Genomic DNA, 57,671 nt, shown 5'->3' on the forward strand with positions numbered 1-57,671 from the left:
GAAGTATTTGAATCGATAATAAATTAAAATCTTATAGATTACCTTCACAACTTTAGCTATGCTCTTTGATGAAGCAGTACTATTTTCAACCAAGGAGTGGTCTATTATGAATCTTTCTATTGTAAAAGGAATCAGTATTTTATTTTTTACAATGCTGCTTTCTTTCTCTGTCTGCGCAGAGCCAGCAGATGGAACCAGTACATCAACAGGAACAACGGATGGTTCTTCTGGTGCTAATGGAAGCAATGATACTAACGAAACAAACGCAACGAGTACTGGAACAACTGGAGATTTTCAATCCCGCTGCACTGATGCCTGGATGAAAAAAGCCGATGAAGCAAAAGATAAGGTCGATTTTAAAAATTTTGGTGAGAAATTTTGTGGTTGTGCTGCAAAGCAACCCTTAGGTAATGACGCAGCAATGACAAAAGCCGCTAAACTCTGTATGTCCAGAACATTACTTCATGATGCGATGGATTCTATAGAGGATGATGTCGGCTTAAATAAAGCAAAAGATACGGATGTTGCTGATTACTGTCAGGACAAATGGGATCTCGTTCTTCCAAAGCCCACTGAAGATGACAAAAAATTAACAAACTCGTATTGCGAATGCGCAAAACCGAAATTGGTAGAGCTTCTGAAAAAAGCAAACGATATGACTGATAAACAATATGATGATGAAATTGATAAGATTGCTGATGCATGCGCTGACAGTGCAGTATCTTCCAATCCTTCTCAATAGATCCCCCCTTTTACTTACAGCCTGAGTTTTTATTGAAACTCAGGCTGCCTTCATCATCCCAAAAAGTAGTGCTATGATTGCTACCTTTTGAAAACTAAAATAGCGCGCATGAATTACACACAATATGGTTATCGATTCAAGTACCTTTCTAATCACGCCGGATACTCCTGGTTATTCTTACCGGGAGGACCGGGTTTGGGATCGGAATATCTTCACAGTTTGTGTCATCAATTACATTTACCCGGATCCATTACCCTGATAGATTTTCCTAAGGACGGCACAAATACTCAAGGAGTGCTGAATATTAAGTTTTGGCAAGAAGGATTAATTGATTTATTACAAAACTTTTCCAAGCCTGTATTAGTAGCCCATAGTTTTGCTGGTATGTTCGCTCTGAATTTACCCGAATTAAAGAATTATTTAACTGGCCTGGTATTGATGAATACCACGACTAAAAACAGTTTTTTTGAACACGTGAGTGCCATGCAATTGCAACATCATCTGCCTGATCTGATTCCTGCCGCAAGCCAATATCATTTATCTCCTTCCAATGAAACATACAAAGAGTTTTGGAAAACATATAAATATTACTGCTTTACCGCGGAAGAAATGCAGGAAGGTGAAAAAATGATTCCTCTATTTGCATTTAATAATGCAGCTTACCATATGGCCATTGAGCATTTTTACCCTGATTATTCGTGCAAATGGTTTCCTGACTTCCCCACGATGACTATTGCCAGTGAAAACGATTATATATGCCCTCCAGAAATATTTATCGAAAACGAAGGTTTTCAAAGACAAAATGTTATCAATAAGATAATTGCCAAAGCAGGCCATGTACCCTGGATAAATTCTTTGAACCAAGTCCAATTATGTTTTGATGACTATATAGAAAAATTGAAGGAAACAACAAGCTCTTAACAGCATTTATTCTGGATCACGGCATCAAGCTCCGTGTCTAGCTGTTTTTTTCTTTCTGGTGAGCAAAAGCTTGCATGGATGCTGTTTCGGGCCAATTGCACTAGCTCCAGATCCGTTAGATTCAATGTTTCTGCTACTGCAACATAGTTTTCTTCTATATAGCCCGAAAAATAGGCAGGATCGTCTGAATTAACCGTAACCTGCAAACCCATATTCAACATTTTTTTAAGCGGATGGTCTTGCAAGGTTTTAAAAACACAAAGCTTCACATTAGATAAAGGACAGACAGTTAGTGGCATTTTTTCGCTTATTAAACGCGCGGTAAGTCCATTATCTTCTAAACAACGCACACCGTGATCCACACGCGAGACTTTTAACAGATCAAGAGCTTCTTCAATGTAGGAAGGTGGTCCTTCTTCACCAGCATGGGCAACAGTGAATAACCCACAAGCTCTTGCTCTGTCAAAAACTGAAACAAAATCTCGCGGAGGATGATTGCGTTCAGCAGAATCTAATCCTACAGCGATAAATTTATCCTGATATTTCAAAGCATTCTCTAAAGTATCTAATGCATTCTTAGAGAATAAATCTCTTAAAAAACATAAAATCAACTCGAACTTATATGATATTGTTTTTGTGCTTGGATTAAGGCCTGATGAATCCCTTGAATCACCACACCAATAGGAATGTCCCGTGAAGTATGCGTCTGTGGATCAAAGAAAAGTTCGGTATGGCGGACGTTTTGTGGATGTATTTTTTCAATGTAAGACCAGGTTAAATCATAAAAATCCTCTTCGGTTTGCAATACATTTGTTCCAGCATAATAAAGGTTTAGGAATGATTGCAAATTCGTAAATTGGTATGCGGCTTTTAATTCGTCCCTATTTTTGTAAGGTAAAGATATTTTATTTCGTTTGGCTAGTGAAAACATTAAATCGGGTTCGAGAGTACCTTCTATATGAATATGAAGCTCAACCTTGGGTAAGGCTTTAATCAATGGATTCATTCCTAGTTCCTCTATTTAAATCAGGATTTTAAAACGGATCATTTTAAGTATAGTTCGGGTAAGCCGTTCAATGAGTGAACTAAAGATCTTTGATATTTTCTATGAAATGAATTATTTTCTTTTTCTGCAGATCGACTTTATGGTGTTAGGATGACCCATCGTCTAGTAAATAAAAATATAGATATTTATAAATATCCTAATGAACTGGAAGATAATTTAGGATCGATCACCCTGGGCGATTTACATGGTAATCCAATCAAACTCATCCATTTTCTCATTCGTCATCAAATCGTTCGATTTAAAAATGAAGTAACAAATAGAGAGGACGCCTATCAACACTTTGTAAACATTTATGGACAATATGGTGAGATGATACAAGATTATCTGGAGAACCGTACCCTATTACAATTCAGTCAAATCAAAATTGATAATGCAAAAGAACGTATTACGAACCTGGAAAAGCAATTATCCTTAATAACAAATTCCGAATTAGAACAATATAAGAACTTAATGCAATGGCAACAACAAACATTGGAGAAGTTAAAAACGGCAGAAGAAGAGCAGAAACGATTAAAACAAAAAATTAAAGAACCTAAAGAAAAACTAATACTGTGTATTAAGCAGTTCAATCAATACATGGATCAATTAGAAGTTTGCGATAATCAAACATTCATTCGGCTTTTGGGTGATGAAATTGCTGATCGAGGACATTGTGATTATTTTACCTTAAGAATGATTTGTTTATTGGCAAAAAATCATTGTCCATTGAATATACTTATCTCAAACCATGGAAGCGAATTTATTTATGCCTTTGAAGAATTAATCTCCGGCCGTTCTTTTTCTCCACAAGGATACATCGGTGATCATCAAATTCCTTCATTCTGGGGATTGAGGTTGTTACTCGAACATGAAATTATTTCTCAGGAAGAACTCATCCAATTGGTTGATGAATCTTATAAGCCTGCATTGAAAATAATGGATTATTCCTTAACCGAAAATGGTATTACCTTGTTTAGTCATGCACCTATTCGTTTTGATGCAATTCAATTGATGGCTAAAAAACTGGGTGTTCATTATGATGATGCCAAACCTGAAGCATTGGCGGCGACAATTGAAAGAATAAATTATCAATTTCAGTATTATATTGAAAATAATACCATTCACTCTTTATTCCATAATGATGCAATTCATGACAGAACTCATATGAGTGAAGAAGAAAAAATGGATTGGCCATTGATTTATTTTTTCTGGAATCGTTGGGATGAAATGAAGGAAACTGAAACTGCCAGGCCTGCTAGACATCATGGTTATGGAATCACCTATGTTCATGGCCATGATGAATATCATAGCCCGCTGCCCCATATCTATAATCTGGATACTCCTTGCGGCAAAGACTCACAAAAAAATGAAAATCAACTCATAGAGAAAACATTTAGGTTTCTATTAGAAAATCAAAAAAATTCTATAGACAAAAAGGTTTCCGAATTTTATCTCCGCAATGTTTTAAGATATAAAGTGCTTACTTCAGATGAACTCCATTTAGAAAAAAAAGGGCAAACTTATATTCAACCTGTTAAAAAAAGCAAAGTCCATGAGCTCAACGGCAGCATTCAAAAACTAGGTTTGTTGGGAACGTCTGTTACACAGACCTTGTCTTCAGCTTCTGAAATAAAAAAATCAGGCACACACTTTAGTCCAAGAGAGATGATCATAGCGAGTAAGGAACAAGAAGAAAAAAACCTACAGCTTATTCCCTACTAAAGACTTATTTTATCCCCTTAGCATATATAAATAAGAAATTTATGTCGGGCCTTAGCCCGACCATCGCACATGCTTTTAGAAATATAAAGTGTATTGATGTTTTCTTTTGAGCGAACTTATCGTTGATGTTGGAAAAACAACTTCTTATCGCCATAATTTGATGCCAACAGGTTACTTTCCAATGTGAGCGTGCCGATATGATATTCTATTCCTTGGTAATCACCATATACTTCGTAAATTGGGCCCATAGGAATTTGTAACAGAGAAATTCTAAAATCTTCACGTGAGTTTTCAGGGATTAGATTTTTGACAGAATCTGTCGGCCTAAAATAAAGACGCTCAGGATAAACTGGAATGTCTTTGTATTGCCCGTCGCTTGTCCAAGCAGCCAAATGCCACAGAGGAAGATTATTAGCAGGATCTCTTGTGAACTCAAATATTTTCTCAATAGCTGTTAAAGTCCAACTTGCAGGGTGGGGAATTTGATTGGAAAAATCTTTGGCGAAATAATTCCAATTTTCTTTCTGTCCTTCGAGCAAATTCATAACATGTAGATTTAAAGAGGCATGCCTAGAGACTAAAAACTTTATTGCCATACCTGGTATATAATTGTCTTCAGCCGGCGGTACTGCCAGAGAAAGACGTGCAATTCCGACCCCACCCGATTGATAAATTCCTGTAAAAGGATGTCCCGCAGCCGGAATAAAAGCAATTTTACCAACGGAACCATTGGCATGGATGATTTTAACCCGACCTTCCGGAAGCTCATCACTGGCATGATCAAAAGTAGGTTTTAAATTGAATAATCCCTTTAACTTTTGCAGCACCTCATTAAAACTATTACCCGTCAAAGGAGGCAAGGAATCTTCAGCATTGCTTAATGTGATCTCATTCCATAATAAAGTTTGTTTCTCTACAGCAGATAAATCCTGAAAATTGCAAGGTAACTCCGCATACAGATTAAAACTCATCAAAAAAACCAAGAGTCCATTAATTACCAAATTAAAGCAACGACGCATCAAAAACCTCCTTGTCATTTACGTTATTTTTGTCACAGAGTATACGAATTAAGGTCGCTTTTCTAATTATTTTTGAAACGATAAATTTAAGGTTTCATAAAATGATCATAAATAGCCCGGCTCGCAAGGGCTATCGCGCGACTGCGAGAATAATCGCTGGCAGATTTGGATTTAACATATACCGCAAGTGCTATATGTCCTTTGTTCTGAGGCAATGTAATAATTCCTACATCACTGACAAAGCGATATAATTTTTTTGATCCTGGGTATCTTAAATAGTCGCGTTCATAAATGGACCAGGTGCCAGTTTTATGGGCAACTTTAACATTGCCGGGCAATAATCCCCTGATTCTGCTGCGGCCGGTACGGCATTGCTCCATAATCTTCATAAGAAGATTAGTACTTGCCTCTGAAAGGGCTTGCTTTTTGTATAATTTAACGAGTAATTTGGCCATATCATTGGGGGTTGTGGTATCACGGACATCTTTTTGAAAACGTTGCCAAGCGTGCTGTTTTTCTCGAAGCGGAACTCTGTTTGAAATTTTTTGCCAGGAATATATGGGTTGCCTGTTTTTCAAAAAAGAACGATCTACATGATTGGTATCTATAAACATTTCCATAATGGAACGATTGATAGAAATATTTTGCAATCCGAGATCCTTCATACGTTTTGCCACATAACGAGGGCCGTTCACTGCCTTTAATAATGCATCACTGGCGCTATTGTCACTGTTTTTAAGTGTATGCATAAGGATTTGTTTTAAAGAAATATTTAGTTTTTTCTTTTCAAATAAATAATGGAGCCCTCCAGAACCAGGAACTGAATTTCTAGAATCCATTTTAATCATCCGATCTAAAGAATCTTTTTTTTCATCAACCCGATGTAAAAATGCCATAGCAATGGGTAGTTTTATGGTACTTGCCATAAAAAAACGTTGATTACTATTATGGGCAATGACTTTATTTTTTTCGATATAAATTGCACTAATTCCAATTATTGTGTTTGATTTTCTTTCTATTTCTTTGATTTTTTTAAGCAGCTCTGCATCACTTGGAGCAGCAACAGCATTGAATGTAAATGCAATACTAAAAAGCCAAAACCATAAACGGCTTTTTATGCCAGAGTTAAATCGCTGCGCCAGTAGTTTCATTTTTATGGGTATCCATTTCTCATTATTTTTATTCGATTCTGGTGAATAATCATCCGTAGATTTTCATTAACTTAAGTATCCCTATCAACATGTAAAATCCCTAATTAATGAAGGTGTGGTGATAAGGAATCTATTTTCTTTGCACTCGTTTTTATGCAAGAAATGGTACAAACGCATAGCAAATTTTTATTCTATTTTTATCTGGATTACAACCTTTTGCCTATTTAAAGTCATGTTGTGCAATATTTACCCGTAAAATCAAAAAGTTTTTCCATAAGAAGATAATATAAGTTTTAGCCATTCGACAAAAGGTATATTACGGAAAATATGTTTCATATATTACCAGCAAATCTTAACTCTTCACTGAAGCATCTGTTATAAAATAGGAGTTTTGCAAATAAGTAAGTAACTCCTCTTTATTCACAGGAGATTGAGTTAAGCCAATATACTTATCTGGCCGAATCAGTACCGCTGTCGATTGGTTGATATTAAAATGTTGGTGCATTTTCTGATTTTCATCTACCAGTAGCGGAATGTCCTCTGTCAATGGGATTATCTCAGAATGGGGTAATATAATATGTGTTTGAATCAAACCGCGGAATTGCTTCTTGATAGCTGCAGCGAGCTCGGTCAAGTCAAAAACATTCTTGTTGCTTAGTCCTGCAAACAATAGCAAATGATGGTTGATTCCTTGAGTCATGTCTTGCAACTCTTTTGTTTCTTTATTCTTAATTTCCATAAAAGTAAAATTAGTGAGGAATTCACCTACTTTGAATTGCGTTTTTTCACCCAAAATTTTGACTATAGGGCTTTTAGCATAGCTTATTGAAAGTTCAGCGATATCATTGAGCATGTATCTTTTAAGGGAATGAAATGACATCGCTGTTTGCAGAATGAAATTCCGGATTGTAATCAATAGCGAATGAGACATCATCATCATATGGGTCATGATACCTGTTTTTTTTAACACTTCTGCCGCTATGGGATGACGTTCCTTGTGGTAACTATCTAATAAAGATTCTTTTGCTAATCCTTTATGTACCAACGCCAATTTCCACGCCAGATTATAGATGTCCTGTAATCCTGTATTCATACCTTGTCCGCCCATAGGGCTATGTACATGGGCTGAATCCCCAGCAAAAAATAAACGCCCATAACGATAATTTTGAATTTGCTTGTGATCTATCCCAAATTGACTAATCCAATGAGGATCACTTAGCAGTACGTTATCCGAACACCGGGCTTTAAATGTTTGTTCTATATTTTCCATTGTTGGTTCCTGGTGCATGATCTTTTCTGGGGCTGTCATGACCAAACGATAGCGCTTATCTCCCATTGGGAAACAAGCAGCGGGCCCTTTCTCACTGACGTAGAGAAGAATTTTATTTTCAGGAAGAGCCCAGTCAATGCGTACATCAGCAAGCCACCAGGTTTGTTTGTATGAAGAACCAATAAATTCGGCCTGAACCAATTTTCTTAAGGTGCTGTGAGAACCATCGCAAGCAATGATCCAGCTTGCTTTGACTTCTTCGATCCGTCCATCAGAAAGTTTCAGAGTGGCTAAATTAAAGTCAGGTTCTTGCTGCACTGCAGTGAGCTCAGTTTCCCATTCAACCCGGATTCCTTTCTTAATCAGGTTTTGAAACAAAATATGCTCTGTTTTACTTTGGGGGAGATCGATCACATAAGGACGATCTACTTTAAGGGCGTTAAAGGTGGCATGGATCAGTTCTTTACCGTTGGATTTAAACATAATCCCATCAACTTGATGACCTTCAAGGAGTATTTCATCAAGAAAACCGCAATCTTTAATAAGATCTAAGGTACGAATATGTAAGGCTAAGGCTTTAGATTTATCACTTAATGTTGATTTTTTATCTACTATGCGACAATTCAACCCTTGACGAGACAATTCATTGGCACAAAACAAACCAACGGGTCCTGCTCCCACAATCAATACATCCAAGAATTTATCCGCCATAATAACTCCGTTTATCCAATATTTGATATGCACATCCATTTTAATTATCCCAAAGGAAAGTATACTATGGGATGCAAAGCTTTGCCTTTAGGACTTTATTTTATTTCATTAAAAAGCTGAGCTAATCCTTCTCGGTAGGATGGATATTGAAGATTAATCTGAAGCTCTTTTTTAATTTTTTCATTAGAAACCCGTCGATTACTTGCATAGAATTGTTGCTCCCTGGGAGACATGGAGGCTGGGTCGTAAGGAATGCAGGGTAATGGCGGCCTGTTGAGTAGTGAGGCGGCATAGGCATCAACAAGATGCGATGAAGTAGGTTCATCATCGGCCACATTGTAAATGGAGTAAGGATGGGCATTCTTTATCGTTGCAAGAATCACCGAAATAATATCGGCAACATGAATTCTTGAAAAAAATTGTCCCTCTTTATAGATACTCATTTTTTTCCCAGCAATTAACCGCTCAATAGCATTCCGATGGGGTCCATAAATACCTGATAATCTAAAAATATTTAGGTGTATATTTTGTTTTCGGGTAAAAGCCATCCATTGATTCTCAGCCTTTAATCTTAATTCACCTTGTAGACCCATTCTTTTAGGTTCTGATTCTTCATTCACCCAATCACCGTGGTGATCTCCATAGACACTTGTTGAAGAAAGATATCCTATCCATTGGATATTTTTTTTATGTTGCTGGATCAAACCTGAAAAATTAGAAAGTACCGGATCACCGATTTTTTCTAAGGGAGGAGTGCATACCAGGATATGGGTTGCTTCTTTTAGATAAAATGATATTTCTTCTTCGCAAAAGTTTATAAGCGTGTAACTTTCTTTAGCGCTTTGCACAATTTTTTTTTCATCGCGAGTTGTGCCTACGACGCGAATATTCATTTGCAGAAGTTCTCGAGCTAAAAATTCAGCGGTATAACCAAAGCCAAAAATAAAAAAAGAAGTAGATTTCATTTGAACCATTTTTGAATTATTTCCTACACTCCAATGTAACTTGTCAGCAACAGTAGAACCCAATGTTTTCCCTAATAAAAGACTTAAATCCATGAATTAGTTAGCAAATTTTGCGGATTACATCCGCATTTTTATCATTAATTCGTTTGGTATACCGATTCTCTATGCCAATTGGAGGCATTTTTACTTTCAAGAACCAACCGCATCACTCGATTGACAAAATCAGGACCGGGATCTTCTTTATCCGTTTGATAATTTGGATCACGTTCAAGCCAAAAAGGTGTTTTTTTAAACTGTAAATACTCATTATGTCCTAAGACATACTTTATTCCTGGATATTTCTTTTTTAAATAACAAATGAGAAACGCGTTCGCTTTAGTTTGTGCTTCCGTTAAATCGTCTTTGCTATCTACGCCCCCTATATTCTCAATACCAATGGCATAGTGATTTAAGCCTATGACATGTCTTGCCATCCATTTTTCCGGCATGAGCTGATAAATCGATCCGTCACGGTCAACTACAAAGTGGCTTGACACATTCAAATTACCAGGTAACTCCTTCAGGCGTGGGGAATTTACTGGAAAAGTGGGAGGATTAAATACTCGAAAAGTTGCCTTTAAACTAGAGATGCATGTCCAATGGACTACAATCATTTTTGGTTCAATTTCAATCGATTTGGAATCAATTCCATAATGGGTTAATTGATATTGCCGCGTCAGCTCAATACGTTTTTTATCAAATTGTATGGGGGTTTTATGAATTTCTTGGGGATCATAGCAAGAAAATGCATGTACAAGAGAACTTATAAACAATGAGCACCATAGTAATGTTTTCATATTATTTTTTTAGTACCATAAAATAGGCAGTCACATAATCAGGTAAAGAGCGAGTGGCTTTGGTAAAAGCTCCTCTACCTGGATAACTCCCCGCAAGAAAATCGACTTGATATAAATTATTTTGGAAAGCACCCCCGGTATCAGCAAAAATACCAGCGCGTGTTATTATTTTTCCTTTTTCATTGGGATATTGAACCATCAAAAGCTTCCCTAAACCAAATTGTTCAAGATCTGCAGCAAAAGTAACGCCCGTATTCACGGTAATTTTGTCATCTGCGTCTTTACCATAACCTTTAATGCCGGCAACAGGTTTAAAATACCAAAATCGTTCCTGCTGGTAAGGGTCTTTGGTTTTATCGTAGGCAATATTGTTGCATCGATGCACATTGAAAGTTTTCCTTTGGTGGTTTGACCCGCCAAAATCGGCAATTACCGTACCTTGCATTAACGCGGCTTCTAAATCTTCTCTAGATAAATAAGCAAGGACAGGGACTTTTTTATCCACCAAGGCGCCCTTCAATATCGCTTGTTTCCCATAGCGAAAACGTGTTAAAGCAGGATTTTTATTTGCCTCTTCCAAGGTGAGCAACGCTTCATCTCGAGGAAGCCCATACAGAGCAAAAGGATAAGCAACACTGAACTTGCTGGATGCATGAGCTCGATGAACATAATATTTTGTCATTAATATTTTATCTTTTGGTAAATGTGCAATCAGGGATTTTTTCAACTTAAGTGCATTCGCCTGCGCCAAATCAGGATACCAACGGATAAACTCAAAGTGTTTCTTTATGAAAGCGGGATCATTTAATTGATTTTGATGTCGGCAAATAAATGCCAAAGTTGCTTTAACTCGAGAAAGAGGCACTGGAAAAATTTTGCCATCATGAATGACATTGGGATCATACTGCACCCCTTTGTTTAAATAGGCTAAAGTTTCTTTAGCTGTGGCACATAAAGCAGGACCATTTATTTCATATTGTGCAGCAGGTAACGGCTCAGAAGCAACAAAGCGAGGAATTGCAAATGCTTTGAAATTTAATAATAAAATCAAAGAAAAGAAAACTGAAGTTCTCATATTGGTACTTTAAATTAAAAACAAAATCATACCACAGATTATGCAGGTTCCGTATGCTTGCTGGAATCTAATTGTCCTGCCCTGGAACATGGACCCCCGGATTTGTCGCGGGATGTAAAGGAGAGAACCGCATAATTATCCTAAATTATGCGGTTATTCAATATCGAGATACTTTCTACGATTTGACCACGCTGACATTTTCGATTCATAAATCAATTTTTATGCCTAATCGATCATGAGATGCCCTAAGCTGCTTCTAACTCCTCTAGCCCTGGGTCATCAGCCTTGGCGGTGAAGCGGTTAAAGTACCAGGAGCAATAAAGCGCACCTATTCCGCATCCAATTAACCCTAAAGGCAAGGCACTTAGGGTTTGCATGAGCCAGTAAGCACTGATCATGGTTAAAATGGCTGAGCCAAACATCCTTACTGTATGGATTATGGCCAGCGCCAAACCTGTATTTTCCTTGTAAGCTGATAACATGATGGACATGGTAGCAGGTGCAGTTAAACTAATTCCTAAATTACAAATTAAAGCAAATGATAAGGCATACAAATTAAACTCAAACAGGGTAGCAAACAGCAGCATGGCCAAGCCGCCGCCTATAATAAACCAACTTCCAAGATAGATTGTGGATGACATGCTGTAATATTTGCGCAGCCATATACCTAAATAGTTTCCAACAATAATGTTTAAGCCATTGATAATAAAAATAATGCCGTAAGCCAGCGGTGAAAAACCAAACTGATCGATAATAATATAGGATGAATTAATTACCGAAAGCATAACTGCTGCGAAACTAAACATCATAACCAATGAACCGCTCCATAATGAAGGGGATGGCATGATTTCAAGATAAGCTTTGATAACGTTCTTGATAAGAAATGGTTCTTTAGGTTGTTGCCAAAAAGGAGATTCAAACAGTCCTTTACGGGATTGCAGCAAAAGCACGATAGCAATAAATGCCATCAAAATGAAATTGGCCTGCCATCCGCAATAGGTAAAAATCAGAGAACCAAAAACCGGAGCAAGAATAGGAGATATGGAAACAATCATGGACACGTAGGATAAAACCTTTGCCCGCTCCACAGTATCTTCAAAATCTCGGGAAATGGAAAAAGCAACCAGATTGGCACAACACAAAGAAAAACCCTGTAACGCTCTCCCCAAAATAAGTATCCAGATATTCGGAGCAAAAGCACATATTAAACTTGCTATAAAGGCAATACACAAGCTTGCTGGCAATAATTGACATCTGCCAAAATGATCGATCAAGGGTCCCCAGGCGAGTTGGGCCACGCCAAAAACAAACAAATAAACACTTAAAGTGAGTTGACTCAAGCAATGCGTGGTACCAAAGATGTTGGAGATATAAGGTAGTGACGGTTGATAAAGATCAAAGGTGAGTAAAGAAAATGCTGATAACAAGCCAATAAGTAAAATAGAAGTTCTTTGCTGGTACATAAGCGGTTATTGATGTAAAAAGTGACGGGGATTATAGAGAAATCTTTTTGATTTGGCTCTACATTTGATAAAAAATATTGCAGCCTCAGAAAACAGGCACGTATGGTTTAACCTTCTCCGTGCCCATTTTTCACTCGAACGGTATCTTTTGTCTGCCAATTTAACCTTGGCGAATCAGATAATTACTCCCTGCATGAATAACTTTTTTCATGCCGCTGTCTTGATTTGGATCCGGTTGGCATGCTTTAAAAGAATCTTTGATTGAGGCGATGTTAAGAGGTACTACTGAGGGACTGTCTGTCTCTAAATAACCATCTTCATTTTTAAAAATTGTAAAATGATCCGTTGCAAATTCCTGGCATTCAGTTAAAGTTTCATCCTGACATATTGAGAACTTAGCGGATCGTTCCACTCGAAAGGAATCACCAACCTCATCTGCGAAAACAATATCCCCATAGATGACGCTATGACGGGTTCCGCAAAAATAGAAGCCAAACTTGTATTGACCATTTTCAACAACATCAGTGCGAATATATCGTCCTTCTCCTTTGGCCAAACCATTTAGTGTAATAATATGACGAACTTCCTCTTTAGGTCCGGGTTTTGCAACTGCCAAACCGGTTAAAGCCAATCCCATAACAAAAAAAGTGATTCTTTTCATTTTTATTCCTTAATCAGAAAAACATTCCCACAGGAAACGTGTCTTCATGGTGAGACAATTTACCCAAACATCAGTTCGTGTAGAAATTTTCAACAAACCGACATCGCAACTCATTATCCTAATAAAAGAAGGATTTGAAAAGATAATATATTTGTACTTTTTGACCAATTTTATACGCATTAGTTTCAAGATAAATCTGAAAAATCATGTAAGAAAAACAAACTTGCTGGACAAGACAAGTCTCTGTGGGGATAATTACCGTTTTTTCATTTGATTAGAACATGACAGCTCCGCTCATAGAAATCAAGAATGTATATAAATCCTACGGTGAAACTCCTATATTGAAGGATGTCTCCTTAAGCGTGCATCACGGAGAATTTTTAACCTTACTGGGACCTTCAGGTTGCGGCAAAACGACTTTATTACGCCTTATCTCGGGTTTTGAATATCCCACTCGCGGTGAAATTTACATCAATGGTCAATGTATTAATCAATTACCACCACAAAAACGGGATGTACATACTGTTTTTCAAAGTTATGCCCTTTTTCCTCATTTATCCGTTTTTGAGAATGTTGCCTTTGCCTTGCGTTGTAAAAAGGTTCCTGATCAAGAAATTAAAGAAAGAGTTTTAGACACTTTAAGGCTTGTTCAACTAGAGGGTTTTTCAGAACGCAATATTAAACAACTGAGTGGCGGACAACAACAACGTGTTGCGATTGCAAGAGCCATTATCAATAAACCTCAGGTGTTGTTATTGGATGAGCCATTAAGCTCTTTGGATTATAGGCTAAGAAAAGCCATGCAATCGGAATTAAAACAATTGCAGAAAACCTTAAATATGACTTTTATTTTTGTAACGCACGATCAGGAAGAAGCCTTGTCCATGTCTGATCGAATTGTTGTTTTCAATCACGGTCATATCGAACAAATTGGCACACCTAAATGCGTTTATGAAACTCCTGCAAATTTGTATGTCGCCAAGTTTATCGGTGAGGCCAACATTTTTGAGGTTAAAGTCCAATCAGTAAAAGATCAGGATCTTATGACAGTCGTTGAAAACATTCCACTTTATTGTAGGAATAGCAGCAATTTCCAGGTCGGCAATCGACTGCATTTGATAGTACGCCCCGAGGACATAAGGGTTTGGAGCTTAACTGAGGTCACCAAAACAGAAGGAATGCTACCCGGCCGTATCATTGATATCATTTACAAAGGATCAACGGTTGATCTCAAAGTAGCGCTGACATCAGGGAAGGTCATTCACGCCTCTGAATTTTTTGACGAGGACGATGATAAATTGGAATACACACTTTCTGAAGAAGTATGGGTGCAATGGCTACCCGGTTGGGAGGTACTATTGCCTTATGAAGAATAAAGCATTTGCACTGTACACATTATATTTCTGGTTATTTGTATTTGGTCTTTTTCCTTTATTGATGATGTTCTCCGCAAGTTTTCTTTCCAAAAACAGCCAACATCTGGTGACTTTGCCTTTTACTTTGGATAATTATACGTCTCTATTTAGCCCCGTTTTTGCAAAAATTTTTTTGCGTTCTTTTTTTATTGCCTGCATCACGACCCTATTCTGTTTGATCATTGCTTATCCTTTTAGTTATTTAATGGTTAAAGCAAAACATCAATCTATTTTATTGCTGTTGATTATCATTCCATTTTGGACCAGTTCATTAATAAGAACTTACTCCCTGATTGCCATACTTAAATATCAAGGCATTTTAAATACGCTCTTATTAAAATTGCATTTAATCCATACCCCTTCATCGTTGTTGTACACAAATTTTGCTGTGATTACTGGTTTGATTTATAACTTATTCCCATTTATGGTTTTGCCTATTTATACAAATATGGAACGTTTTGATTTTCGATTATTTGAAGCAGCTAAAGATTTGGGGGCAAACAGGTGGTTTGTATTTACTCGTGTCTTCTTACCCAATACAGCACCAGGGATTTTATCAGGATGTTTGCTCGTCTTATTGCCCGCCATGACATTATTCTATATACCTAATGTTTTGGGCGGGGCGCGATCTATTTTGCTAGGGAATTTAATACAAAATCAATTTCTTGTTCTGGGTGATTGGCCAAAAGGTTCAGCGACTAGCGTCATGCTGACTTCATTGCTGCTTTTATTATTCGTAATTTTTAAGCGTCAAAAGAGCAGGAGTGCCGGATGAATGCCACAATGAAGCGTCTTTTTCTTTTTATGGTTTACGCCTTATTATACATACCTATTGCTGTCTTGGTTTTGTATTCTTTTAATGATGCAAAATTCTCACTCCAATGGCATGGGTTTTCTTTAAAATGGTATGACGAGCTGTTTCATGATCGGGGCTTGTGGACCGCTTTTTTTAATTCTATTGTCCTTGGCCTACTCTCAGCACTCATTGCAACGACTCTGGGTTTGTTAGCTACCATCCATTTATTTTTATTTCGTTCAAAACATCGAAAAATTTTATATTCCGTTTTGCTGTCGCTGATCATTATTCCGGATTTGGTTCTTGGTGTTGCCCTATTAATTTTCTTTAACATAACTCAAGTTCCGATTGGCTTTTTTAGTTTATTAATTGCTCATATAACATTCTGCCTGCCTTTTGTTATTGTCACCCTAAGTGCACGGATGAATAGCTTAAACCCAAATGTATATTTTGGCGCACTGGATTTGGGAGCGAGTCATTATATTGCATTAACCCGTATCCTGTTGCCTTTATTATGGCCTGCTGTTTTAAGTGTTTTTCTATTGAGTTTTACCTTATCTTTTGATGACGTCATTATCAGCTATTTTGTTGCTGGACCTGATTTTTCTATTTTGCCTTTAACGATTTATTCTTTAGTACGTGCAGGAGTTACCCCTGAATTGAATGCTTTATGTTCGATCACCTTTATATTGTCCATGGTTCTTGTCATTATTTCTCATCGTTTATCAGGGAAACCCATATGAAATGCATCTTCATAGCATTTTTCTTTTTTGCTTTTAAAGTTTATTCTGCCCCTGTTGTAAATGTATATGCCTGGGGGGGAGAAATTCCAAAAAAATTGGTTCAGGATTTTGAAAAGGAATCTGGTATCAAAGTTCACTTTTCTACCTACGACAGCAATGAAACCATGTATGCCAAACTCCAGGCGAGTCGGCAGACTGTCTATGATGTGATTCTTCCATCCGCGTATTTCGTGGAACGCATGAAACGGCAGGGAATGTTGGAACGTCTTGATCCTCATGAATTACCCAATTTAAAGAATCTAGATGCCCGTTTTGTGAATAATGAATATGACCCGGGTAACCAATTCAGCGTACCCATCATCTGGGGCGCAACAGGGATTTTTTTCAATGATAATTGGGTATCTCAACCGCCTAAAAAGTGGAACGATTTATGGAATCCAAAATGGCGTCAACAATTAATGCTCTTGGATGACTCTCGTGAAATTTTCGCCATTGCCTTGATGAGTTTAGGATTTAATCCCAATGATACCAATCCAGAACATATCAAAAAAGCCTACACACACTTACTGGATCTTGTTCCCAATATCAAATTATTTGCCAGTGACAGCATACAAGCCATCATGATTGATGAGGATGCACTCATCGGATCGTCCTGGAATGGAGATGCATTTAAAGCGCATGAAGAAAATAAGGCCATTGAGTTCATCTATCCAGAAGACGGTTTTGTTATTTGGGTTGATTGTTTGGCAATCCCCAAAAATCCACCTCACAGAAAAGAGGCACTGCAATTCATTAACTTCATGCTTAAAGCAGAAGCCAGTGTGCAAATTGCCTTGAGGGAAGGACATGCCATTACCAATGCAAAAGGCCGGGCTTTATTACCTGTATCCATACAAAATAATCCCATGGTCTATCCTTCGGCTGAAATTATGGCAAAAGGTCAATTCCAAAGAGATGTCGGAGAAAAGACATTATTGCTTTATAACCAATATTGGGAACATTTAAAATTGGCATTTTAGCTTTGGGAGACTTTTGCAGTAAGAGTCCCTCCAATCTCTTTTTGTGGGTTGAAGACATTTATGATAGAATAATATTTATACATTAGGGGTGCCAACTTTGGCTGAGAGGATGAACCAACCCTTTGAACCTGATCTCATTCGTCTGAGCGGAGGAAAATGTGTCTCTCGTTTTATTTTCTGGTACTGTCGCCTTCATTACTTCTTTTATAGGCTTATTACCGCAAATCATTAAATCTTTAAAAACAAGATCAACTCAAGACCTCTCGATGATCATGTTAATTAATTATCTGATTTGCTCTTTAGCCTGGATTATTTATGGAAGCGGTACAAACTCCTTTTTTGTTATAAGTTCTAATATTGTGGGATTAATTGTTAGTTTGATTCTCATTTTTTTGAAAAGATATTATGATGCAAGATGTAATTAATTTATCGGGTTACCAATCTATTTTATGCCTGAATGGAGACTTGCCTGACTCTTCTTTCTTCATGACCACGAATTTGCCTATTATTGCAGCCGATGGCGCAGCCAACACATTATTCAAACTTGGAATCAGACCTCAATTGATTACCGGTGATCTCGATTCAGTGTGCCCAACGATTCTTGAAAACCATCCCTTTTTGCATACCCCGGATCAGGGTCAAAGTGATTATCAAAAAGCAATGAAGTATTTAGAAGAAAATGCCTTATTACCCGCAATTATTGTTGGAATTAATGGCGGACATCTGGATCATATTCTAAATAACATGAATATATTTATGGAAACAAATTGCCTCTTATATGCCCCTCCCATTAAAGGATTCGTTCTTAACAAAACCTCCAAAATGAATTGTTTATTACCTGCGCAAACAAAAATTTCTTTAATGGGAATACCTAAAGCAATCCTTTCATCAAAAGGGTTGCAATGGGAACTAAATCATACTGCTCTATCTTTTCCAGGAAACACCTCTTGTTTCAATCGCACGAAAGCGCCTGAAATTATGATAGAAGTTCATGCAGGCTCTGTATTAGTTCTGCTCTATGAACAAAGAATTGAAGATGCAGGTTTAGTGGGAACTTAATTCTCTGAGCAATCCTCTAGCTTGGTAGTCTCAATTTCCTATTTAATTCACTACAATGGAGCAACTTTTGCCTTCAGTTTTTAAGGTGACGACACTGTCTTTTGTCAAAACTTCAGAACCACACAATACATCGTCACCAAATGCCGAATGTTTTCTATACCCAAAAATATATTTTTTATTGACAGGTCCTTTGCCAGAGTAATATTTACCACGCGCACCCGATTTTTTTCCGTCCACAGTGAATCCCAAAGCTGCTGCTGTTTTTTCATTGGTTTTAACCTGTACCCTAATTGTATCCTCGGCAAATGATTGAATTGAAAAAGAAAATAAAATAATGGCACATGCCATGTTAATAGAATTTTTTACCATAATAAAACCTCCTTGTTTTATGTACTTTTACTATAAACCATTTAAGAAAAATTAAAACCAGTTCGTACAAAATGAAAATACCAAAAAGTGCATGACATTTATTTTTATCTGATAAAGAATGCATCTGGCTTTTCTTGCATTCCATCCATCATACACTATGATGAAATTATGATCATAAAGATTTAAATTTGGTTAATTTAAGCATATAAGGAGAGAATAATTTATATCGGATATCAGATTGCTATTCCAGGAGGTTAAATTTTTAAAAATAGATTATAAATTGATAAATTTAAGGAATTAAAATATGTGGTTACGCTTTCTATCAAGATCAAAACCCTCCCTACCTAGAGATGCCTTTTCCCAAATCCACGAAGTGTATGCAGCAAATAAACCAGGTTTAATTCAGGGTAGTCTGACTGGCTCTCTTTGGCGATATAGAAGTTTTAATGCAACCTTACAAACCGCTACAACACTCCCTAAATTTAAGGAGCTTCAAACCACTGCCACGGAAAATTTTAAGCTATGGGAAAAAACAAAAATTGATCCCCCAAATAAAGTTGAAGTTGCACAAGAAGATTTTGGTGAGGTCGCTTTAAAATTAACAAAAAAGTACGTTCGGATTTATTCCATATTAAACAATGCAAGTTCGTATTATCCTGGAGGTGGCGTATTTCAAGGAGGTAGTGCTCAAGAGGAAAATATGTGGCATCGCAGTACATGTCTTCTTTCCTTATTAGAGAACATAGTCCAATATGATAAGGACTATACCAAGAGCTTTATATATACCCCGGAAGGACAAGAATTGGTCGAAGGCCGAAAAAAAATGACAGAAGAAGAACAGGCTATTTATAGAGATCACTGTCCAGTATCTATTCATACAGATTATTATAAAACTTACCATAGCAGCGAGCCCAGAATTCTCTTTCGTGGTCCAGAATTATTAATTCCCAATCCGGCTGGGGAATATACTTCAAGTGGATTTGTTGCAAGCCCGGATATGAGTTATACCTTTCTTCCACCCAAGCATGTTTTTCCATTCTATGAATTAAGAACTGCTGCCCCAGAACACTTTGCGGAATCCCAATCCAAAGCGCCAAGTGTTGTTAAAGAACATAAAAATGATTTACGGAGAAGAATTTCTGCACAGCTGGATACCTTAATTTTAGTGGGGCAACCTTATGCTGTTCTTAGTGCTTGGGGTTGTGGAGAATTTAAAAATGAACCTGAGTTTGTTGCCGAAATTTATGGTGAGGAAATAGAGAAAAGATCATCATTTTTCAAACATATTGTCTTTGCAATAGTAGACTTGCCCACTCAATCCAATAATTTCAAAGTATTTGATAAAATGCTTTCGGGGATAAAACTTGGAGGTGCGAGTTCACTGAGAAGCGCTCCAAGTTTATAACACAATATTTCTCAAGAAGTTTTTATTTATTTTTCATTTTAGAATCCAGGGAGGAATCCATTCCTGATTGTCTTTCATCCGTACTCATCTCCCCTTTCTCTTCATCCCTTTCGACAGGATGGGATAAGAAACCTCGAAGCATATGAGGAGCAACGGGATTGTTGTTTGTGGTAACGGGAGGATCTTTCAAAACTTCACTACCGCCCCATGATACCAGAAGTAGCGAGCTATAGAGCAATTGAAATAAATACATAACTTGCTCCAGAATACGCTCATCATCAAAAACGAGGGCTATAGCTAGTCCAAGAATAACGGCTGAAAAAATAGCCTGCAATCCCTGAATGACTTTTTCATTCACATGAGTATCCGAGCGAAGGACTGCATATCCTGAATTAAGGACTTGAGCAAACGATATAGGTATCAATGTAACAGGACTCGTTGTATTCGTAAGTTGCATTCCTGCTTGCACTGTCAATTGGGTAACCGCGAGACCAGCATTTCCTCTTTGAGTATTTCTATGGGCAGATGAAGATTGAGGTACCCGTGCTTGCAGACGTTCCAATACACTAGAATAGGTTCCTGATGGCATAATTTTAAATCCTTTTAAGGTTGATAATAAAATAAAGGCTTACTTGCGGTACATCGGTTCACTACTGAAAACGGTTTTGGGATAAGGTTTTCCAGAAGCAATTGATCATTTTAACTCGTTTTTTTTTGATTGCAAATTGAAAGATTCATGTTTTACTGTTGAATCCCCTCAAAAGAACTGACAGCGGATGAAGTTTTGAGAATCCGAAAAAGTACGGGGTAAACCTTAGCAATACCCTATGGTTATTCGAGCCAGTTGCATCAGATTAAGGAAATAAACCATTTGACAAATTGTCTGCCTTACCAGTTTATGCCAGTCACAAACAACTGAATCGATGATTGTCTCAGTAAGGAGGTTGTTGCGGTAGTCACGCTACGGAATGAGACTTTATTATTCAGATCTTAATATAAAAGTTAAGATGAAGTATCCTGTTCAAATAATATCTTTAACTTCATAAATATGAAAATTAATTTAAAGACCTACCTACAAAAATTAAAAGTGACTGCACCCTCACTGAATGAAGCCTCTGTCGAGGAAAAGCTGGATTTTTTAAAATTAATCTATGCCGCTCATGTTCAAACGATCCCGTATTCTAACTCAGAATTAAGAGAAATATCGAAACAGCATCTAATCCAAAGAAGTCCACTCTCTTTTTTTAGTTATCCGAAGTTACTTTCTTCAGAAACTGGAGGCTATTGTTTTCAAACAGCAGCCTTATTATTTGATGCATTAACCCAGCTGGGGTATTCAGTTTCCTTATGTACCGCACGGGTTCTTCTTGGCGCCATGCCTAATGCTCCTGAAATACTTAGACTCCCACCTACCCATCTTGTATTGATTGTCGAAATAACCGATCGAAAAATTCTTCTTGACCCGGGGTTAGGATCTTCTGCTCCCCGATTTCCAATTATTGTTACCGGAGAGAATGAGGCCATCATACAAAATGATGAAGCATTTAAATTTTATCTTAGTGAGGACGTCTATGTTCTCGAGAAACAAACAAGACAAGGGTGGTTTCGCTTAATGCAGACCGATTTGGTTCCTATCAGTTTAGAAAAAGCAGCCATGAATTTATTGAAATTAGAAAGATTTCCTGAAAAGCTTCCTATCCGTGACACCAAAACTGTTTTCGGGATCATCACACAGCATGGTCGAAAAGCTTTGATATGGGATGCTCAATCCAATCAATTAAAATATTCGGCAAATCAAGGGGAAAAACACACACAGAAAGTAGTCACCTTTGAAGAAGGTCACCAGATTCTTGCGCAAGAATTTGGAATAGAACATATTTCAGCCGAATGTTTAGAAGTTTATTGTACCGAGTTATATCCCATGCCTATCAAGCCTTGGACAATTGAGTTTCCTCTCGATGCAATGGAGATGAAAAAATTACAGGAAAATTTAAATTATCACATGTAATCCATTAACTTATAGCCAATTTCATAACGCAAGTTGAGATATTTCTTACATGAATATGAGACAAAATGTAGATGATAATTTGAAACATTTTGGTATGCTTGTTTCAACGAGGAATGACAATGGATGTCTTAAAAGGATTTTATAGCATCATGGAAGACGCTATACCACAAGGATGTGGTTACCCTCCTCGTAATTTAGTCTGCAAAAAAGTCTGATTATGGTGCACATTATCAGACTTTCTTCTTTTTGGATTTTACTTTTGATCAAAAAGGGTAAAATGCTTTATTTCTCAATGAATCGCCCTGCCCCTTTGATGATGAATAGAGTCTATACTAATTAAGGGTACTCAATAAAACCCACAGACTTCAGGAAAAATGGAAGGGGGAAATTTATGCGAGGATTCTGTATTCAGGCAGCGATGTTTCAATTGCCAATCCCTTTTTTTAATCGCTTTGTCCATGACTTTTGGATTTTAAGGGAAATTGAAAGTAATGCAGTGATTGCACAACTGCATGGCCTGGCAACTTCAAGAAAAAGTGGGAACATAGTCCCTATAGGGTACAATAAAGATCATAGCTTGAGGGCTTACTGTATTGCTTACGATTCTCAATTCGCTGATGAATACAATTTGCAGCAAGGGACTTTTGCCTTACCCATACATGCGTACCGTACCGTATATTTGAAGGAGGACTGTATCCACCATTGGTTAAAAGGAGTTAATGCGATTAAAAAAATTAATGATTTGGATTTGAATTATCCCCCTTATGGATTCAAAATTCCTATATCCGAAACCATCAACAGTAACTCGATATATCATACTTTTGCGCACGTTATGGATGTTCCGATGCATACTTTTGCGGGGTTTTATCATATCGGGATACAAGCATCTCTATACGATCAGATAAAACATCATCTATAAAGGCATTGATCCTATTCCAATAAACTTTTAAAAGTATTTCAAAGCATCAAAAATTTTGGTCCATTTATCTTTACCCTTTCCATGAGTGTATGTAGGCTCCTCTTCTAATTTCTATGAATAAGGCTCTTTTATGCCAAATTTCCTACATTCAGCATTTATGAAAAAGAAATGCCAAGTCTCCTGAGTTAGAAGAGGATTTCAATAATCACTTAATTCTGATGGAAAAGTTTTAGAATATTTAAATACACAATCCAGCGTTTTGGGACAACAATTCTTTCATCCCAATGATGGGTATAAAACGACACCCCCTGCTGCGGAACTACATACCTTAAATTAGTTACATGGTCTTTAATAGATATCTTCACTGTAGCAAAGTTTTTCTGTTTCACTGTTCCCCATGAAAAGAAATACAAACTACTTCTATCCGAAACTGTTTTACAATAGACTATAACGATTCAACACTTTTTTCACTGAAACCATAGAATTCAATATGAAAAAAAATATTTTAGCCTCCATTGTTATTGTCCTTTCGTGCGGATTAGCAGGTTGTTGGACAGTACAAAAAGGACAAAAATCAGGAGTGATCGTTAAAGTTGCCAAGGAAGGAAAATTTTGGGGAACATATGAAGGCGAAATGATTCTTGGAGGATTGGAAAATGCCAGTGGTGCAAGTGGCCGTGCATTCCACTTCACACTTGGCCAATTTAAATCAGATTTAGTAAAAAAAGCAGATTATGCCATGCAAAATAACAAACATGTCGTGATTAGCTATCATTGTGATGCTTATGCCCTCCCTTGGAGTGGTGAAACCAAATGTTTTGTCACCCAGATAAATGTACTGCCTGATAAATAATCCATTTAAAAAAATTGTTCTTCCTAAAGCAGCTTAATAAGTCTCGACGAACTTCAAGAAATATCTTACATCAATATAAGCAACTTCAGCCTTCCACTTCCAGCTGGGTTTGTTATACTGAATATTAACGAGGAATGACAAAGGATGTCTGAAACGGAATTTTTTAGCGTCATGGAAGATGCAACACCACACGGATGTGGTAGCTCCTCCTCGTTTTCAATAGCAACTTATCTTATTCTGTAAGAAAATATTTTGTTCAAACCAATCATTATCCCACTTTTAACTCTTTAAACTATTCCAGATTGATTCCATCAGAGACCCACAACCCAGTTATTATTCAATTATAAAAAGAAGCAACGAGTTTCATAAAAAAATCATGAATTTTAGTATACTATGAGATAAGGGTCATTCTTTGAATAGTGAGGGATAAATGATCAAGGGCTCTGAACTCTTAGTTGCCGCCTTGGAAAATGAGGGCGTCGAACACATATTTGGCATTCCAGGCGAAGAAAATCTTGATGTAGTTGAAGCCCTGAGGAATTCATCCATTAAACTGGTAATAACCAGGCACGAACAAGCGGCTGCATTTATGGCTGCAACTTATGGACGATTAACGGGTAAACCCGGTGTTTGTATCAGTACGCTAGGGCCTGGTGCATTAAATCTCACTACAGGAGCCGCTTATGCGCTTCTTGGGCATATGCCAATGATAATGATCACTGGCCAAAAAGGTGTTTTATCATCACGCCAAGCACGATTTCAAATGGTAAATACCGTCGCAACCATGCAGCCGCTAACAAAAATGTCACGGCAAATTGTATCACCGTCCATGATCCCCACTATTGTGCGGGAAGCATTTCACCTGGCTCAAGAAGAAACACCGGGACCGGTCCATTTAGAACTGCCTGAAGATATTGCGGCAGAGAAAACAAAGAACGTTGCGCTTATTCCTCCACATCCCATTGAATATCCTATCGCGTGTGACGAAGCAATCCAACGTGCAGCAAAAATGATTGAAGAAGCAAAACGTCCGCTGGTTATGCTTGGTGCGGCAGCTTCTCGTCCCAGAGCGACCAATGCTCTTGCTGAATTTATAACAAGAACAAAAATTCCTTACTTCACCACTCAAATGGGAAAAGGAACAGTATCTGGCGCAACAGAACTTTATATGGGAACTGCAGCACTTTCAGAACGAGATTATGTCCATGAAGCCATAGAACAAGCTGATCTCATTATCACGATAGGCCACAGTACGGTAGAGAAACCACCCTTTATTATGGGTCCCCATCTAAAAGTCATTCATGTGAACTACATACCGGCTACAGTGGAGCAGGTCTATTTTCCTCAAGCAGAAGTCATTGGCGATATGGGTCCCTCTTTGAAATTGTTGGCGGATAGGATTGAAGGAAAACTCCCAAATGCCGATGCACTTCTTTACCTACGAGAAGGCATCCTAAATAAAATAGCAGCACGTGCGACCGAGGATCGGTTTACACCGCAACGATTGGTTTATGATGTGCGGCAAGTCATGCCACGAGATGGCATTCTGGCTTTGGATAATGGAATGTATAAAATTTGGTTTGCCCGAAACTATCGGACTCAGGTGGCCAATACGATTCTTTTAGATAACGCACTTGCCACTATGGGTGCAGGTTTACCTTCGGCAATTATGGCCGCTCTCATGTATCCGGAACGGCGGGTCATGGCTATTTGTGGTGATGGTGGTTTTATGATGAACAGCCAAGAGTTAGAAACTGCTGTTCGACTTAAATTAAATTTAGTGGTTCTTGTACTTGAAGATCATGCTTTTGGCATGATTCGTTGGAAACAAGCAGTGGATCACTTTCCAGATTTTGGGATGACGTTTACCAATCCTGATTTTATCAAATATGCTGAATCGTATGGAGCAAAAGGCACCCGAGTTGACTCCATCGAGAACTTCCAACCCATTCTAGAAAATGCTTTTAATGAGGGTGGGATACATTTGGTGGTGTTCCCCATTGATTATTCTGAAAACAAACGTGTTCTCGTGGATGAATTACAACAACGCCTCCCACCAGAAAAAAAGAGACAAGCATGAAAAAAACACTTCAGGTGGTTCGCGCATTTGATCGAACATTCATTAAAGACATTCCCTCTGATGATGCACAAACACTTGCAGAAAAGCTCAATAAAGCAAGCTTACTTCACAAAAATAGACAGGGCTGGCTTCAGCCTCACGAACGGATGGCCATACTCCAACGCACTGCGTCATTATTATCTGCTGACCAAGATCGTTTTACGCAGTTAATTGCCCAGGAAGGAGGAAAACCATTTACAGATGCAGCAGTTGAAGTGACTCGCGCCATAGACGGACTCAAAAACGCTGCGGATGAATTACGCCATTTTGCCGGGAAAGAAATCCCGATGGGGCTCACACCCGCAAGTGAAAACCGCTGGGCCTTCACTATCAAAGAGCCGATTGGAGTGGTGGCTGCTATATCGGCTTTTAACCATCCCCTCAATCTCATTGTGCATCAAATCGCCCCAGCAATCGCGGTAGGATGTCCGGTGATTATCAAACCTGCGTCGTCAACCCCTTTATGCTGTCTGGAACTGGTCGATTTATTTCGCCAATCGGGACTTGCAGAAGCTTGGTGTCAAACACTAATTACAGAAGATAATGAACTGGCAGAGCGGCTTGCGACCGATAAACGTGTTGCATTCTTAAGTTTTATCGGCTCCGCAAAAGTTGGCTGGTACTTACGAAGCAAACTACCTCCAGGTACTCGTTGTGCTTTGGAACATGGCGGTGCCGCACCCGTAATTGTTGATCGCAGTGCGAATATCCCAACAACAGCAAAATCACTGGTCAAAGGGGGTTATTACCATGCAGGGCAAGTGTGTGTTTCTGTGCAACGGATCTTTGTTCATCAAGATATACTCGAATCTTTCCTGGATGATTTCGTCAAGCGAGTCAAAATACTTCACGTAGGTGATCCTCTTTTAAAAGAAACGGAGGTAGGACCGCTTATCCTTCCGCGAGAAACAGATCGCGTTTTGTCCTGGATAGATGAAGCGGTAGCAAAGGGCGCCCACTTATTTGGTGGAGGGCGTCTATCCGAAACAACTTTAATTCCCGCTGTATTGCTCAACCCGCCTTGGGATGTCAAAGTGTCCCACTTGGAAATATTCGGCCCAGTAACTTGTATTTATTCTTATGAAAATATGGGACAAGCAATAGATCATGCGAATTCATTACCTTTTGCTTTTCAAGCCAGCGTATTTTCTGAGGAATTGACTCCAGCACTGAAAGCTGCTGAATGTTTAGAAGCCTCTACTGTAGTCATTAATGATCATACTGCATTTCGTACCGATTGGATGCCTTTCGCCGGATTAAAACAATCGGGCTATGGGGTTGGGGGGATACCCTGGACTATGGAAGAGATGTCCCACGAAAAGATGATTGTTTTAAAAAAAGAGAGAAAAAATTAAATCGCTGCCCTGAACTTCTTTACTTTCCTGAGAAAATTTTTTTATCCTATTTTCTATTTCATAAATCGAATTTTGATTAAAAATTGTGACTCTATGTCTTAAATTAATATTGGAAAATAATAATTTTTTCAATCGGGTAATCGATTTTTAAAAAGCAAACTACACTATAGAGAGGGATTAAGAACCAAGTTATCGTTGGCCCATTTCAGAAAAGAGATAATCACATATTTCGCACAAGGGAGCTGTCATGAAAAATTTAATCATGTGTTTTTTTATTTTAAGTGCATCTCTTAGTGTTGCTGCAACTCAAACAGATCTGAAATCAAAATGGGTTTGCACCACCAATGCAAGTAAAAGCGATGACTATAAAGAAAGCGTCGCGGACGATAAGATGGGGCATACCCAGAATTCCGCAAAGCAATCTTTTGCTTTTGCCGCCGAACATTGCCGTGATTGCACCAAAATAACCTGTGAAGCGACAAACAACTATTAGGATGATTGCATATTATCATGAATCGAACATTCAAATGGATAGTAGATATTTACACCAATTGGCGCGATGATCGTATCGCAAGTCTTGCAGCTGCACTTGCCTATTACACTTTATTTGCCCTCGCCCCCATTCTTCTAATTTGTATCACGGTAGCAGGTGCTTTCTTGGGAGAGGAAGCCGCACGTCATCAAATAGTTACGCAAATTTCTACCATTATAGGGAAACAGGTTGCCTTGCAAGTTCAAGATATAATTAAAAATGCGAGCATTCCAACGACGGCTTTTTATGTGCAAATTGTCAGTATATTTATTTTACTATTTAGTGCTTCAGGTATTTTTAGCGAAATTCAGGCTGGATTAAATATTATTTGGGGTGTTAAAGCCAATCCTAATGCCTCACGTTTTTCTTTTATTACAAGTCGTATCTTATCCTTTGCGATGGTGCTTATCTCCGCTTTTCTATTATTAATTTCACTGGTGATTACTTCTATGCTCGCAGCATTAAGCAGTCGTCTTCGATACTTTGTAGGAGTAGATATCTTTTCTGAACTACTCCTCAGTTACTTTATATCTTTTGTCGTGGCCACTTTTCTTTTTGCTTTAATGTTTAAACATTTACCTGATGTAAAACTCAAATGGAATAATGTATGGGTTGGTGCATTAAGTACCTCTTTATTATTTATTCTCGGTAAAATCGTCATTGGGTTCTATCTGCACCATGCCCATATTGCTAATATTTTTGGTGCTGCAGGTTCCTTAATCATTCTTTTGATTTGGATATATTACTCCGCGCAAATTTTTTTCCTAGGCGCAGAAATTACCAAGATTTACTCGACAAAAAAAAGGATAACCATTACACCCGTTCGAAATGCAAAACAAAAATCAGAAAAATAGGAATTATCCCATATCAAAAATAAGCTTTTAGTGTATTTAAAGAATTGGGAACATAAAAAACATTTTTTCAAATCAAAATAAATTCATAAATTTTGCTAAAATCATTTATTTTTAAGTGATGTTCCAAATGCCTAAAACTCTTTTTATTAGAAATTCCTTTTTTGGAATGAAATTTCAAGATGAATTTTCCGAGGAAAATATATTTACCGATGATTGCAAAATTACACAGAGATTTATCATCTTAACTAATCACCCCTTTCTCACTATTCTTTAATTCTCGATTATCATTATGTCCTTCTGTTTTAGATAAGGTATAAATAATTAAGTTGGGATTGTCCTATCAACTGCTGGCTACAGTAAGTTTCTTTAAAAGCTGATGGCTAATTAAGTTTATGATATTCTCATCTAATAGCTATCCATAATTAGATTTTAGATCATGATAAATAAAGTAAATTTAGAAAAATATCCGGCGCTTCTCTCTTTTTTAAATGCCAGCGATCCCATTGAACAAGAATTACTTTCAAGAAACTTAAAAAATGAATATGAAATCGCTAACATTCATTATACACCTATGCAATTAACAGTTATTTTCGGTGATGTAACTCATGTAAAAGCTCTTTTAAAAACAAATTTCTATATTGAATTTAATAAATGTCTGGTATTAGAACTGGCTGCAAAATGCGGTCAACTTGATATTCTAACATTATTAATGAACTCAGGGTGGGAAAAATACATTGTTGAAAATATAATTGCTATATTGAATGCTGCTATAAAAGGCAGAAAACCTGAAAGTGTCAGATTTCTCCTTGGTTTAAGTATGGACCACTTATTCTATGGGTATGGAGAGGAATTACTAAATAACGCCATTAAATGTGGTGATACTGAGATTATCCAGTTACTACTTAATTGCCCAACTATCGCAGAGGAACTAAACGCAAGAGTGTTGAGTTGTGCCGCAGATAGTGGGCGTCTGGATGTTTTAGAAATACTTCTTCATTACAAAAGAGCTCAAGAGCAAATTGCATCAGAGGATAATCGTGCACTTATAGTAGCCTCCGCAGCAGGTCATCTGGAAATTGTCAAATATTTGCTAAGTTATGAAATGGTGGCAATGGATATAACTGCCAAAGACAATGAGGCGTTAGAGAAAGCCGCAAAAGGTGGTTTCCTTGATGTGGTAAAATTTTTACTGACTTATCAAACCGTACAGGATCATCTCACTGCACAAAATAATGCGGTATTGAGAGCGGCAATAAGCACTAACCAGATTAGGGTAGTTCAGCATTTACTAGGATATAAAAGCGTCAGGAACACTGTAGCTGCAAATCCCAGCCTCATACTAGATGAGGCTAGACTAAGGAATTATCACAAGGTAATTCTGTTACTATTATCATGCTCCGATGTATTTTTTTATGCAGATTTACATGAAAACATTTATGGCAATCACCTTGATCGGTTTATAAAAGAGACATTACAATTATTACATGCTCGACATGATGCTTTTAAGCAAGCACATCCAAATGGCATATTTAATCTGGATTCAGAAGATGAGATTGTCACTTTATCTCATGTTATTAATAGGTTAATTCGTAAAAATAATCCAGATTTCGCTAAGGAGATGCATTTTTTATTACAAATTCCTTCTCTTAATAAACTAGATTACCACGACACTAAGCTACGACTTTCAATATCATCCGAGAACAAACACGCGGCGAACTTAACATTTAAAATTAATCCATCTGTTGCCAGAGAGTATAATCAGACAAGGCCTGATTCAAAAATTAACTTGACGGATTTTCTTCGCTTTCTACTTAACTCATCCAAAAATTCCACTGATGTTTCTTGTACAGTTGAACTTGAAGAGTCTGAAAGTTATCCCGTTTTAAACAAGAAGGTACCGGGTAAAAAATCGATAGCATTCCAATTTTTCCCTAAAGAAATAACTCCTGAAACCACTTCTTTTGGAGTAAGGGCTTTAGAGACAGAATCGGAAATGTCACCCGCTTCAAAAAGCATAAACCCATGAAAGGTATTAAAAATCAAATAATGATAGGTTCTGGGAAGCGATACTCAGATAAACTCCCTCATATCGGCTGAGGGCTTTTATAGTATTTGACTATTTTATCTACCATCCAGCCGTTATCAGGGAAAGTGGTTCCTGGAACCTCCCAAATTCCTGTTGCAAAAGCACCGGCGCCCCATAAAATGGCGAACACGTGGGCATCAGCGGCTTCTTTTAATTGCTTGGAATTCTGATGTGCCCAATTAAAATTGTTTAAATTCAAACATTGAATGGCATTTTTACCTGCACACAAGCCATATCCAAGGGGTAGATTATTTATCTCAAGATTCAACCAAGAGGCTACATGGCTTAAATTCAATTGTAAGTTTGGATCTCCAAAAAAATATACAGGGGCGGATCCAGCTTCATGCGATTCAAGAATAGGTTCATCTTGTGTGGGAATATGAGCAGCGGGTATCTGCCATAGCATGGCAGGAATATAACTTCTGCCAGCTTGCTTGCCTAAGCCTTCACTAATTTTTTTGGTCATCGTTAAAAAATTATGCCAAGCAGCATCATTGTAAAATGTTGCTTGGTTCACGAGTAAACCAGGAAATTTACTGCTGTAATCATCAGCGCCATATCTATCAAAGTAAATAAAATCAGGTTTGTACTTGCCTGTAAATAATTCGAAGCTTTTCAAATCGGCCAATACCCGATCCACAAAAGGCTGTACCGCAGTTGGTCCTTGATGAATCCACCAGCCTCCTTCTGGAACTGCAGAAATATTTTCATGAATACCAAGAGCAACATGAGGACCAAAGTGCTTGGCCATCCAATTCTGGGCTTGTAACCACCCGTTGAAATTATCTGAAAAATCAGGAATATTATAACTCTGTTCTGTGGAACTACATACCGACAACACATAATCGTTCACGCAATTTGAGAAAGCTTGACCCGCTGTATAATTGTCAGTCTTTGACTTGAGCCATTTTAAAAGCTCGCTGGGGTTTCCTTGAACTTCTACCGGTTTATTGTCCCAGCCATAAGTACAATTGGGGGTATTTACTGGATTAAAATCAATTTTTTGGTTCATCATGCAAAAAGCATTGTTTGCTGCTTGCTGGACAGGAATATTTAAAGTCTTGACTGCTTCTATTCGATTGGTATTGCCCAGATAACCTAACATATCCGGATTTAATAAGACCGTTCCATAGGTTCCTGTATTACTCCATGCATTATCTTCCAAGGTCTTTGATAAGAACATCAAATTAAAGAAGTGTTTCGTCAGATCGCCAAGTTGGGTCACACTATCAGTATTCCATCCGCCACTGAGCTGCCAACCATATTCAACTAAAACAGGATTTACGGCATGGCCAGTATTGATTTTTATATTTTTAGCCATGTTTAACATGTTCCAAATTTTATAAGGGGTTTCAATTTTCCCAGGATCCCCATCACCCCCTGCACCATTATAAGTAAATACCGAATCAACGCGTATGTTGGTCGGTTCTTGAAGAGCCCCATTCGTTATCGTTCCCATGGCTAAATAGTTTGGCCAACCAGCAATTATCGGATTATTTTGGGTTTGACCCTGGGAATAAGTGGCGTGGATTAAGGTCGTTAGAATTAAAAAATGAAAGATTACTTTTTTCATAAATGCCTTTCTATAGATATGGATACAAAGGAAACAGCAAACCAATGATTGATCAATTTTGCCCAGATTATACTATAATTATCCATTTGATCCAAAATCCAACATCAAATAAACAGTTAATTTTTTAGATTGACTATTATTTTTTTTGATAATCTCTGATACATTAAATTGCTTTTTGGTGATATGAAAAAGTACTTTAATGAGTGATGTATTTTTTTAAGGATGAAAAAATTGTTTAAGAACAAATATGGATTTGCATTAGCTTTTTTAGGATTAAGCTCTATCTCTATTCCCCCTTGTATCGCGGCAGCATCCCCCATAAAAAAAACCACAGTCTGGAAAGATCAAATTGAAAAAAACAGGGATTGGTTTTCAATGAATTGGCGACCTGTTTTGACGGTTTTATTAGGAGCGGCATTCAGTGATAATGTAGGGAATTCACAATTTATTCCTCTTATTGATCCAATCCAGGATGAATTTTTTGATTATAAGGCGCATGACAAGGACCAATCAAAATTTATCTGGGGGGTGTCTCTTGGAATGGAAATTTTACTTAACCCAAATTGGTATTTACAAACAGGTTTTAGCTATTATCAACCTATGGATTTTTATGCCCAGGGGTTTGTAACCCAAGGTGCAGATGCATTATCAACAGATACATTTTCATACCAGTACGAGATGCAGGCGCATCAAGTATTATTTGAAAACAAACTTCTATACAACTGGATGTATCAGTCCCTGGTGTTCCATCCCTACCTTTCAGGAGGAATCGGAGTCAGCTCCAATACTGCAAAAGATTATCATGTCAATATTGTTCCGCCCTTTAGTACTTTCAGTAATGAATTTACAAATAAGACCCGAACTTCTTTCTCTTACCGAGTGGGAGCAGGCATTGATTATGAACTGACAAACCATGTCCGCTTAGGAGTGGGCTATCGATTCTCAGATTTTGGTAAAGTGGCGCTTGGCAATGCCACAATTGACCAAGTACCCACTTTGAACCATTTATCACAATCGCATTTGTATACTAACGAGGTATTAGGGCAAATAACTTTCGTAGCCTAAAAGATAAAAACCAAATTAGTATGGGGGTATCTTGATAGGTACAAATTTTACTTCTAATACTTCATTTAAGGTACATGCCAGGTTAGGGGAGCTTGAACACTTACCCCAACTGTCTTTCGAATTGAATTTTGTATATGAATTAAAGGTTGTGCTTCTTGAGTAGCTTATTTGTATTTGACTATCAAAGGATGAATAATGAAATATAAATATCATTTGTACTCGGTGGGTTTGTGGGGAATATTTTCCTCTATAACCTGTTATGCATTGCCCTTCCACATTACTCCCTTGGGTAAGCTGCCAACGACTGTACCTAAAGGGTCCAGCGTGAATGCTACCTACACAGTAACCAACAATACTTTAAGCACGCGCCTGAATAATTTTGTGAAGTGGTTTCCATCTAATGTGACACAAGTACTTGAGCCAACCGATGCAACTGTTTGCCCTCTTTTTTTTAATTTAGGACCTCATGGCTCTATCAATCAAAGTTGTACTTTAAAGTTAAAAATATCTGGCGCGGTCAATCGTGATGATCCGAACCCTCACAACCATTTATTTGTTTGCTTCCCAGGAGGTAAAACCTGTGCTGGACCATCCATCGTAGATTCATTAAATGTATCTGTATCCAATGCACCGCCTGAAAGCCAACTTTCGGTTTTAGTAGGTGCCTATACAAATACAAATGCTTTGGCGCCTCTGGTTTATACCAGCAATAATAATGGCGCTACATGGCCCAAGGCCGTTTTACCATCGATTGCAGGTCTAACGAATCAATCGGCACTTATCGCCACCTCCTGTGTAGGCCCCTTATGTACTGCTGTCGGTAGAACTCGCACAAATAATGGTCTGTCAACCTTGACTTATTCTAGTTCAGATGGAGGAGCTACATGGTCTGCACCGAATGTACTGCCTCGAACCGGGCCACTGGTTGGAAGCGACGATTCCTTTATTATTGCTGTAAGTTGTGTCAAAAATAATTGTGTCAGTGGTGGCGCTTTCGAGAATAATACGGGAATGACCTTCCCACTAAGCTATACCAGTTCCGATAATGGCATCACTTGGTCTGCACCGAATGTTCCCTCTATAGCAGGACTTCCAGCTGGTAATCATGGTTCCGCCATCGGTTCAATTAGTTGTGCGGGAACTTTTTGCTCTGCGGTAGGATTCTATGATGATGTAACCAATGATACGCAACCTTTGAGTTATTTTAGTAACAATAACGGAGTAACATGGTCTGAGGCAATCCTACCAAGTACCGCTAATTATCCGGTTGGATATGTAAGTGGCGCTAAGTTGATGAGTGTAAGTTGTGTCGGGACCAAATGCAGTGCTGTAGGTATCATCCATGACCCTATAAATTTTGTAAAAACAACACCTATGAGTTATACCAGTGCCAATGGGGGGCAGTCTTGGTCTTTAGTGAAGCTTCTTTCAACAAATGGCTTACCTCCCGGCAATCAAGGTGCATTTTTGAATAGTGTTAGTTGTACTGGGACTTTTTGTACCGCGGTAGGATATTACACAACCAACACCGACAAACAGCTACCTGTGGCCTATTTTAGTGCAGATAATGGAGTGACATGGTCATTACCTATCATTCCACCGGTGAACGACATACCTTCGGGTTTTGTCAATGCTCAATTAACCGGAGTATCCTGTAAAGATAATATATGTGCCGCTGCGGGAAGTTATTTAGACATTATGAGTAATTTCTTTCCTTTAACTTATCAAAGTTTAGATAACGGACGGACTTGGAAATTATTTCTCCCAAGTATTACAACCATTCCCGGGGCCACATCAGCTGTTACTTTCAGTATTGGTGGTTCAGAAAGTGGTTTTTTCCGGACTTAACAATACATTGGCTATCTTAGTGGGCTTTTAGCCCACTAGTTCCTCATAAACAATACCCCAAGCCCATTTATCAGTTAATTTATGAATTGTATGATTTTAATTTAGATTAAAGGCAAAACTTGTGATAAATAGGACCTAGTATTTATTTTTCTTCCAGAGATGTCATTTCGACTCACTGTAATTAAATAAATCTTCCTTGTCATTTAAAGAAGAACATTTGAGTCCTTTATGAAGAAACTCATTTATTTTAAAAAAAATTATCGTTTATCTGCAAAAACTGCATCCCTAAATATTGTCAAAAATAAATGGTTTTGTTTTGTTTTACTCACTTTTTCCATTCATTATTCCTGGGCAGAACATTGCTATGACACAGTAATTATTGGAGCAGGCGTCGCTGGCCTAACCGCAGCAAAACAATTACATGATGCACAACAAGATGTATTGGTTTTAGAAGCAAAAAATCGTCTTGGAGGCAGAGTGTATACCAATTATAGCTGGGGGTTTGCCACCGATCTTGGTGCTGCATGGATTCATGGTATTGAACATAACCCGCTTTTGTCCTTGATAAAAAATGAGACGGTGGTACTCAATAGTTATAATAACTCAGAACCTATAGAAATGTTAAAAGACTTTGCCTTGTATGATACCGATGGATCCCCGCTGGATAAAAACGAATTAGAATTATTTTCCAGTATGGCTCAGGAATTTATACGCTACAGTAAAACCCAGAACGCGATGAATTCCATAGCTCTAAACTTTGCCAAGTTTGTCAATAAAAAAGGGTTAACCGAGATCCAAAGTAGTTTACTGTATTATGCTTTAGATAATATTTACACTTATGAGTTCGCTGAAAATTTAAATAAGTTATCACGAAATATCTTTTCTGCTTATGATGGCTCAACTGCCACAGGTAAAAATGCGCTCATCACTGAAGGCTATATTCAACTCTTCAAGGACTTTTCGCAGAACGTTCCTATTTATTTAAACCAAATTGTCAGTGAAATTAGTTACCAAAAAGATAACGTGAAGGTATCCACACAAACCGACTCTTATTGCGCCAAGAAGATAATCATTACTGTTCCTCTTGGGGTTCTCAAATCAAATAAAATTGAATTCCATCCTGCCCTCCCCAAATATAAAATGAATGCAATTAAAAAGTTAAAAATGGGCAATTATGAAAAGCTGTATTTACTCTTTGAAAGGGTCTTTTGGGATAAAAATAAAGAATGGATCGGTATGATACCTAAAAACAAGGATGAAGCATTCAATATATTTAACTATTATAAATATACCAAAAAGCCTGTCCTAATCCTGTTTACCAGTGGGGAACTAGCACGCGAGATGGATAAGAATAGCCATTTGGTCGACTGGGCAATGCATCAATTAAAAACCATTTATGGGGAAAGCATCCCAAACCCAATTAAAATAAAACGAACACATTGGTATCGAGATCCATTTACTCTTGGCAGTTATTCTTATTTACCTATTCATGTGGATAAAAAGGTCATTGCTGATTTAGCGAAACCTGTAGCAGAAAAACTTTATTTTGCTGGGGAAGCAACCTCAATAACCGATCCGAGTACAGTCCATGGGGCTTACTTGACTGGAATAAGAGCTGCTCATGAAGTATTAAATGGAAATAAAAAAATGTCTAGATGATTCTAAATATAGCCCATGCATTTAAAAAATGTTTTTCAATGGATCTCTCCATAAATTGAAAAACATTTTATGAATCTAATACTACATGCAAAAACCAGTATTTTCATACTCAGGCTCATCAAATAGAGCTTCTGAATCCGGATAACGGGATAAAAAGTCTATGCCTTTCTTGACTTCTTTTAATTGCTCATCACCAATATACCGTGCATCGACATAGATACTGTAGGCTGCAACTGCCAATGCAAGTGCGGATAAAATGGTCATACCCACACCCAAAAGCGCCATACCTAGGGGACCAGTACATACAGCAGCGCCAAATAAAACAATGCCTAAAGCGCCTACAGAGGCAAGCATCGAATTGGTAAATATGTTAAGCCCACAAAAAAAATTTTGTAATGTCTTTTCTTGTTGAAGTTTTTGTTTTAGAAATTCCAGCTGGTTATTTAAACTTCGATAAGAGACATTGGGATTAAAGGATGAGTCATTTACGGTTTGGTAGATGACCCCTGCAATTTGTCCATATAACTCATCAATCTCTTTGATATCCGCTATGGCTTTTAACTCAGATAGACTTGTTGTAATTCTCGTTGTATGGGCCTTTAATCTTAATAATGCGAGGTATTTTTCCGTTTCCCATTCCCTAACCTCTTGGGATTTAAGTTTATCATCAAAAAATTTTTCTAACTGAGTGTCAGAAAATCTGGGAAAGTAAATTCGAGTGAAAAATAACATAATATCAATTCTGCGTGTTTAAAGTTTAAACGTATTATAAAAACTTTATGTATTTTTTCAAGTAATTGCCTCAATTTTTTCCTAATAATTTTTAAATTTGATTACTTATTGAATATTACAAAGTCAAAAGGATCTCGTTATTTCCAACAAGAATCAGTCATACCCAAATAAATTTATTTTTTTACAAAAAGTATTTTTTAATTATAATGTGGGCAGATTTTTTAATTTCAGGATTAATCCCATGGCTAAAAACACGCTTTTTAATTTTATATCACGTGCTGATAACACGATTCAGCTACCCTCAGAATATCAATTGGCACTCGACTCCAATAGAGAACATCGTGATTACTACCGGATTGAATGCCCTAAGATAAATAATTTTATTCTGAAGAGTAAAGAAGATGAATATATGTTGGACAACCATCACGTGAGTATTTATGAGAATGAAAATCGTGAAAATCCTAATCTAAGCCAATACCATTACACGGCTGAATTTATTAATCTTCAAGGTGAACGATTTCGGTTGCATGTATATTTTAACAGCTTTGATGTGATGCTTCCAAATATCAGTTTTGAAAAAAAATCCTTAGTGGGTTATCAAAAAGTAGAAAAAACGGAGTTGGAGGATCAACTCATTGTTTTAGCGCTTCAACATACAAAACCTTTAATGCAAAGTCTGAGACAGCAGCATAATGAGAGGATTAAAACACTGGAAGCTCAATATCATGTGTGTGAAGAGCAACTTTCAGAATTTTTCGGCTCGAAAGAAAATCATGTCGCTGAAGAATTGATGTTGGCTGAAAGAGCCTGCAGCATATTGGGGGAACTGACCCCTCTTGTTCGTTCTCCCAATTATCAAAAGTTATTACGCTTTCATCAAATATCGGCTCGTGCCCTCCACGAATATCAATTACTAGAGGTCTCCTCTCCCAACCCTTCCGAAGCCGAGCATAGAAAATCTGAAGTGGATAGATCATTCGATGCAGCAATAAATGAGAGCGATTCAATTCACTCACAAGAGATAGAAGTCATAGAAGAAATCGCCAAAGCTCCGACCCTGCAAGAGCCAAGTACTCCACCTAAAGAAAAAATGGTAGAGAATATCGCCCAGACACAGGCAGATACTTCTTCCACAAACCCTAAAGCGCCCAGACAGAACAAATTATATCGGGAGCTTCAGTTATTAAACCTTCAATTAGAAAAAATTTCCAAGGAGTCTGAAAAGGTTCAAGCTAAAGAGTTAGAGTCGCTATTAGCAAAAACTTATGAAATCAGTTTGACTTTTGAACGTCAGATGAAGCCCAAGGACTTACAACAGTTACAAAGAATCCGCCAGGGAATCCATAAAGTTGGCGCAAGTTTATTGACCAGTTTGCTGTTTCATAATCAATTCGATTTAGCGGCTTCATTAACTTCATTTCACCATCTGTTACGCGCTGAAAAATACCTAAACGTGGCATTGCAAACGAGAAATTCCGGCTTATTGGATTTTATTTTGCAATATGGAGATATCGATGTGAACCATCAAGAAGTGACTGTTCGCAAAAAGCAATATCAATCGATGGTACACGCTTGTTTTTATGAAGATAGACCAAATCAATCCACGAACGAGTGTCTCTCCATTCTCATCAAGCATGGAGCATCACTTTTAATACCCAATGATAAAGGACTTCCATTGGCATATAGCATTCTCGCTGCGGAAGCACATCCTTTGTGTAAAGCATTATTTATGAATCGCGACAAGACCGTTGAATCCATTGATTTTATTAAAAATTTATTGCGCTTATTGAAGGCCTCATCCCACCGGGAAGATTTAAATGCTGAAGAAGCTCAAACAATTCACAAAGAAATTGATAGTTTAACTGTCCAGTTAAATGGCTTGCAAAATGCTCAATTAGAAAATCCCGGCTCTCGCTATTTAATGAAACAAATGCATCATTTAGAAGAAAAATTTCAAGGATCTTTTATCAGTAAGTTGAAGAAAGATCCTGAAATCGTTGCTTTGAACAGAGAATTACAAAAAGAAGTGGGTCTACTAAATCAAAAAACGACCAAAGCACAGCAAAGGCGTGGAAGAATGATTGTGGCAAATAATATGGAGCATTTAAATAAAATATTAGACAACATCGATCTATCGGATTTAGATTTTGATTCTTTAAAGAAAAGCACATTAGAGAATTTAAGGAGTACGTTACAATTAGTTCATAAAAAATCACGTCTCATTGATGTTCAGCAGGAAATAACGCGTTTTCCTCTTCACAGTGCAAGAGGAAATAAACGATATCGAGATAATTTAAAAGAGCAAGAAGAATTAATAAAAGAAATAAAGGAACTGGAAGCGAAAAATTCTATGTTCATGGACTATAAAGCGATGGGAGAAACCCTTCACGACCTTGAATTAATCAATAAAACCATGGAATCTTTCAAAGACATGGGCAGTTTACTGACTCAGTTTTCCAGTTTGTTTTCCTCTATTAAAGAGACAACCGACACTTCCTCACCAAGCAATTCGAAGTCTGAAGAGGAAGAAGATGAAGACATCGATTTGAATGTATTAGGAAAAGAGTTAAAAGATCTTTTAAGTACTTTTGGAAAAAAATTATAATGTGCTAATCTTCATCTTGGCAACTCAGCGTAAACCATTGTTTTATATTTAGAGTTTACGCTACTGCCAAGATTTTTTAGGGAATCGCGAAATGCCAATCCATCGCCTGAGACAATCTTTCAAGCATGATTTCGCCGCGAATGCTGTTACCCTTAGCATTGACCCTTGGGCTTAAAACCACCACCCCAGCTTTTCCAGGTACTACAGCAATAGTATAACCCGATACTCCGCTTTTCGCAGGCATGCCGGTTTTTACCATATGTGTCCCTGTTTCATCATACAAACCACAAGTAGCCATAATGGCTAAGGTAATTTTACAAGTTTCTGTTGAAATAATTTGTTGATTGCTGTTGGGATCCCGGCCAGCATTTGCCAGCAGTAGTGGCAAATAAAGCATTTGCTCTAACATGGCCTCATAGGAACACAATGCAAAATATAAATCCAGGGTTTCATGTACATCCGTTTCCAGGTTGTTTCTGCTTTTCAATAGATAGGCAAGTGCCCGGTTACGATCCCCCGTTCTTTTTTCGGAGGCAAAAACCAAAGGATTAATGCTTAATTTCTGATTAAATAATTTTTGCGTCCAATGCTCTAACCAACCAAATTGCTGCTCCCCTTTTCCTGGGATGTGAGAGCATAAAGTGATCGCTCCCGCATTGAGCATAGGGTTTGAAGGCTTGGGACCGAATTGTTCGAGACGGGTGATTGATGCAAAATCATCACCAGATGGCTCTACTTTAACCCATTCAAATACCTGTTCTGCACCAAATTCTTCGAGCAATCCAATTAAGGGGATCATTTTGGACGTGCTTTGCAGGGTCACTGGAAGCAAGGGATGATTACTGTAAGATAGCAATTGCTCACCCAGGGGGTGCACAGCAATGGCTGTCATTTCTGGATTTACATTAGCTAATTCTGGAATATAATTTGCAGTTTTACCCTCTTGATTTAACTCTGCGGTATGAACCAAATTCTCTAACAAATTGTTTGTAAGCAATAATGACATACACTTCTTAAACTGAAAAAAACAAACATTATGATAAATTTAGCACATTAAAACAAATAAATTTTCAGAAAGAGCAAAGTGAAGACCTATTAATTACCAATTGAACCAAAACATTGAGTGGGATGAATGTAGTGGCCAATGAGTTATAAAATGTTGAATAAAGTCACGCTGATCCCTTTTTTCCTTTAGACTTTTTATCCATACGTATAGCGTTTTATTCTTTACATATGGGGGTGCAAAAGTTTCCTGATGAAATTGAAGATTCCATCTTTTTACTCAATTATCTCTGTCCCAAATGATTACTTCTTTGTGCTAAAATCAAAAAAAACAATAAATAAAATATTTTTTAATTAATTTGGATTTTTTTCATTATTTTAGATAAAGAGGTTTCATGGATACTACAAAAATAACCTGCCCCACTTGTGGAAAACCTAATACTTGGCATTCCGATAACCCATTCAAACCTTTTTGCTGCGATAGATGTAAACTGATTGATTTAGGGGAATGGGCAAGCGAATCACGAAAAATTCCGGGAAATACACTGGATCCGGACCTCAAAATTGCCACACAAAATGAAGCAGATGCGTCGTAAACAAAAAATATTAAAGACTGATGTGTTTTAGGATTCGAGTGAATTTTTCGGATAGATTTTCACTTTAATAATTTTGGTTGGGGTTGCTTTTTCAATTTGAGCATGAAACTCAGGAAATTCAATATGTTCACCCACTTTCGGTAAATAACCTAAACGACGAACGAATAAAGCATTTAAAATATCAACATCATCCTCGACATCAATTTCTTGATCGATTGCCTGTTCTAAAAAATAAATAGAACAATTTCCAGATGCGGTGATGCTTCCATCCTGATTTAAAATCCAGTCCGTTTTGGTTCGATGAAACTCATCTTTTATTCGCCCAATCATGACTTGTAGCAAATTATCAAGAGTGACAAATCCCAAGATAGTTCCGTTGCCGCTGTATACCACAGCAAAATGGGACGTACCTTCCCGAAACTTGTTTAATAAGTCCAAAGCGGGCATTCGACGTGATATTTTTAAAACCGGTCTGAGTAGGGATTGGATTTCTTTAATTTGACCCTTTTGGTAAAAATGGGGCAACAAATCTTTAACATGGATAATCCCTATTACATCTTTTTTATCCGGATCAAAAACTGGATAACGGGAATAGCGATGCTCCATAATCATATCAATAATTTCGGATATGGGTTTATTGATGTAGATCATGATCATTTCTTCACTAAATCGCATCACTTCAGTGACTTTCAAATCAGCTAAATCCAGGGTGTGCTCAATAATTTCAACCTCCTCTTCCGTAAGTTCCCCATGTAGGTGGCTTGCACTTAACAGAAGTTTAATTTCCTCGGTTGAATAAAAATATTCTGTCTGATGCACTTCATCAAGACGAAATACTTTTAAAAGAAAATTAGAACATGTATTGAGCACCCATATGGCGGGATACATCAGCCAAAAAAAGGCATAAAGCGGCAGCGCAGTCCAAACCGAGACTTTTTCTGACTGGCGGACAGCAAGTGATTTTGGCATTAACTCACCAACAACGATATGAAGAAAAGAAATAAAGGTAAATGCAGCAAAGAAAGAAATAACTGTGATTAATTGGGTCGATTCAATACCGATGAAACTTAAAAAAGGTCTTAGTAGTTCAGCAAAAGCAGGTTCCCCAATCCAGCCCAATCCCAGTGAGGCAATTGTAATACCCAGTTGGCAGGCTGATAAATAGGCATCCAAATGCTGGTGTACCGTAACAAGAATTTTTCCTCGAAGACCATAATTTTTCTTGATTGCTTCAACCCGTGTGGCACGAAGTTTCACCATACCAAATTCAGCTGCTACAAAAAAAGCATTGAGGAAAACCAACAGGAAAGCTAATAAAACCTGTAAAAGTGAGATCACCTTATTATTCCTTAATGAGAACCTCTGTCTTTACTGGTGTTTGTGTTTATACAGGGATTTTTCCCAAGCTTGCTCTTCAGCATTCTTTTCAAAAATTTCTTTATCTGATTGTTCAGGACCAGTATTTTCTATTTTATTCTCATTTTGTATGGTGGGTTTCTTTTGATTTTTCATTTTATTAACACGTTCTACTGCATGGGGTTGAGGATTAATGTAGGTTTTCATATCAGTCCTTTTTCAATATTTAGCTTACTTATAAGTATAGTCCTTCCAAATAAAATGTAAGATTCCTGAAAACGAGTTGACCTCTTACCCTCTATGAAGAGAGAACACCAAAGCTTATCTAATTAATTGGTTCGAGGCGCTCGGCTGTTGTAAGCTGCAACGCGTGCACCCCATTCCAAAAGATTTTTATTACAATCGTCTTTATCTAAAATGACCTCAATAAAGCATAAGGCATCCGTTTTTTTGGCTTCTGCTATTGCATCGAGCAAAGCTTGATGTGTAGGCGCTCTAAAGGCACGAGCATTGACTTGTTCTCCATTGAAAACATCTACCAAATCGGCATAACGCCAATTGTTGATCACATTATAGGGTCCATCATGAATTTGCACCTCAATGGTATAGGAAGCATTATTCATTAAAAAAATGATGGGTTTAAATCCATAACGAATCAGCGTGGAAAGTTCTTGTGCGCTCATCTGAAAAGAACCATCCCCTATTAAAGCGATGACACGTTTTTTATTGTGGAGCGCTGCTTGCATGCCGAGAAGTGCCCCGACTGACCATCCTATTGATCCATACTGCATCTGAATTTCAAATGGGCAATTTTCGGGTAAAGTAAGACGCATGCCATTAAACCATGAGTCTCCTGTCTCTGCTAAAATGCCATAGTTACTGCTGAGCAGTTTCTGTATTTGTCCGAATAAAAATCTCGTTGTCAATGGTGAATTTAAATCGTCGGGCTCATGATATAAAGGTGCCGATCCAGCGATTCGTTTATATGCTTTAACTGAAGCATCATTGAATTTTAATTTATCTTTCAAACCATTCAAAAATTCATTCATGTAAACTTCAGTATAAACTTTACCTGCGATGCAAACACTGCCATCTGCAATGACAATCATTTTCTTAGGCTGGATATTACACACATGACCAACCGTTGTATAATCATTAAAGTTAGGGCCTATAAAAAAATAAAGATCACTCGATTCAACGATTTCGCCACATCCTGGAGAACTAACAGGTCCCCAATAGATCCCAATGTAATTAGGATGTTGCTCAGAAACGAAGCCTTTTGCATCAGGCATTGCGGCTAACGCATAACCAGAAGATTGACTTAACGATTCAATCATCGCAGTTGCCTCACAAGGACGAGATTTACTCCCTGTTATTAACACAGGTTTTACTGCATGATTAAGCTTTTCGGCAGCCTCTTCAATCGCAGCGGAAAGCGAGGACGTATCACTGAGTCGTTTCACATTGAGTGCGCGCTGGGTGGGTGGAGAGACACTAAGCCCTGCAATGTTACAGGCGATTTCAAGATAGACAGGTTTTTTCTTATCAAGCGCAATTGCTATTGCCGAATCAATTTGCATGGGCGCATCACTTGCCCTGTGTATGAAGACACTGTGGGCTGTAATTTTTGCAAAAATTTCACGGACATAACTGTAATTTTCATTGGCCAATGTATGATGTAAAATTTCGGCATCTTGAACCGAATTTGTATTGGGACCTCCAGAGATGACAATGATGGGTAAGTTTTCAGCATATGCCCCTGCAATTGCGTTGACAGCACTTAACCCTCCCACACTATAAGTAACCACAAGAGCAGAAACGCCTTTGATGCGTGCATATCCATCTGCGGCATAACCAGCATTCAACTCGTTACAGCAATTGATCATTTTGAGAGAGGTATTTTTTAATAATTCATCCAGTAAACCAAGATTATAATCACCTGGTATTGCGAAGTAGTCATTAATTCCTAGGTCTTGAAGGCGTTGTGCCAGATAAGTTCCTACTGTGGCCATCGGGAGTCCTTTCTTTATCACACAATAGCGGATAATTTTATTATGGCAGTGGGTTGTTGTTTCTTCAAGGAATCTTTGCCCTGGCTGGGATACAAAATTTCTGAATTTGACCCTTGCAACGACTTCATAGGGGTTCAAAAATATTTACATTTAATGTCAAATGTTCATTCTACTTGTACGTCCTTCTTTTCAGAATCTGTAAATCCATTTTATAGTCTTAATTTCTGCGACATTCATAAGGAATTAACCACCATGCTTTCATTTAAAAAAATAATTTCTCTTTTATTAATTCTCTTTTTTAGTATCCATTCCTACAGCCAGGGACGAAAAGATCCCGGGCAAATTTTAGTAAGTTATTTGTCCTTGGGAAATTTTTCCAAAGAGACCGCAGAATTGGTATTAAAAAAAATGCCTCCACTGGATAGACTTTCAGCGAATTTCGAGGTGACTCTTTATAAAATCAAGTATCAAACACCAGCTCCTGATGGGCAGATGACTATAGCATCTGGTCTTGTGGCTGTGCCCCAAGTGAGCAATCCCATAGGCATTGTCAGTTACCAGCATGGTACACGATTCAATCGCGAGGATGCTCCTTCCAGAATGAAGGAGGGGGATTCTGTTTATCCTGCTTTGTTTGCAAGTCATGGAGGATTTGTAACGGTAATGCCTGATTACCTAGGATTAGGTGATAATGAGTTGCCAATTCATCCTTATGTACAATATGAAACTCTGGCCAGCAGTAGTGTGGATATGCTTTTAGCTGCAAAAGAACTTGCAAAAATTATCGATATACCCCTAAACGGGCAACTTTACATAGGAGGTTATTCAGAAGGAGGATTCTCTTCTTTGGTCCTGTTTGAATTGTTATCCCAATACGACAAAGAGATACCCATTTCTGGAGTTGCTTTAGGTTCTGCACCTTACGACTGGGATGAAACCATGAGATTTATTATGTTAGATCCTGGGCCAAGGGCATCTGCATATTTGGCTTATTTTTTCTATTCGCTGCAAACCTACAAACATTACTGGTCCGATTTAACTCAAATTTTTGTCAGCCCTTATAATGACCTTATCCCAGAATTATTTGATGGCCGTCACTCCACTAAAGAAATATTGAATTTTCTACCACAAAATCCAGCATTAATATTTAAACCAGAATTTTTTGAAGCAATCCTCAATCATACAGAGAGGAACTCGGAAAATCTTAAAAACTATTTCAACCACTATGATTTTTCTCCTAGTGCACCTTTACTGCTTGTCGGGACTAAAGGAGATAAAGATGTTCCTTATCATGGCGCTGAACTCGCCTACGAGCAGTTTAAAAGACATCGGGATGACGTCACCCTTTTATCCGTTAGTGATACATTAGATCATAGAGACGCAGGTCCCTATATTTTTTTAGAAATGTTGCAATTTTTTAAAAAGATTCAGGAGAATGAAGGTCACTATTAAGACAGAGACAAACGGCATAGGATTTTATTTAACCACACAAGAAACGATGCCGTTATCAAGCTGCAATTCATTGCCCCCAAAATCTGTCATAAATTGTCCGAGATATTTTTGTTTCTGCGGATTGAGTTGCGCAGAGATAAAAATTCTTGGACGATCTTTTTCTTCCTGATCCATCGCAACCACTAATAAATTATCATCGCGCAAGCTGAATCGCGTCACATTCACTGGATAATCAAAATCTATATTAGGTAAGTCACCCATTTTATCAGGTGTCTTGAAAGAAATAGGCTGCTTGAGGCCTTGCATCTGGCACATCACTGTTTTTTGCGCAGAATAAACCACTGAAGAGGATAATAAAGTCAGGGAAGAAAATATCATTTGTCTTATGAGCACGAATTTTGATTTAGAGCACATGACCACCGTCCACTGTGAATATTTTCCCCGTAATCCAACTGGCCTTCTCCGAAGCAAGGAATAAAACCATGTTTGCGATATCATTGGGTGTTCCAGGTCTTTGTAAAGGGATATTGCTCACATAATAATGCCACAATTCTGGATTACTTATTGCTGTATCTTCATTCATTCCTGATTCGATGACGCCAGGCTCTATGGAGTTCACACGTATCCCATATTGTGCCAAATCTAAAGCCGCATGTTTTGTCCATTTATTTAAGGCGGCTTTTGACGCGCCATAACCGATGCCTTTAGTCATTGTCATCGTTCCGCTAATGGAAGATATATTTAAGATACATCCCTTATTGTCTTTTTCCACCATATTTTTAGCGCACAGTTGCGCCAAATATAGTGGTGATATGGTATTTACTTGAAACACTTTCTGCATTTTTTCCGGAGATAATTCAAATATCGTCTCACGGCTAAGCATCCCAGCATTATTAACCAATATGTCTACTCGACCTAAATAGCTCATTGCTTCTTCAGCAAATGTGGCCACGGATTCAATTTGGGAAAAATCGGCATAAAAAGCCTTAGCATCTTGTCCGGTTGCCTTAATCGTTTGAATGGTTTCTTCAGCGCCTTTTGCATCACTGCGATAGCTTATCACCACATCAGCACCTTGCTCTGCAAAGGCAACAGCTATTCTTTGGCCAATGCTGCGGTTAGCCCCCGTCACAATGACTTTTTTCTCTTTAAAATTCATGTTCTTCCTTCATCATCATTTTATTTTCCCCAGTGCAATATTTTGGCGTCGTGGTCCGAGCAGGCTAAAGCCTTAAAATTATTTTATAACAATAAACGCAAGCAACATAGCGCACTAAAGCATTATAAAAAAAGTTTTTATTTCCATAAAAATCATCAAGAAAATTAAACACCTTGACACCAAACCTGGCTCACTGTAGTAATTACAACAAGAAAAGGAATTAAGAAGGAGAAGATTATGGAAGGGAAATTAGAACTCTACCAAAAGGAGATGACTGAAGTTACCCAGCCCATCTATGTTCGTATGGAACATTATCGTAAAACAATGTTGGAGATGAGAAAACTATTGAAGGACTATTTCTTTAATGCCTGGAGAACAAAGAAGCTTACTGAAACTGCTAAGGGAGAAGAAATTGTTTTTAGTTTCAATATGGTTCAAGAAGCAATGGAGCGGTGTTTGGTTGAGGAAAAAACCCTGGTGGAAACGGCTCAGGCAATCGCAAATTCAGCAGAAAACCCCAGCCTTGTAGCGGCTTTTGATTATCATGTTTTAAAAAGCGGTTTACCCTTGATTTTTTTCCCGGAAAATGACTTGTATCGTTTTAGTCCTGAAAAAGTGTATACGCCTATGGCTCAAGTTTTCATGTGTCAATTCGCCTATGCCTTAAGTATTTACCGTGCTTGTTTGGGGATTTGCGAAACCTACTTTTCTGTCTACAGTCATCCGGGAATAGCAACACAATCATCGAATTGCTACATTGAGTCGGCTAATTTATTAAAACAACAATTTCAAGAAGGAGGTGATTTGATCACATTATTAAGACAGGCGAAAATAAAGGAAAATGAAATGGATCCCCTTCTTCGAACCGAGTCAGTGCACGAGGGACTGGATCAATTTGCACATGATATTGATGCCCTAAAAATCAAACTGATCTCGTTCATGGAAACGGGTGCAGAGCACATCCAGAAATCTTATGTAGAATTCCCGAATAACCCCATATTATGGATACTCCACGATAGAAGTTGGCATACTTTACTTAAAACCATGACAAGTCACCTCTATGCACAACAGTTTTCCTCATCCACTTTATATGGAACATTAGAAATTAAGAAAAGCTTTATGGACTTGATTCAATCTGAAATAGAACGTTTTGGAAGGGTCGCATTGGACAAAACCCCTTCCATTAAAGTTGAGATATTAAAAAAAGCGGCAAAAATAATTGCGGAGACTAAAATAGATATCCTTGCAAAGCTTGCTGAAAACAAAATTAACATAAATGAAACACCTGCAGTGGGCAGATTTTCCACACCACCGGCAGTTTATAGCCTTTTATATTCCTTTCACCAAAGGCCTTTGCCTCCAGTAAGCACCTTTGGCGAAGTAGCAGAAAATAATGAAGATTTAAAGGAAGGAAATAGCTTCTCATAAAAAAACATAATTGTTATGATGCTTTTAAAAAATTACCATACCAGGGGAAGCATCTCTCTATTTTTAAAGGAAATTTCATGTTTAAATTAAGGAAAACCTATTTAATTTTCGGTCTCTCTTCTTTATGTTTCGCACCTCCTTCCTTTTCAGGTTTTTACGTGGGTGCAGGGTTCGGACCTGAGGGGGCCCATTTTACGCAAGAAGCCCATGTGGTGAGACCCGGTACTTTCGATGTTATAGATAAAAATCATTTTTCAGGTATTGGTGTGTTTGGCACTTTATTCGGTGGGTATGGCTGGCGGCATAACCGCTTTTATTTGGCCGGTGAAGCGAATGCCAATATTAGCTCTGTCGAATATAAATTGACGAATGATGAGCGAATTCATCACAATTTTTCTAAAACAACTTTTACAGTGAAATACAGTGAGGGAGTAAGTATTTTACCAGGTTTCTTCTTTTCCGATGCCTTTTTAGCTTATGGCCGAGTTGGTTATACCAATGGTCATGTAAAAATCAATGAATCCGATCCAACTATCCAGAGCTCTTCTAGCAATCGTAGCGGCATCCGTTATGGTGCTGGAATTCGTTACAACGTGATCAATAACTGGATTTTTATGATGGATTACAGCCAGATTAACTACAGCAGAATAAAAAGCCATGTGTTTGAACCGTTTGGCAATGTGACAAAAGACACACGAATCTACCCAAATACAGCCCAAGTAGATTTTGGCATCATTTACAGCTTCGATGCCCCTAAGGCAGTGTTTGTTAAATAACTGGGGGACTCATCTTTTGAGTCTCCTTTCTAGTCAAAACAATATCCATTTATTTTAAGTTACAATGGTGTATATGAACGCTAAAATTACCGTATAAACAAATAAAAGAATAATTTTTACTTCAGCTTTTATCGACACTGTAAAGAAAACGAAAATTAAGTGAATTAAAAACAAAGTATAAATTATCGTAAAATTGATTCTGCCAGCCATGGTGTAGGAATAATTTCTTAGGAATCCGTCTGGGAAAGCGTTCAATCGGGTAACGACGGTCGCGATAAGAATAATTAAATAGATTAAATAAATTACGATAGCATACGCGATAAAGAAAATAGGTATTTGAAATTGTTCAGCCTCTTTTTCTTTATCCAAATATTTAATAAAAATTAATCCAATGAAACAAATAATAACTCCGAAAAAGTTATAGCGAACAAAAGGGGAGCTCAATAATGGAAAAAAATCAACCTTGGCTAATAAGGACCACTGGTATTCAGCGAATAACGCGAGGAGTAATACAGGAGAAAAGAATGCCGCCTTCAGTAATAATCCCGATTCCTTTTCTTCTTTCAAAGGCTCAAACAAAGAGCGTGTATAGTTCATATTGTACAAAATAGACCATACAAAGGAACTCAAAAAAATCAAAAAAAATGCGTTAATCAGAAATAACAACGACATGGGACTCAACAAAACAGAAAGGAAGTTTTCGTGCATTTCAAATCCTGGAATTCTTTTTTTTTATAATTATAGAATATGTTTAAATAATTACCTCTTTCAATCTCCACCTTGGCAAATCCTTTATTGAAATTAAAGGGGAATGATGCATTGAAGGAAATGCCTTAAAACTCAGGGTTGTAGAAAACTTCTTATCGCATTAAGTAAATTTGTGGCATAAATTAACCCAACTAAAAATCGAAATATTCTTCAATAGGAAAAAACATTAATACATTTAAAGTAAAGGGCAGCAAGGAACCATCACTTCTAAATCTTCAGCTGGTTGTGCGAAATAAAAGCTTAAACTGTTTGGATTTAATCTTTGAGGGTACATGAATTCTTTATTACTAAGTAAACGGTTTAACCATGAGGCGTTCATGTTTAGTGATGAGCCATAAAACATATTAATATTGTTTTCAGAAAGTGAGAATGTCACCCCAGCCCAGGGGTCAAGTAGAAAACCATTTGTAATCACAACTGAATGTTGGATGTCTTCAATATCATAAATCAAGGCAGGGATGTTTTGTTGCCTTAATAATGTCGCTAAATAAAAAGCTTGATGTTCACAATTACCTCCCCTGCATTCTGCAATGGTATATCTTATGGCGGCGCTGGCATCAAAAAAAAATAATGCTTTTTCCTCCATATATTTTGAAATCTTAAATAAAAAAGAGCGGATAATTCCGATTGCATTCATTGCGATACAACTATTTTTATTGTACTGATCCATTCGTGTTTTCACGATTTTTTTAGTTAATGGATTAATAACCAATGCGGACGTGCTCGCAATACATTCATCCATTGTCGTTTGTAGCGCTTTCTCTATTTTTGCCTTAAAAAATGATTTTTTGCTGGTTTTTAATTTATCATCTTTGAAGAGAGCCATCTCCAATTTATCCTTAGAACGATATCCCTGAAGGAGGGAAACCAAATATAATTTAAATAGAATCTATCTTTTCGAAATTTCATTATCTTTACTCAATCAAATAAACTAAAATCAATTACTTTTCCTGCAACTTACAATGAGTTATTATTAGGCACTATGACTATCTTAACTATTTGTAAAGCAAACTGACAATCAAGAAATGATAAATAATTAAACTGGAAAATCAGTTATGCACGATCAGTCTATTATTTTTACACTTACGAAAGGACATCGAATTAAATAATGATGTTGACCATAGAATGGAATACCCCCGGGTACATATGTCTAACTAAATGAGAGAGGGAGAATGGGCATTTTTAAGGAAATAACAGAACATTATTGTCAAAAAATACTGGACACGTATTTAGAAGAGACTGGAAAAAAACTATACCCTGGTTATGAAGCCGAATTAGTTGTTCAAAGAAATGATTTTGCTAAATGTTTCATTAAAGAAATAAAAGAAATTGAAATAAAAGGCGATGATTACCTCCATTATTTCGATCAGATTATAAAAGATGCAAATGCCGCTTTAAAAAAAGTTAAAGAAGCGGTAGCCGAACACAACAGAGAACTAAAAAAAGAATTCACCACCGATCTTTATGAAAGTTTTTTCACTGTGAGTTTAATTAATTTCATTAATGCTGTACGTGAACTTTATAAAAAAAGTGACACATTAGTTACCGAAATCAATGATTCCGCCGAATTCTGTGATAATCGGGAAATTCCCTGGATTAACCAGTTTTCCTATGTCTTATATCAATACATTCTGAACAAAGAGTTTGATATTGCCACTAAAAAAGTGGAACGAGATATTTTTAATGCAAAAAAAGAAATGATTCTAAAATACATCCAGAATGCATTTAGCCTTTATCATCGATTTGAAAAGAAAGAAGATAATGAAGAATATCAGACGTTAATGAAGTTATTGTTATCGAGTATGGCATCCGAAGAAAAAGGCATCCAACGGCGTAAATCGGATGAAAATAGTTCAGGCTATATGTCTTATCTTTCTCATAGTTTTTATAAAGCTTCTGAAAAAATAATTGGAAAAAACCTACTAGGTCAAAAAATTGATTTTTTAGTCACTGAATTTGATGAACGCGTAGCAACTAGCGGACTTGCATATACCTAATTTTCTCTAACGATGGATATTTACTACTTTAAGCTGCTGCAGCAATTCATCTAATAGGTTCTGTTGCTAAATAACAGGATCAAATTTAGTTTTGCGGCAGCTTTTATCCAAATCCATATCCGCTTCACTCATTAAGGAATTTCTTCATAAGTTCTATCCAGATTGAAATCATAATAATCCAGCCCCAAGTGGGTTATTAGATCTTCACTCATCATGTGACGTAGGGTATTCTGCAGTTTAATAAGCTGCTTAAACACATCATGGACGGGAGTAAGTCCCACTGCTGTTTGAGGAGACTTAAAATAAAAGGACAACCACTCCTGAATTCCAGACATTCCAGCTCTTTTTGCAAGGTCTATAAATAGAGCAAGATCCAGGACTACAGGTGCGGCCAATATGGAGTCTCTGCATAAAAAATTAATTTTAATCTGCATGGGATAGCCAAGCCATCCAAAAATATCAATATTATCCCAGCTTTCTTTATTATCTCCATGGGGCGGATAATAATTAATACTGATTTTGTGGTACATATTACTGTAGAGCTCTGGATTTAAATCCGGTTGCAATATCTCTTCTAAAACATTTAGTTTTGAGATTTCTTTCGTCCTGAAATTATCAGGATGATCCAGGACTAATCCATCGCTATTCCCCAATATATTGGAAGAAAACCATCCTCTAATACCTAATGCCCTCGCCTGCAGACCAGGAGCTACAATAGTTTTCATCAGAGTTTGCCCTGTTTTAAAATCTTTACCGCCAATGGGTGTTGAAGTATATTTTGCCAGTTCAATTAGAGCAGGGATGTCACAAGTTAGATTAGGCGCCCCATTTAAGAAAGGAACACCTGATTTTATTGCCGCGTAAGCATAAATCATTGAAGGACTTATCGCAGGATGATTATTTTTTAATCCTTCTTCAAATCGTTCTAAAGTGGTATGGACTTGAGAGGATTCAAGGTATTTTTCTGTAGAGGCACACCATATCATGACCACCCGTGAGCAATCATTTTTTATCCGGAAATGTTCGATGTCGCTCATTAACTCTTTGGCTAAATCATAGTAGCAGGATGTATTTTTTATATGATTTCCTTGAATATTTTGGACGTAAGCACTATTGAAGACCGCTTTCATTGGGCGTATCACATCTAAATCTTCTTTTAATAGATGAAGTAAATTGTGTTCTAAAACGCCCGCCCGCATCGCGGTTTCATATACACTTTCATCCCGAATATCCCAACCGCCAAACACTAAGTCTTGTATCAGAGCAAGCGGAACAAAATCCTTTATCAGGGGTTGATTATTCTCAGTCCGTTTCCCCAGTCGAATCGTCCCCATTTGCGTTAATGAACCGATAGGTAAAGCCAATTGCTTTTTTATGGCCTCAACACCAGTGATAAGCGTTGTAGCCACTGCTCCTAAACCAGGAATCAATACACCCAGTTTTCCCTTGGGTTCTTCTATTTGATACCTTTCTTTTTCTTCCTTTAACATAAGTCATATCCTTTCTGGTTTTATTTCTCCGGAATCATTCAACAAAAAAATACGTGCAGAATGCTCATCAACCCCAATCCAGCTGACAGAGGCTGGACTAATCTCAATACGGTGAAACATGTCTAAATGAATGCCTGCATAATAAGCAACTGCAGATTTGATCAAATCTGCATGGGTTACTATTGCAATCATTTCTTGTGTATGTTTGATAAATAATTTTTCCATTCCTGAAATCATGCGATACTGGGCCTCAAGCATTGATTCTCCACCAGGAATACGGCAAAAACTTCTGAATTGGTTGAATTGGCGAAAATGGGATGAGCTTTCAAGTTCATCTATTTTCCTATTGGTCCATTCCCCATATTGCAGATCGGTGAACTCGTTCATGATGATATTTTTTAAATGAAGAATTTTTGCCAATGGCTCTGCAGTTTCTATTGCTCTCTCCAGAGGACTGCTGTAGATGGCAGATATGGGAAGTCCTGCAAGACGTAATGCCAGTTTGTCTGCTTGAAACCGGCCTTCAGTATTTAATGAAAGACCCTGCAAACGCCCAGCGAGCACTTTCCCTACTGCATCGTTCATTCCATGGCGTATCAGAAGAAAATTGGTCATAGTGCCTCCTGAAAACGGCACGATTACGTGCCTTGCATCCTGACCTTCTTTTTCGCAGGATGCCAATAGGATCCTTGAGAATTAATTGGCATAGCGTTTAATCATCTTCACGCAAAAATCAGAAAACTCTTCAATTTTTTGAGGCGGGCTCGTATGATGCGGCTGAATACCTCTAGATTCCGGCGTAAAACAGAAGGTCACCGTCAGATCAAACTCTTGAAGTGCACTCATCATTTTGTCCAACCATTTTTCTCCCCCAGGCTTCAGATAATCCGACCAACTTAATCCTGTCCGCACACTTTTCACCCCCAATCTCCTCAACCAGCTTACTGCGTCTTCAAGTCGATGATCGTCAAAGTGAAACCATTGGCAGATACCTAAAGCGGGCGTGTAATCCGCAAATTTTCGTAGTGCGAGCTTGGGTTCGCCATTTTCTTTTAATAAACCCATATAGAAATGGCGGTAATAAGACGATCCTTCCGCTTCCTTGTGACGTGTGGTTGCCTCCCAAGCTTTCGGTAAATCATATAAGCTATACCAATGTATTTTTCCCACACGACCAATCAGCAATTCAGCAGTACGAATGAGCCCGAATTCCTGCACCTCTTCCGCTCCGAAAGAAGAAACGCCAGCTTCAGTTACCCACACAGGCAAATCAACAACAGCCTCAATTTCTGATATTTTTTCTTTCCATTGATGAATTGACCAATTATTCCAGTCCAGAGGAAAACCATGCACCCCTACCGCATCGAGATTTTCCAATACACCTAAATGGTTCATTCGCTGGATAAATAAGGGATCTATGGGGGAAATACCTCCCAAAACTCTGAGTATTCCCGGATTTTCAGCTTTTACTGCTTCAGCGGCCATCTTTACCATATTGGCGTAGATAATCCAGTCGGGATCTAATTGAAAATCCCAATGAGACTTATTATTTGCTTCATTCCAAAATTTAACTGCTTCAATCATATAATACTTCCTTTTACGTACAGCGCAGCGCATCCATTAAACCTGCCGCAATCTGTCAATTTATCCTATAGGATTAATGAGGTAATTTATATTTGCTTTTTATAACTAGTCACTTAAGGTTTTTCATTAATATCAACAGGTTTTCACTAGAGAACACTTGTACTTTACCTGATGTATTAATTCTCTGGAGGATGTTTGCTGTGCCGCAGTATCATCTTCACTAATTTACCGAAAATACCTCTTTGGTACGTTAAACCATCATAAATGACCACCGACATTTTTGCCCAAATGATATAGAGCTGAGGGAAATTTAGTTTACTGGATACCCAAAATATCCTATGGCTCCATTTGGAAATGAAATAGCGCATGCGATAGATTAATTTGCGCTTGAAGGAAAGATTCTTTGCGCCAGGCGCTACGCGTTTGTGCAGCATTTCTTTCATACGCGCGTGAGACAACCTGTACGCGAGCCCTTCTCGTCGCTGCCTTAGACCTGCTGCTTGTGTATCCCCTACGAATTCCCCATTCACCGCATCAAGATGCAATCGTTTCTCTTTAATGCCTTCCGCGATCATTTGTTCTATTTCCAAAGAGCGTGTTACCACTACATTGTTTCCCATACCTTCCGAAGAATAGGGCTCAACCCATGCATCCCCAAAAGATATGTCCGCTGTTTCCGCAGTGACATCATCACAGTAATTACATGCAGAGTTCATAAAAAAACCTGCACCCCAATCCCCATCGACCAAATGCCACCAATCTTTATTCACCTTGGTGCCATCCTTCAAAGTGAACATTGTATTGTACCAATTTGCAGGACGATCTGGATTTTTATAGCGAAAATCTATCTCCTGAATCAAATCTACAGGTACATTCATTTGTGTTGCCATACTCTCGATAAACCGAGAACTTTTCATATGGCCGCAGAATAACCCAAGTGTATATATGATGCGCTCTTTAAAAAGCGGGTCTTCTTGCCTCAATAGCTGTATTGCCTTAATAAAGCAAGGGATACCCACCACTGCATACCGACCTGGCTGAGAACGGATGATTTGCAACACTTCAGAAAGATCAGTCGGATAATATCTAGACTTAGCTCCTTCCCTGACTTCTTGTTCAGTTCTCGAAATTCTGTATCGAAAAAATCTTTCTCCTGGTTCATGCTGCTCTTTAACGGCAACTACGTGGGCAACCCCATCGATAAGACCTTTTTTCAGTAGTTCGGTAGCCATCCAACTGACCATCCCTCCCGAACTTCCCTGCAGGCGAAAGTCTTGCTCTGCCACAGAGCCAACAAATGCCTTTTGAAAATATCCCGAAGCGTCGCAATAGAGGGAATCAGCAGAGAAAATTTTTTGCGCAAGCTCATTTTCACTTTGAGACACTGGAGAGAACGGACATGTTTTATTAAATCTTTCGTCAGGTTCATTGAGCCACTCTTCGGGTCCTTTGGGTA

The 57,671-nt window shown here is 37.8% G+C and carries 51 protein-coding genes, 1 pseudogene and 1 riboswitch (1 of these 53 only partly in view); of the genes and pseudogenes, 27 read left to right on the forward strand and 25 right to left on the reverse strand.

Annotation, left to right across the window (positions count from 1 at the left end; genetic code table 11):
- The first annotated feature begins 106 nt into the window (after positions 1-106).
- Positions 107-742 (forward strand): hypothetical protein, encoded by a 636-nt coding sequence (locus BU07_RS16680; RefSeq protein ID WP_031563976.1) that lies wholly within the window; start codon positions 107-109, stop codon positions 740-742.
- Between the two features lie 108 nt (positions 743-850).
- Entirely contained in the window at positions 851-1,663 is an 813-nt protein-coding gene (locus BU07_RS0104875) for an alpha/beta hydrolase (protein WP_031563977.1), read from the forward strand.
- On the opposite strand, the pseudogene BU07_RS17870 reads toward BU07_RS0104875, so the two are convergent.
- Positions 1,660-2,669 (reverse strand): annotated as a pseudogene (locus BU07_RS17870) (adenosine deaminase). The gene BU07_RS0104875 and the pseudogene BU07_RS17870 overlap by 4 nt on opposite strands.
- Before the next feature lie 150 nt (positions 2,670-2,819).
- On the opposite strand from BU07_RS17870, the gene wip reads away from it, so the two are divergent.
- Complete coding sequence (gene wip / locus BU07_RS0104885; RefSeq protein ID WP_031563978.1) at positions 2,820-4,430, forward strand: Dot/Icm T4SS effector Wip; 1,611 nt, start codon at positions 2,820-2,822, stop codon at positions 4,428-4,430.
- A 116-nt stretch (positions 4,431-4,546) separates the two neighbouring features.
- Here wip and BU07_RS0104890 read toward each other — a convergent pair whose 3' ends face one another.
- The 8 genes from BU07_RS0104890 to BU07_RS0104925 all read right to left on the reverse strand — a co-directional run bounded on the left by BU07_RS0104890 (position 4,547) and on the right by BU07_RS0104925 (position 13,581).
- Positions 4,547-5,449, reverse strand: coding sequence for a hypothetical protein (locus tag BU07_RS0104890; protein ID WP_031563979.1), 903 nt, complete (start codon positions 5,447-5,449; stop codon positions 4,547-4,549).
- A gap of 86 nt (positions 5,450-5,535) precedes the next feature.
- Entirely contained in the window at positions 5,536-6,600 is a 1,065-nt protein-coding gene (bla, locus tag BU07_RS0104895) for a class A beta-lactamase (RefSeq protein ID WP_084157793.1), read from the reverse strand.
- 352 nt (positions 6,601-6,952) lie between these two features.
- Positions 6,953-8,581, reverse strand: a complete 1,629-nt coding sequence (locus BU07_RS0104900; RefSeq protein ID WP_031563981.1) for an FAD-dependent monooxygenase — start codon at positions 8,579-8,581, stop codon at positions 6,953-6,955.
- A 95-nt stretch (positions 8,582-8,676) separates the two neighbouring features.
- Positions 8,677-9,639, reverse strand: coding sequence for an SDR family oxidoreductase (locus BU07_RS0104905; protein ID WP_242601906.1), 963 nt, complete (start codon positions 9,637-9,639; stop codon positions 8,677-8,679).
- A gap of 44 nt (positions 9,640-9,683) precedes the next feature.
- A complete protein-coding gene (locus tag BU07_RS0104910; protein ID WP_031563983.1) occupies positions 9,684-10,382 on the reverse strand; it encodes a peptidoglycan recognition protein family protein in 699 nt (232 codons plus the stop codon).
- A gap of 1 nt (position 10,383) precedes the next feature.
- Positions 10,384-11,457 carry a hypothetical protein gene (locus BU07_RS0104915; RefSeq protein WP_031563984.1) on the reverse strand — a complete coding sequence of 358 codons (1,074 nt, stop codon included), beginning with the start codon at positions 11,455-11,457 and terminating at the stop codon, positions 10,384-10,386.
- Positions 11,458-11,702: 245 nt separating this feature from the next.
- Complete coding sequence (locus BU07_RS0104920) at positions 11,703-12,920, reverse strand: multidrug effflux MFS transporter (protein ID WP_031563985.1); 1,218 nt, start codon at positions 12,918-12,920, stop codon at positions 11,703-11,705.
- A 160-nt stretch (positions 12,921-13,080) separates the two neighbouring features.
- Positions 13,081-13,581 carry a hypothetical protein gene (locus BU07_RS0104925; RefSeq protein ID WP_031563986.1) on the reverse strand — a complete coding sequence of 167 codons (501 nt, stop codon included), beginning with the start codon at positions 13,579-13,581 and terminating at the stop codon, positions 13,081-13,083.
- A 281-nt stretch (positions 13,582-13,862) separates the two neighbouring features.
- Here BU07_RS0104925 and potA point away from each other — a divergent pair, with 281 nt between their 5' ends.
- From potA to BU07_RS0104960, 6 genes are all read left to right on the forward strand, one after another.
- Entirely contained in the window at positions 13,863-14,957 is a 1,095-nt protein-coding gene (potA, locus tag BU07_RS0104935) for a spermidine/putrescine ABC transporter ATP-binding protein PotA (protein WP_031563988.1), read from the forward strand.
- Positions 14,947-15,771: an ABC transporter permease gene (locus tag BU07_RS0104940; RefSeq protein WP_031563989.1), complete on the forward strand. Its 825-nt coding sequence runs from the start codon at positions 14,947-14,949 to the stop codon at positions 15,769-15,771. The genes potA and BU07_RS0104940 overlap by 11 nt, the downstream gene beginning before the upstream one ends.
- Positions 15,768-16,535 (forward strand): ABC transporter permease subunit, encoded by a 768-nt coding sequence (locus BU07_RS0104945; protein WP_031563990.1) that lies wholly within the window; start codon positions 15,768-15,770, stop codon positions 16,533-16,535. The genes BU07_RS0104940 and BU07_RS0104945 overlap by 4 nt, the downstream gene beginning before the upstream one ends.
- Positions 16,532-17,554 (forward strand): ABC transporter substrate-binding protein, encoded by a 1,023-nt coding sequence (locus tag BU07_RS0104950; RefSeq protein ID WP_031563991.1) that lies wholly within the window; start codon positions 16,532-16,534, stop codon positions 17,552-17,554. The genes BU07_RS0104945 and BU07_RS0104950 overlap by 4 nt, the downstream gene beginning before the upstream one ends.
- A 74-nt stretch (positions 17,555-17,628) precedes the next feature.
- Positions 17,629-17,726: riboswitch (TPP riboswitch) on the forward strand.
- A complete protein-coding gene (locus tag BU07_RS0104955) occupies positions 17,713-17,979 on the forward strand; it encodes a SemiSWEET family sugar transporter (RefSeq protein ID WP_031563992.1) in 267 nt (88 codons plus the stop codon). It overlaps the preceding riboswitch by 14 nt.
- On the forward strand, positions 17,963-18,613 hold the full coding sequence (locus BU07_RS0104960; RefSeq protein WP_035898984.1) for a thiamine diphosphokinase: 651 nt from the start codon (positions 17,963-17,965) through the stop codon (positions 18,611-18,613). The genes BU07_RS0104955 and BU07_RS0104960 overlap by 17 nt, the downstream gene beginning before the upstream one ends.
- Positions 18,614-18,655: 42 nt before the next feature.
- On the opposite strand, the gene BU07_RS0104965 is transcribed toward BU07_RS0104960, so the two are convergent.
- The gene (locus BU07_RS0104965; RefSeq protein ID WP_031563994.1) at positions 18,656-18,982 is read right to left on the reverse strand and encodes a hypothetical protein; all 327 of its coding nucleotides are present in this window, start codon (positions 18,980-18,982) and stop codon (positions 18,656-18,658) included.
- 304 nt (positions 18,983-19,286) lie between these two features.
- Between BU07_RS0104965 and BU07_RS0104970 the strand changes: the two genes are divergently transcribed.
- Positions 19,287-20,387 carry a poly(ADP-ribose) glycohydrolase domain-containing protein gene (locus BU07_RS0104970; RefSeq protein WP_031563995.1) on the forward strand — a complete coding sequence of 367 codons (1,101 nt, stop codon included), beginning with the start codon at positions 19,287-19,289 and terminating at the stop codon, positions 20,385-20,387.
- A gap of 22 nt (positions 20,388-20,409) precedes the next feature.
- On the opposite strand, the gene BU07_RS0104975 is transcribed toward BU07_RS0104970, so the two are convergent.
- The gene (locus BU07_RS0104975; RefSeq protein WP_031563996.1) at positions 20,410-20,976 is read right to left on the reverse strand and encodes a hypothetical protein; all 567 of its coding nucleotides are present in this window, start codon (positions 20,974-20,976) and stop codon (positions 20,410-20,412) included.
- A gap of 459 nt (positions 20,977-21,435) precedes the next feature.
- On the opposite strand from BU07_RS0104975, the gene BU07_RS0104980 reads away from it, so the two are divergent.
- The 8 genes from BU07_RS0104980 to BU07_RS0105015 all read left to right on the forward strand — a co-directional run bounded on the left by BU07_RS0104980 (position 21,436) and on the right by BU07_RS0105015 (position 31,053).
- Entirely contained in the window at positions 21,436-22,395 is a 960-nt protein-coding gene (locus BU07_RS0104980; RefSeq protein WP_031563997.1) for an arylamine N-acetyltransferase family protein, read from the forward strand.
- A 391-nt stretch (positions 22,396-22,786) separates the two neighbouring features.
- Positions 22,787-23,314, forward strand: a complete 528-nt coding sequence (locus tag BU07_RS0104985; protein WP_031563998.1) for a hypothetical protein — start codon at positions 22,787-22,789, stop codon at positions 23,312-23,314.
- A gap of 490 nt (positions 23,315-23,804) precedes the next feature.
- Positions 23,805-24,167, forward strand: coding sequence for a hypothetical protein (locus BU07_RS0104990; RefSeq protein ID WP_031563999.1), 363 nt, complete (start codon positions 23,805-23,807; stop codon positions 24,165-24,167).
- Positions 24,168-24,597: 430 nt separating this feature from the next.
- A complete protein-coding gene (locus BU07_RS0104995; protein WP_031564000.1) occupies positions 24,598-26,247 on the forward strand; it encodes an acetolactate synthase large subunit in 1,650 nt (549 codons plus the stop codon).
- Positions 26,244-27,641 (forward strand): aldehyde dehydrogenase family protein, encoded by a 1,398-nt coding sequence (locus tag BU07_RS0105000; protein WP_031564001.1) that lies wholly within the window; start codon positions 26,244-26,246, stop codon positions 27,639-27,641. The genes BU07_RS0104995 and BU07_RS0105000 overlap by 4 nt, the downstream gene beginning before the upstream one ends.
- 247 nt (positions 27,642-27,888) lie before the next feature.
- Positions 27,889-28,134, forward strand: a complete 246-nt coding sequence (locus BU07_RS0105005) for a hypothetical protein (RefSeq protein WP_031564002.1) — start codon at positions 27,889-27,891, stop codon at positions 28,132-28,134.
- 17 nt (positions 28,135-28,151) lie between these two features.
- A complete protein-coding gene (locus BU07_RS0105010; RefSeq protein WP_031564003.1) occupies positions 28,152-29,027 on the forward strand; it encodes a YihY/virulence factor BrkB family protein in 876 nt (291 codons plus the stop codon).
- A 436-nt stretch (positions 29,028-29,463) separates the two neighbouring features.
- A complete protein-coding gene (locus tag BU07_RS0105015; RefSeq protein ID WP_031564004.1) occupies positions 29,464-31,053 on the forward strand; it encodes an ankyrin repeat domain-containing protein in 1,590 nt (529 codons plus the stop codon).
- Between the two features lie 58 nt (positions 31,054-31,111).
- Here the strand turns inward: BU07_RS0105015 and BU07_RS0105020 are convergent, their stop codons facing one another.
- Entirely contained in the window at positions 31,112-32,686 is a 1,575-nt protein-coding gene (locus BU07_RS0105020) for a hypothetical protein (protein ID WP_031564005.1), read from the reverse strand.
- Positions 32,687-32,908: 222 nt separating this feature from the next.
- On the opposite strand from BU07_RS0105020, the gene BU07_RS0105025 reads away from it, so the two are divergent.
- The 3 genes from BU07_RS0105025 (at position 32,909) to BU07_RS0105035 (ending at position 37,258) form a co-directional block, all read left to right on the forward strand.
- Positions 32,909-33,751: an outer membrane beta-barrel protein gene (locus BU07_RS0105025; protein ID WP_051635469.1), complete on the forward strand. Its 843-nt coding sequence runs from the start codon at positions 32,909-32,911 to the stop codon at positions 33,749-33,751.
- 195 nt (positions 33,752-33,946) lie between these two features.
- Positions 33,947-35,599: a sialidase family protein gene (locus tag BU07_RS0105030; protein ID WP_031564007.1), complete on the forward strand. Its 1,653-nt coding sequence runs from the start codon at positions 33,947-33,949 to the stop codon at positions 35,597-35,599.
- Positions 35,600-35,827: 228 nt separating this feature from the next.
- Positions 35,828-37,258, forward strand: coding sequence for an FAD-dependent oxidoreductase (locus BU07_RS0105035; protein WP_031564008.1), 1,431 nt, complete (start codon positions 35,828-35,830; stop codon positions 37,256-37,258).
- Between the two features lie 81 nt (positions 37,259-37,339).
- On the opposite strand, the gene BU07_RS0105040 is transcribed toward BU07_RS0105035, so the two are convergent.
- Complete coding sequence (locus BU07_RS0105040) at positions 37,340-37,990, reverse strand: hypothetical protein (RefSeq protein ID WP_051635470.1); 651 nt, start codon at positions 37,988-37,990, stop codon at positions 37,340-37,342.
- A 241-nt stretch (positions 37,991-38,231) separates the two neighbouring features.
- Between BU07_RS0105040 and BU07_RS0105045 the strand changes: the two genes are divergently transcribed.
- Entirely contained in the window at positions 38,232-40,595 is a 2,364-nt protein-coding gene (locus BU07_RS0105045) for a hypothetical protein (protein WP_051635471.1), read from the forward strand.
- 76 nt (positions 40,596-40,671) lie between these two features.
- Here the strand turns inward: BU07_RS0105045 and glsA are convergent, their stop codons facing one another.
- Positions 40,672-41,601, reverse strand: coding sequence for a glutaminase A (glsA, locus tag BU07_RS0105050; RefSeq protein WP_031564011.1), 930 nt, complete (start codon positions 41,599-41,601; stop codon positions 40,672-40,674).
- A gap of 391 nt (positions 41,602-41,992) precedes the next feature.
- Between glsA and yacG the strand changes: the two genes are divergently transcribed.
- Positions 41,993-42,193 (forward strand): DNA gyrase inhibitor YacG, encoded by a 201-nt coding sequence (yacG, locus tag BU07_RS0105055; protein WP_031564012.1) that lies wholly within the window; start codon positions 41,993-41,995, stop codon positions 42,191-42,193.
- 27 nt (positions 42,194-42,220) lie between these two features.
- Here yacG and BU07_RS0105060 read toward each other — a convergent pair whose 3' ends face one another.
- From BU07_RS0105060 to BU07_RS0105070, 3 genes are all read right to left on the reverse strand, one after another.
- A complete protein-coding gene (locus tag BU07_RS0105060) occupies positions 42,221-43,531 on the reverse strand; it encodes a hemolysin family protein (RefSeq protein ID WP_031564013.1) in 1,311 nt (436 codons plus the stop codon).
- A gap of 30 nt (positions 43,532-43,561) precedes the next feature.
- Positions 43,562-43,756 (reverse strand): hypothetical protein, encoded by a 195-nt coding sequence (locus tag BU07_RS0105065; RefSeq protein ID WP_031564014.1) that lies wholly within the window; start codon positions 43,754-43,756, stop codon positions 43,562-43,564.
- A 122-nt stretch (positions 43,757-43,878) separates the two neighbouring features.
- Positions 43,879-45,561, reverse strand: coding sequence for a thiamine pyrophosphate-binding protein (locus tag BU07_RS0105070; protein WP_031564015.1), 1,683 nt, complete (start codon positions 45,559-45,561; stop codon positions 43,879-43,881).
- Between the two features lie 252 nt (positions 45,562-45,813).
- Between BU07_RS0105070 and BU07_RS0105075 the strand changes: the two genes are divergently transcribed.
- On the forward strand, positions 45,814-47,013 hold the full coding sequence (locus tag BU07_RS0105075; RefSeq protein WP_031564016.1) for an alpha/beta hydrolase family protein: 1,200 nt from the start codon (positions 45,814-45,816) through the stop codon (positions 47,011-47,013).
- Between the two features lie 24 nt (positions 47,014-47,037).
- Here the strand turns inward: BU07_RS0105075 and BU07_RS0105080 are convergent, their stop codons facing one another.
- Positions 47,038-47,427, reverse strand: coding sequence for a hypothetical protein (locus BU07_RS0105080; protein ID WP_242601905.1), 390 nt, complete (start codon positions 47,425-47,427; stop codon positions 47,038-47,040).
- Positions 47,417-48,172: an SDR family NAD(P)-dependent oxidoreductase gene (locus BU07_RS0105085; protein WP_031564018.1), complete on the reverse strand. Its 756-nt coding sequence runs from the start codon at positions 48,170-48,172 to the stop codon at positions 47,417-47,419. The genes BU07_RS0105080 and BU07_RS0105085 overlap by 11 nt, the downstream gene beginning before the upstream one ends.
- A 237-nt stretch (positions 48,173-48,409) precedes the next feature.
- Here BU07_RS0105085 and BU07_RS0105090 point away from each other — a divergent pair, with 237 nt between their 5' ends.
- Complete coding sequence (locus BU07_RS0105090; RefSeq protein ID WP_031564019.1) at positions 48,410-49,600, forward strand: hypothetical protein; 1,191 nt, start codon at positions 48,410-48,412, stop codon at positions 49,598-49,600.
- A 77-nt stretch (positions 49,601-49,677) separates the two neighbouring features.
- Positions 49,678-50,376, forward strand: a complete 699-nt coding sequence (locus BU07_RS0105095) for an outer membrane protein (protein WP_031564020.1) — start codon at positions 49,678-49,680, stop codon at positions 50,374-50,376.
- A gap of 54 nt (positions 50,377-50,430) precedes the next feature.
- On the opposite strand, the gene BU07_RS0105100 is transcribed toward BU07_RS0105095, so the two are convergent.
- Both BU07_RS0105100 and BU07_RS0105105 read right to left on the reverse strand, forming a co-directional pair.
- A complete protein-coding gene (locus tag BU07_RS0105100; RefSeq protein ID WP_031564021.1) occupies positions 50,431-51,084 on the reverse strand; it encodes a hypothetical protein in 654 nt (217 codons plus the stop codon).
- A gap of 235 nt (positions 51,085-51,319) precedes the next feature.
- Complete coding sequence (locus BU07_RS0105105; protein WP_031564022.1) at positions 51,320-51,970, reverse strand: hypothetical protein; 651 nt, start codon at positions 51,968-51,970, stop codon at positions 51,320-51,322.
- Between the two features lie 346 nt (positions 51,971-52,316).
- Here BU07_RS0105105 and BU07_RS0105110 point away from each other — a divergent pair, with 346 nt between their 5' ends.
- Positions 52,317-53,141, forward strand: a complete 825-nt coding sequence (locus BU07_RS0105110) for a hypothetical protein (protein WP_031564023.1) — start codon at positions 52,317-52,319, stop codon at positions 53,139-53,141.
- A gap of 131 nt (positions 53,142-53,272) precedes the next feature.
- Here BU07_RS0105110 and BU07_RS0105115 read toward each other — a convergent pair whose 3' ends face one another.
- The 4 genes from BU07_RS0105115 to BU07_RS0105130 all read right to left on the reverse strand — a co-directional run.
- Positions 53,273-54,631 (reverse strand): inositol-3-phosphate synthase, encoded by a 1,359-nt coding sequence (locus tag BU07_RS0105115; RefSeq protein ID WP_031564024.1) that lies wholly within the window; start codon positions 54,629-54,631, stop codon positions 53,273-53,275.
- Positions 54,632-54,634: 3 nt separating this feature from the next.
- A complete protein-coding gene (locus BU07_RS0105120; RefSeq protein ID WP_031564025.1) occupies positions 54,635-55,246 on the reverse strand; it encodes a histidine phosphatase family protein in 612 nt (203 codons plus the stop codon).
- 81 nt (positions 55,247-55,327) lie between these two features.
- Entirely contained in the window at positions 55,328-56,215 is an 888-nt protein-coding gene (locus BU07_RS0105125) for a beta-xylosidase (RefSeq protein ID WP_031564026.1), read from the reverse strand.
- Between the two features lie 176 nt (positions 56,216-56,391).
- Positions 56,392-57,671, reverse strand: partial view of a Coenzyme F420 hydrogenase/dehydrogenase, beta subunit C-terminal domain gene (locus tag BU07_RS0105130; RefSeq protein ID WP_031564027.1) — the 3' portion only. It continues 133 nt past the right edge of the window; 1,280 of the gene's 1,413 nt are visible here — the last part of the coding sequence; the start codon falls outside the window, past its right edge; its stop codon occupies positions 56,392-56,394.

This window comes from Legionella wadsworthii DSM 21896 = ATCC 33877, assembly GCF_000701265.1.
In the GTDB taxonomy this organism is placed as follows: Bacteria; Pseudomonadota; Gammaproteobacteria; order Legionellales; family Legionellaceae; genus Legionella; species Legionella wadsworthii.

Coding starts and splice junctions, on each gene's coding strand:
- BU07_RS16680 (WP_031563976.1), top strand. CDS start 107: ATGAATCTTTCTATTGTAAAAGGAATCAGTATTTTATTTTTTACAATG.
- BU07_RS0104875 (WP_031563977.1), top strand. CDS start 851: ATGAATTACACACAATATGGTTATCGATTCAAGTACCTTTCTAATCAC.
- wip (WP_031563978.1), top strand. CDS start 2,820: ATGACCCATCGTCTAGTAAATAAAAATATAGATATTTATAAATATCCT.
- BU07_RS0104890 (WP_031563979.1), bottom strand. CDS start 5,449: ATGCGTCGTTGCTTTAATTTGGTAATTAATGGACTCTTGGTTTTTTTG.
- bla (WP_084157793.1), bottom strand. CDS start 6,600: ATGAAACTACTGGCGCAGCGATTTAACTCTGGCATAAAAAGCCGTTTA.
- BU07_RS0104900 (WP_031563981.1), bottom strand. CDS start 8,581: ATGGCGGATAAATTCTTGGATGTATTGATTGTGGGAGCAGGACCCGTT.
- BU07_RS0104905 (WP_242601906.1), bottom strand. CDS start 9,639: ATGGATTTAAGTCTTTTATTAGGGAAAACATTGGGTTCTACTGTTGCT.
- BU07_RS0104910 (WP_031563983.1), bottom strand. CDS start 10,382: ATGAAAACATTACTATGGTGCTCATTGTTTATAAGTTCTCTTGTACAT.
- BU07_RS0104915 (WP_031563984.1), bottom strand. CDS start 11,457: ATGAGAACTTCAGTTTTCTTTTCTTTGATTTTATTATTAAATTTCAAA.
- BU07_RS0104920 (WP_031563985.1), bottom strand. CDS start 12,920: ATGTACCAGCAAAGAACTTCTATTTTACTTATTGGCTTGTTATCAGCA.
- BU07_RS0104925 (WP_031563986.1), bottom strand. CDS start 13,581: ATGAAAAGAATCACTTTTTTTGTTATGGGATTGGCTTTAACCGGTTTG.
- potA (WP_031563988.1), top strand. CDS start 13,863: ATGACAGCTCCGCTCATAGAAATCAAGAATGTATATAAATCCTACGGT.
- BU07_RS0104940 (WP_031563989.1), top strand. CDS start 14,947: ATGAAGAATAAAGCATTTGCACTGTACACATTATATTTCTGGTTATTT.
- BU07_RS0104945 (WP_031563990.1), top strand. CDS start 15,768: ATGAATGCCACAATGAAGCGTCTTTTTCTTTTTATGGTTTACGCCTTA.
- BU07_RS0104950 (WP_031563991.1), top strand. CDS start 16,532: ATGAAATGCATCTTCATAGCATTTTTCTTTTTTGCTTTTAAAGTTTAT.
- BU07_RS0104960 (WP_035898984.1), top strand. CDS start 17,963: ATGCAAGATGTAATTAATTTATCGGGTTACCAATCTATTTTATGCCTG.
- BU07_RS0104965 (WP_031563994.1), bottom strand. CDS start 18,982: ATGGTAAAAAATTCTATTAACATGGCATGTGCCATTATTTTATTTTCT.
- BU07_RS0104970 (WP_031563995.1), top strand. CDS start 19,287: ATGTGGTTACGCTTTCTATCAAGATCAAAACCCTCCCTACCTAGAGAT.
- BU07_RS0104975 (WP_031563996.1), bottom strand. CDS start 20,976: ATGCCATCAGGAACCTATTCTAGTGTATTGGAACGTCTGCAAGCACGG.
- BU07_RS0104980 (WP_031563997.1), top strand. CDS start 21,436: ATGAAAATTAATTTAAAGACCTACCTACAAAAATTAAAAGTGACTGCA.
- BU07_RS0104985 (WP_031563998.1), top strand. CDS start 22,787: ATGCGAGGATTCTGTATTCAGGCAGCGATGTTTCAATTGCCAATCCCT.
- BU07_RS0104990 (WP_031563999.1), top strand. CDS start 23,805: ATGAAAAAAAATATTTTAGCCTCCATTGTTATTGTCCTTTCGTGCGGA.
- BU07_RS0104995 (WP_031564000.1), top strand. CDS start 24,598: ATGATCAAGGGCTCTGAACTCTTAGTTGCCGCCTTGGAAAATGAGGGC.
- BU07_RS0105000 (WP_031564001.1), top strand. CDS start 26,244: ATGAAAAAAACACTTCAGGTGGTTCGCGCATTTGATCGAACATTCATT.
- BU07_RS0105005 (WP_031564002.1), top strand. CDS start 27,889: ATGAAAAATTTAATCATGTGTTTTTTTATTTTAAGTGCATCTCTTAGT.
- BU07_RS0105010 (WP_031564003.1), top strand. CDS start 28,152: ATGAATCGAACATTCAAATGGATAGTAGATATTTACACCAATTGGCGC.
- BU07_RS0105015 (WP_031564004.1), top strand. CDS start 29,464: ATGATAAATAAAGTAAATTTAGAAAAATATCCGGCGCTTCTCTCTTTT.
- BU07_RS0105020 (WP_031564005.1), bottom strand. CDS start 32,686: ATGAAAAAAGTAATCTTTCATTTTTTAATTCTAACGACCTTAATCCAC.
- BU07_RS0105025 (WP_051635469.1), top strand. CDS start 32,909: ATGAAAAAATTGTTTAAGAACAAATATGGATTTGCATTAGCTTTTTTA.
- BU07_RS0105030 (WP_031564007.1), top strand. CDS start 33,947: ATGAAATATAAATATCATTTGTACTCGGTGGGTTTGTGGGGAATATTT.
- BU07_RS0105035 (WP_031564008.1), top strand. CDS start 35,828: ATGAAGAAACTCATTTATTTTAAAAAAAATTATCGTTTATCTGCAAAA.
- BU07_RS0105040 (WP_051635470.1), bottom strand. CDS start 37,990: ATGTTATTTTTCACTCGAATTTACTTTCCCAGATTTTCTGACACTCAG.
- BU07_RS0105045 (WP_051635471.1), top strand. CDS start 38,232: ATGGCTAAAAACACGCTTTTTAATTTTATATCACGTGCTGATAACACG.
- glsA (WP_031564011.1), bottom strand. CDS start 41,601: ATGTCATTATTGCTTACAAACAATTTGTTAGAGAATTTGGTTCATACC.
- yacG (WP_031564012.1), top strand. CDS start 41,993: ATGGATACTACAAAAATAACCTGCCCCACTTGTGGAAAACCTAATACT.
- BU07_RS0105065 (WP_031564014.1), bottom strand. CDS start 43,756: ATGAAAACCTACATTAATCCTCAACCCCATGCAGTAGAACGTGTTAAT.
- BU07_RS0105070 (WP_031564015.1), bottom strand. CDS start 45,561: ATGGCCACAGTAGGAACTTATCTGGCACAACGCCTTCAAGACCTAGGA.
- BU07_RS0105075 (WP_031564016.1), top strand. CDS start 45,814: ATGCTTTCATTTAAAAAAATAATTTCTCTTTTATTAATTCTCTTTTTT.
- BU07_RS0105080 (WP_242601905.1), bottom strand. CDS start 47,427: ATGTGCTCTAAATCAAAATTCGTGCTCATAAGACAAATGATATTTTCT.
- BU07_RS0105085 (WP_031564018.1), bottom strand. CDS start 48,172: ATGAATTTTAAAGAGAAAAAAGTCATTGTGACGGGGGCTAACCGCAGC.
- BU07_RS0105090 (WP_031564019.1), top strand. CDS start 48,410: ATGGAAGGGAAATTAGAACTCTACCAAAAGGAGATGACTGAAGTTACC.
- BU07_RS0105095 (WP_031564020.1), top strand. CDS start 49,678: ATGTTTAAATTAAGGAAAACCTATTTAATTTTCGGTCTCTCTTCTTTA.
- BU07_RS0105100 (WP_031564021.1), bottom strand. CDS start 51,084: ATGCACGAAAACTTCCTTTCTGTTTTGTTGAGTCCCATGTCGTTGTTA.
- BU07_RS0105105 (WP_031564022.1), bottom strand. CDS start 51,970: ATGGCTCTCTTCAAAGATGATAAATTAAAAACCAGCAAAAAATCATTT.
- BU07_RS0105110 (WP_031564023.1), top strand. CDS start 52,317: ATGGGCATTTTTAAGGAAATAACAGAACATTATTGTCAAAAAATACTG.
- BU07_RS0105115 (WP_031564024.1), bottom strand. CDS start 54,631: ATGTTAAAGGAAGAAAAAGAAAGGTATCAAATAGAAGAACCCAAGGGA.
- BU07_RS0105120 (WP_031564025.1), bottom strand. CDS start 55,246: ATGACCAATTTTCTTCTGATACGCCATGGAATGAACGATGCAGTAGGG.
- BU07_RS0105125 (WP_031564026.1), bottom strand. CDS start 56,215: ATGATTGAAGCAGTTAAATTTTGGAATGAAGCAAATAATAAGTCTCAT.